Below are 57,671 nucleotides of genomic sequence, written 5' to 3'. Positions count from 1 at the left end.
ACCTCTTCTAAGAGCTAAAGCTTGATGAACTTGCTTAACACCAGGCACACTACCAGAGAATGTCACAAGAGCTACCTTACTATTAAATAATAGTGCTGAAGATATCTCTTCTTCATCAGATATTATTAGGTGCATAGCTTTTGAGCTAAGACCAGCTTTAAGCATTAATTCAACAATCTTATAAGCAGTTAGATTGCCTGTATATGCTGGTCTTGCAACTACAGTGTTACCTGCTAGTAATGCTGCTGTAGCTTGTCCAACAAATCTAATCAATAGATCACAACTAGAACAAATACTTACTGCTAATCCGCGCCCTTTTAGGCTTAACTCATCAATTTCACCTGTTGGCCCTGGTAAAAGCTCAGGATGTGCAAACTCTTTTCTTGCTTGTAAGCAATAATATGCTACTTGCTGAATAGTTTTATCTATTTGAATTTGAGCATCTTCAACAGAGACATTTGACTCTGTAACAAGACATGATGCTATTAAATTACGTTCTTTTTCTAATAATTCTAAGAATTTCTCGATAATTTCAGCTCTTTGCTCAGCATTTATAGAATTCCAAGTATCAGCTTCTTTATTTGCTATATATATAGCTTTCTCAACACTACTAACTGAAGCATAATAAGCTTTACCAATAATCTTTTCATTTGCGGATTTAAGATCTTTAGCATTACCTTTTTTAGCTTTTTCACCATTAATAATACTTGATACAGTATAGTTATCTTTTATTAGCTTATTAGTAGCTTTTTCATCATTAGCAATTTTTTCAGGATTATATATTTCTTCAACTGCTCCAACACCAGATAACTTTTCATTTGCTAAACGATGCATATAGAAAGGCCCACCAGCTTTAGGACCTGTACCCGACTTTCCTTGACCACCAAATGGTTGCACACCAACTACAGCACCAACGATATTTCTATTTACATAGACATTACCAGCTTTGATATTATTTTTAACATAATTCATGACTTCATTAATTCTACTATGTACACCAGCTGTTAAACCATAACCTGTAGCATTAATATCACTAATAAGAGTATCTAACTGGTTAGCTTTAAATCTTAATATATGTAAAATTGGCCCAAATTGCTCTCTGCCTAAATCTGATAATTTATCGATTTCAAATGCAGTAGGCATTACAAATGTACCATTTCTAGTATTTTGATTTGGTTGTGACTGATATACTAGCTTAAACTGATTTTTCTTTTGCTCTATATAGGCATTTAAATTATCAGCTGCTTCTTTATCAATAACAGGTCCCACATCTGTATCAATATATTTAGAATCACCTACTTTAAGCTCCTTCATCGCACCAACTATCATTTTGATATAGCTATCAGCGATATCTTCTTGTAAACATAATATACGTAGGGCCGAACAACGTTGACCTGCACTATCAAATGCTGAACGCATAACATCAGCTGTTACTTGCTCAGGAAGTGAAGATGAGTCAACAATCATTGCATTTTGGCCACCTGTTTCAGCAATAAATGGAACAATTTCGCTCGATTTATTTGCTAAAGTTTGGTTTATTATGCCAGCAACTTCTGTTGAGCCTGTAAATATGACACCTTTACAAACAGGACTTTTAACTAATGCAGTACCAACTGTAGCACCATCACCTGGAGTAAACTGTAATACATCTTTTGGTAGACCTGCCTTAAATAAAAGTTTAACAGCCTTATATGCAATAATAGATGTCTGTTCAGCAGGTTTTGCTACAACAGTATTACCCGCAGCAAGAACAGCCGTAACTTGACCTAAAAATATAGCTAATGGGAAATTCCATGGGCTAATACACACCATAGCACCACGACCACTAAACTCTATTTGTTTTAGGTTTTCTGATAATGCAGGTAGATCTATAGGACCATTAAACTCTTCACGTGCTTGAGCCGCATAATAACGACAGAAATCAACAGCTTCTCTAACTTCATCTATTGCATTAGCTAAAGTTTTTCCAGCTTCAATCATTGCAATAGCAATAAATTCATTAGTGTTTTTTTCTAAAAGATCGGCAAAACGTTCTAAAATTCCAGCTCTTTGTGAAGCAGGAGTATTATTCCAATCATTAAATGCACTTTGAGCATTTTTTAATGCTCTTTTAGCTATTTTAGTATCAGCATTTATTACACTACCGATAATTTCATTAGTGTTTGGATTAATTACATTTTCAAGACCTTCTTCTTTATTAAGCTTAACCCCTGATACTATTGGTTTTGCTTTGTATGTATTTTTAGAAGCATATTTTTCTATATCCCCATACATTGTCTCTAAAATAGCAAAATCATTAGTATTATACCCTTGAGAGTTTACTCTAGGGGCTACAATATCTTTCGGATAAGGAATATTTGGATGTTGATCGCAACCGTGATCAACTGCTTTTTTAACAGGATCTTCAATCAATTCTTCTATAGGTAAGTTCTCATCTACAATTCTATTTACAAAAGAACTATTAGCACCATTTTCAAGAAGTCTTCTAACTAAATAAGCTAATAGGTGTTTATGACCACCTACAGGGGCATAAATTCTACAAGGTATTTCTTCATAACCATCTTTACCAACTATATTATCGTATAGAGGATCTCCCATACCATGTAAACATTGGAATTCAAAATCCTTATTTCCTTGTGCTAGTTCCATTACAACAGCTACTGTTTGAGCATTATGTGTTGCAAACTGCGGATATATATATTGATGACTTTCAAAAAGTTGCTTAGCACATGCTTGATAAGATACATCAGTATGATACTTACGCGTAAATACAGGGTAGCCTTCTAAACCTTGCTCTTGAGAATGTTTAATCTCAGCATCCCAATAAGCACCTTTTACAAGACGTACCATAAATCTTCTATTTGTTTTTTTCGCAAGATTTGCTAGATATTCTAAAACATATGGAGCACGTTTTTGATATGCTTGAACAACTATACCAATACCATTAAACCCTTCTAATGAAGGCTCATGTGCTAACCTCTCAACAAGCTCCAATGATATCTGAAGTCTTTCAGTCTCTTCAGCATCGATATTCATACCTACATTATATTCTTTAGCTAGTTCAGTTAATTTTAACAATTTAGGATATAATTCATCATGAACTCTTTGGTGTTTCACTACTTCATAACGTGGATGTAATGCAGATAATTTTATTGAAATTCCAGGGTTTTTCTTAATCTCTTTATTTACTGCATATTTAGCTAATTCTTTAATAGCATGTAAATACTGCTCATAATAGTAATCTGCATCTGCCATTGTCATAGCAGCTTCACCAAGCATATCATAAGAGTAGCTATAACCCTTATCTACTTTGACTTGCGAAACCTTTAAAGCCTCTTCGATGGTTTCACCAAGGACATACTGTTTACCAACAATTTTCATTGCTTGCTTCATTGCTTGACGAATGACAGGCTCACTTGATTTCTTAAGGAAGTTCTGGAAAACCTTTCTATAAGATCCTCTACTATCTTTTAAGATTTTACCTGTTAACATCAAACTCCAAGTTGCAGCATTTACAAATAGATGTTTTTCCATACCAACATGCTCTTTCCATGCAGCACTTGTTAGCTTATCTTTAATAAGTAAATCTATAGTATATTTATCAGGAACCCTTAATAATGCTTCAGCTAAACACATTAGAACAATACCTTCTTCTGAAGATAGATCATACTCAATCATAAAAGCATCGATGCCAGATTTTTTAAGTCTATTTTTTCTGACTTGAGCAACTAGATTATAAGCTTTCTCGCGAACCTTTGCTTTTGATACGCTAGAAAGCTGTGCTTTTTCTACAAGATCTGTAACAGCTTTTTTTTCATCTATCAGCCAATATTGAGAAATATTCATTATTTCCTTAGAAATAGGATGCTCACCAGTATGGTTTAGTAAGTTGTTCATAAGACTTCCTCTTTTCTATTTTAAATTATTATCATTAAATCTTTTCTTTTCATCTACGATTTTCCGTATCAATTTTTGATATTTTTTAGGAGCTTCTACCCCTTTAAAAAGCCAATCAAATAAATCACTATCTTCACTTGTCAAAAATTCAACAAAAAGTTTTTTATTTTGTAGATCTTCTTTCATATAACAATTGTTTAAATATGGTGCTAATATGATATCAAGCTCAAGCATTCCCCTTCTTGCTGAATATTTTATCTTTTCAACAGAGCTAAATATAAGATTATCGTTGTTTATTAACATATTTAATTGACCATAAAAACAAGAATTACACTAGTTTATACCATACAAACGATACAACCAATACACTTAACGAAATTATTTAAAAAAATACACTTTAAATTGACCAAACAATTAGGTATTATTTGTTTAGTTTAATAATCAATTCAAATTAACTGTTAATTTTCTCTATAATAGTTTTATCAAAAAATTAATAAGGACTGTAATCTAATGGCTATTAGTCAAAATGCTATAAAAATACTTCAAGAAATAGATGAATTAGATCTATTTAGTAATATATCAGAAGAATGGTCAACATTATTAAATGAACCAAATGATGAAATAAAAATCAAAAAGCTTTACTCAGCTCTAGTTAAAGAAAGTATTCGTCGTGAAACTGCTGAAAGATTAGCTAAAGATGCAAAATCATATTGTGATTTACTTCAAGAGCAATCAAAACAAAGAATCTCAGATTTAAAAGAAAGTTTAGAAAGTCAGATTACTTTCTTAACTCAACAAATAAAAGACTTAAAAGATGAATCATCTAGAAACCTAGATTATTACAGAAATGAATTAAAGAAGGCTACGAGAAACTTAATCGATAGCAAAAGCTAAAAATCTCATAACTTCTTTATAAAATACATCTCAACTTTCGCATTAAAAAATAATTAACTACATTTACAAATGGAATTATTTTGATATATTAATTTTTAAATATACTAATATATAAACTTTTTAAGATTCTCTTGAGACTCTGCTAATAACTTCAAGTCTCCTATATTATTGATTAAAATAAATTTGAGCATTTTATTACTATTTTTCTTATCTAAAAGCATCGCATCAAGATATTCTTTCTTATCTACATCTTTAGGAAAATCTATAGATATATTAAAACTTGTAATAAAGTCTTTAAACTCTTCAGCTTGTTGAGAAGTTATCATACCTAGAAAACATGAGAAGTCGATAGCCTGAGCCATACCAACACCTACAGCTTCTCCATGCTTCAATCCAAGATATTTTTGACACTTTTCAATGGCATGACCAAAAGTATGACCGAAATTAAGTATAGCTCTAGCGCCTGTTACTTCTTTTTCATCTTCTGCAACTACTTGTGCTTTGATTTGGCAGCTTCTTTTTATCATTTCTATTAGAGTTTTCTGATCTTTCTCTAAGATCTTTTGTCTATTAGATTTTAACCAATTATAGAAGTCTTTAGATATAAAAGCATATTTTACAACCTCAGCCATACCAGCTGTAAATTCTCTAGTAGGTAAGGTTTTATAAAACTCGACAGATGTATATACAAGCTTAGGTTGGTAAAAAGCACCAATCATATTTTTACCAAGGACATGATTTATTGCAGTTTTACCACCAACTGAAGAATCAACTTGAGAAAGTAATGTCGTCGGTATTTGAATAAAATCAACACCACGTTGATAGATAGCAGCAGCAAAGCCTGTAATATCACCTATTACACCACCTCCAAGAGCTATTAACACTGAAGAAGAGCGTGTGAATTTATTCTCTAATAAAGTTGATAGTATTTTATCTAAACTTTGTTGAGACTTATATTGTTCTCCATCTTCTAAAATACAAGTATGGCTATATGCAACCTTTGCTACAAAATCCAAGATATCTTTTAAGTAAAGTTTTTCAACAGTTGTATTTGTTACAATAAGGACTTGTTTGTTAGTTATATATTTATTGATATAAGAATAGTCTAGAGATGAATCTATGACTATTTTATAACTTTCACTTGATGTGGGATTTACTTGTAGCTTATCTATCACAGGATTGTTTCTTCAACTAAAAATGTAGATATTTTATTTACTATATTTTTCACTGTTGCTCCATTTGTTTCAACGACAACATCAGCAATACTTCTATATAATGGTTCTCTTTCAGCCATTAACTCTTCTAATACTGGCTTTTTATCATCAACTCTTAGCAGTGGTCTTTTGGTATCTTTTGCTGTTCTTTCAAGTTGTTGCTCAATAGTTGCTTCCAAATAAACCACCTTACCTCTTGATGATAATAAAGATCTTGTATCTGGATCTAATATAGCACCACCACCAGTCGCTAAGACGATATTTTGTTTTTCAGTTAATATCTCAGCAATTACATCTCTTTCACGGTTTCTAAAGCCTTCTTCACCCTCTAAATCAAAAATCCAATTAATGTCTACTCCACATTTTTTTTCGATAGTTTCATCAGAATCTACAAATTCTAGTTTTAATTCTTTTGCTAGTTGTTTACCTATAGTAGATTTTCCAGCACCCACTGGACCTATTAAGAAAATATTTTTTGTTCTTATCATTTTTGACTCAAAATTATAAGTTGATTATACACTGTGATAGTTAGTTACTAATCACCCCTTTTATATAAAAATTATAGCTATATAAGATACAGAAATATCAATATTTTTGCAACTATTATATACTACTATTATCTTTGTATTTTTGTTTCTATAATTTTCGGAGTTATAAATATTAAAAGCTCATTATCTTTATCACTTATATTTGTATAACTAAATAAATAACCAAGATATGGAATATCTCCTAAAATAGGGATTTTCCTACGGGTTTCATTTTGTATCTTCTCATATATACCACCTATAACGACAGTCTGGCCATCTTTAGTCATTATTTTTGTAGTAATTTCTCTTTTATTAATCGCTGGAGGATTACCCTCACCAGTAGGTGTTGGGTTAACACTATTCTTAGTTATTAGTAAATCCATAACTATGTTACCATCAGGAGCAATTTGTGGAGTTACTTGTAACTCCAATACTGCCTCCTGAAAAGCAATAGAAGCAGCACCTGATGCTGTAGATTGGTTATATGGAATATCTTCACCCTGCTTGATAAATGCTGTTTCATTATTTGCTACAACTAGGTGTGGCGAAGCTACTTGATTAAGAAGCGTTTCATCTTCTAATGCTTGAATTTCAACAGTTAGTTTAGCGCCACCAAAAATAGTATAACCAAGCTCAGCTGTAGCTCCTGCAAGGTTTGTTACAGGATTTCGCACAGGAGCTACACCACCACCTCCTCCTGCGGGTAAATTAAATGTATTAAAGGCTACATTAGTTCCATCAGTACCTTCAAAACCATAATTAAAGCCTAGTTCTAATTTATTTTCTCTAGATACCTCAACAATTCTAGATTCAATCAAGACCTGATCATTCGGAACATCTATCTCATTAAGAACCTCTTTTATACGTGGCATTTTTTCTTCAGTATCAGTAACAATAAGGGTATTTGTCCGTGCATCTGAGGTTATACTACCTCTTGGTGACATTATGCCACCATTTTGCTTAGCCATCGAAGTAATTACAGTTTGTGCTGCTTGAGCTGTAGTGTAGTTTAATGGTATAAACTCAGTTACTAAAGTTGCATTGTTTTCTAGAGAGCGTTTTGTTTGTAATTCTAATTGCTCTTGAGCAGCAATTTCAGCAGCTGTAGCAACATATAAAATACTATTCATTTTCTTAGTTGCCAAGCCTTTACTTACAAGAACAATATTCATTACTTCATTCCAAGGAACATTCTTTAAATCAATAGAAATATTCCCGCGGACACTACTACTTACAACAAGGTTTAAACCAGCAAATTCAGATAAAACTTGTAATACTGTTTGTACAGGAGCATCTTTAAATGAGATAGAGATAGGCTCATTAATATTAAATCCTTCAACGCGGCTATTACGTCTATCAATCTTAAATTTGAAAGCACCGCCTTCCTTTAAGTCACTTAAAGCAATCCTATCAAGAGAATGAATAACAAAAACTACACTATGATCTTCTTTATGAACTTTAATAGAGTCAACAATAGTATTAAATACCTTAGTATCAATATTACTCACCCATCTATCTGATATTGTAGTATCGTTAAAAGTTATAGTTAGAGTATAACCATCTTGAGATAATTTAGTTTTATAATCTGAAAAATTACTTACATTTTCTTCAAATAATACCTTAAATACAGCTCCTCCATTTAGACTACGATGAAACTCTAGATCTTTTATGTGTTTTTCATTATTAATATTCTTGTTCTGATCACGGCCAACTATTTTAGTTTGAGGTTGTGTAGTTTTTTGAGTAGGATTAACACTAGTAGTTGTTGGACTTTTTTTTGTGGTCTCAGCAAAAGATGATTCATAACCAAGAACACCACCTAATATTGTTAAAATTGTTAATAACTTCTTTTTTCTAAAAAACATCATTTTACCTTAATGTATAACTACTTGAGATTTTTCCCAAACTCTTTTACTTGTATTTTTTTTCCATTCACTTACGACAATGCCTTCTTTTGTGACATTATCAACTTGGCCATAGTTATTTCCTATTAGCTCACCTGGCTTTATATAAATAGGTTTCTTTTCTTGAGGATTCTCAACAACTCCCCATTTTTGATTATTCTGGTACACAGTTCCTTCAAATTTAAATGAATTAATAGGGTACTGTTGTAGATTTGTAGGCTTAGTTTGCATAATCTTTTGTAATGGAGGTGGAATAACTATAGGTTTTAGTTTTACGATTTTTTTCTTTTGTGTCTGAGTTTGTCTTTTTTTCTCAAATGGTAAGCTATGATTTATATCAAATAAATTTCTTATCTTTGAAAGCCTTTCAAAACTTAAAGTATCACCTTTATATTCTGGAATTTCTAATTTTTCTGAACTTTTTATAGTTCTCATTTTATTTTGTATAAATTGATCGATTTGCTTAACTCTAGAGTCATAACTAGCAAAACTTAGACTATATGTCCCAAGGAAAATAAAAAAAGTAACAAATAATAAAGAAAATCTAGCCATCTAATCTAAGCCCCCACTCCTTGACGTGAATAGGTCTGTAAATTTAGCTCTATAAGTAACTTAGTATCAGACTCTTTTTTTATATTTATATTTGTAATAACTGCAATGTCTTTCATATCAATTAAAGCAACAAATAATTTTATCATTTGAGAAAAGCTTCCGCTTAGTTTTGCTTTAAAATTAAGAGCATATAAGTCTAAATATTTATTTTTCTCAACACCAGCAGGAGATAGATCTATAACAGTCATTCCTGAACTGCTAATAGCTTCATTAAGAGTTGATAAGAATATAGGTACAGAATGCTTCTCTGGAATACTATATCTTTCTTCAGCATTATGATGTTCTAATATTTTAACTTCGTTTTTTAAAGCTACTAAGTCTTTTTGTTTTTTTATCAAACTTGGAATTCTTGCTTGCATAGACTTAATCTGAGATTGGGCTCTCTGTTCTTCTAAAAGAACGGGATTTACCAACGCTAGATAAAAACAAAATATAAAAATAGCAAGTACTATTACCATCACAGGAAGTTTGAACTTTAAAGGAGTATCTATAATTAATTTAGAATACTTATTAGATAAAAAAAACTTTTCTACTCTTTCCTTCATCTAACACTATCTCCCTTAAACGCATTATCTTCACCAAACTTGAACTCTAAAGAGAAACTTCTTTGACCATTTTTCTCTGATCCTAGACTTTTAAGCTCAACTTTATCAACCCTAAATTCTATCTCCAAATTTTTCATAAATACAGAAAGAAGTTTAAGATCTCTAACCTCTCCATTTAATATTAATGTATCTGAACTTGTAACATAATTCATATTTGTTATATAAAGCTGATCTGTAATAGCTCGAGAAATCTTTTCTACCCCAAGTAAGATATAGTACTGACTCGCCTTAATATTTGCCAAATCTGAAGACATATCCAATAGTTTATCTCTTTGCTTTTTAACATCACGATATTCAGAAGCTTGTTTATTTAATTTTGAAATTTGTGTTTGTAAATAATTTTTTACTTTTATATCTTCATCACTTGACCATGAAAAAACCACAGAAAGAGAAAACATTAAAGCAAACGCAATGAATCCCAAAAAAGCAAAGTCAGTTACTATATATATAAGTTGTTTTCTTCTCCAGCGCCCTCTTATAAAGTTTAAATTTCTCATTTACAGCGCCTCCCTCATAGCTATTGCTATAGGAATCACATAGCGATACGGTTGATCTATCATATCAAAACTATCATGTTGAATATTTACAAATGGATTTAATATTTCACATTGCTTTTGAGATAAATCCGTTATTGATTCAAAAATACTTTCAAAACCTTGTTTAAGACCGTATATATATACATGAGTGCTCTCAGTATCTTCAAATGAATCAAAATCATTATGAGGCATATCTAAAGACATGAAGTCTATAAATCTTAGCAAAAGTTGAATAGCCTCATCAGTATAGCTAGCATCTGAGATTTCTGTATTATAAATCTTTACAGTTTCATAACTTCTAAGCTCGCCACTAGCAGAAAAACTACATATTGATAATTTATCAGCATACAATCCTAGAAAAACACTATCACCTTTATTTTTAGATATTTCAGACAGAAAAAGCTCTTTTACAAAACTAACTATTGCTAATTTATCTAAAGTACATACAGACAATGCTTTTTTTGCTTTTGTTGCAATATCACGTAATTGATTTATTTTAGCTACATCTGAAATATAATATACAGTTAAGATACCTTTTTCACTAATATCATCATAATAGTCAAAAGCTACTTCCATATAGTTATCAGGGTATCTCTTTTTCAAGAAATGTTCAACAATATAAAATATAACACCTTGTTTTTCTATAATCTCTAAAGCTTTTTTATCGCATATAATTTCTTCTTTAATGACATCAATATCATTATAACTTGTGAATCCTAACTTTGTAGAGCGTCCTAATTTATTAACTGCTATAGTTTCAGCAATAGTACTGCCTACATAATCAGATGTTAACTGTCCTTCAAAATATGCTTCTGGCGGAAAGGTATCACTAAAATAGCTTACAAGTGAGTATCCATTAGAAGTTTTATCAAGCTTTACAGCAGATAATGATGAAGTATCAAACTCAATACCTAAAACTGTCTTTTGCGCTTTTATGCGTCTTTTTTCAAGTAGAAATGATATCATCTTTCTCTTTTACCCACTTAACTCAAAAATTAGCCACTCTTAATATAAAAATTAGCTACTATTAATCTAAAAATTAGTCTTCTATTTCTAGATATATACTTACATTTATTCTATAATTAAATGCATGTTATGTAAACTATTCTTTCAAGGTTAAGGCCAATAAAACTATGCGTATAATACTACTCGGAGCTCCTGGAGCAGGTAAGGGAACTCAAGCAAAAATAATTGAACAAAAATACAATATCGCTCATATTTCTACTGGTGATATGATTAGAGAAACTATTAAATCAGGCAGTGAAATTGGTAATGAGCTAAAAAAAGTTCTAGATGCTGGTCAATTAGTTTCAGATGAGTTTATTATAGAAATTGTTAAAGATAGAATATCTAAAGATGATTGTAAAAATGGTTTCCTACTTGATGGCGTACCTAGAACTATAGAGCAAGCTGAACAGTTAGATAAGCTAGGTATAAATATCGACTATATAGTTGAGGTTGATGTTGCTAATGAGCTTCTAATAGAAAGAATCACAGGTAGAAGAGTTCATCCAGCATCAGGTAGAACTTATCATATCAAATTTAATCCTCCTAAAGTTGCTGATAAAGATGATGTAACTGGAGAAGCTTTAATAACTCGTACTGACGATAATGAAGATACTGTCAGAGAGAGACTTTCTGTATATCATCAACAAACGGCTAAGCTAGTTGATTTTTATAGAAACTTCTCTTCAAATAATACAAAAACACCAAAATATATTAAAGTTAATGGCGATCAAGCTGTTGAAAAAGTATCTCAAGATATTTTCAGTAATATAGCTTAATAAGCTGAATTTCTACCTTCCAAGCATTCAATCAATAATTCTGTAAAAGAAATATATTTTACTTTTCCATGATAGGATAATCCTATTTGACAACTTCTATTAAAACTAACTCCAATATCACAGTCTTTTATTTGATTATTTAAGGAGCCTAAACTAACCTTATTTAACTCAGGAGTTGTAAAACCTTTATCTCCAGCAAATCCACAACAATATATTCTTTCAGGAATAACAACCTCATCACAGCATTTGTTCAAAGCTTTGATATATTTATCATCAATATTTTGCTTCCTAGTTGAACAGTCTATATGCAGAGCTATTTTTTTAAATTTTTTCTTTAAACTTAATTTGTCTAAATTAGTTAAAATCAAATTATTAATATTTAATATCTCAATATTTTGATCTTTAGCAAAGTTTGAACAAGAACTACTATCTGTTACAACATAATTATAACTTTCAAAATCAATACTACTTTGCAAAAGATTTTGTGATGCCTGCTGTTGTTCATGGTTTGCTTTTGAATGATACATTTGACCACAACATTGTTTGTCTAAACTATTAGGATATTCAATATCAAAACCTAGCTTTTCTAGAATTATTTGACTAGGATATTTTTGATAATCTTTATCTGTCGCAAAAATTCTATTTGGACATGATGGCAATAGTAAAACTTTTTCTTTATTAGATAGGCCTGAATTAGTGAATTTAGATTTTTGCGCTTGAGGCATGGTCTCTAAATATATTGGAATAGATTTGAACTTACTATGAAGATGTTGAGTCACTTTTTGCAAATTACTTCTACCTAAGATACTTCCAGCTAAATTACCTAGTTTGACCTTTTGTTTTGCAATTCTTATTTCTTTAGCATGATTAACTAAACCATCAGTTCTTTCTTTTTTATTAAGAATAAATGCTCCTGTATCAATATCTACAGGGCAGCGAGTTTTACAAAGACTTGTTGTTGCACAAGTCTCAACTCCATAATATTGATAATCTTTTAGCCATTGTTCTTTCTGCTTACCGTGCAATGTTTTTATTTTTCTTGCCACAGTATTTCTTTGTCTAGGGGTTAGACTTAAATTGCGTGATGGGCACACAGGTTCACAAAAGCCACATTCCATACATTTATCAATCTGATTATCTACATTATTTAATTCTTTAAGATTTTTTTTATGTAAATTCTTATCTTTTGTTAATTTAACATCTGGATTAAGAATGTTTTTTGGATCAAATAAACTTTTTATTTGCCACATAATATCCCAGCATTTTTCACCCCATTCAACTATTGCAAATGGTGAAATATTTCTACCACTACCATGCTCTGCTTTTAGAGAGCCATTATATTTTTTGGCAACTAATGATGTTAGCTCATGCATAAACTTATCGTATTCTATAACTTCATTTTCATTATTAAAATTAGGAGTAAGGACAAAATGAATATTACCAGCTAAAACATGACCAAAAATAGCTGCGTTAGAGTAGTTATATTTTATAAACATTTTTTTTACATCTTTAATAAGATTTGCAAGATCTAAAATATTTACCGCTATATCTTCGATTAAAACACTAGTCCCATCTGGTCTTTGCCCTGCTACTGTAGGTAATACACCATTTCTAGTTTTCCATAGAGTTTGTATCTCATTCTCATCTTTTCTAAACCCTACCTGATGGATAATATTTGTCTGTTTTATATAGCTCTCTACTTTAGTTAATTTTAACTCTAATGCTTGGGGGTCTTTTTCAGCAAGCTCTACCATAATAGCTGCTATATTCTCATCTTCTAAAGGTATTAAAAATGGTTGTAAATCCGCAACATCTGAAACTGACTTTAATGATAAATAGTCTAAAAGCTCAACTGATGAGGGATTAAGTGAAGCTATCTTTGTCGTTAGATCTATAAGATCATCAAGTTGTCCATAAATAAGGTTTAAAGCTTTTTGTTTATATTCTGGAACTGTATTTAATGTGACACTACTGACAAAACCTAGAGTTCCTTCTGAACCTATTATTAGCCTTTCAATAATTTTTATAGGATCTTCAAAATCTAAAAATGCATTTAAACTATAACCACTAGTATTCTTAATAGAGAATTTTTTTGTTATAAATTCAACTAATTCTAGGCTATTTATAATTTGTTGGCGAGTATCTAAAATTTTGTTTATAAATTCACTTTTATTATTTCTAAAGTTAGCAATACTAGCCTGATCTGAAGTGTCAAGGACCTCCCCATCAGCAAAAACGACTCGCATATAATCTAATGTAGCATATGAGTTTTTAGCAGTACCACAACACATGCCACTTGAATTATTTGCTATAATACCACCAATTTTAGCTGTATTAATCGATCCTGGATCTGGACCGATTTTTCTATCATAGATCTTAAGATACTTATTTGCTTCAGCTCCAATGATACTTGGTTGTAGTTTGATTTTTTTACCGTCGTCTAAAATTTTATAATCCAGCCATGAGTCTGTGGCTAAAACAACTAACACCTCTTCTGTTACTGCTTGACCAGAAAGACTTGTGCCAGCTGTTCTAAAAGTAAGCTTAATATCATACTGACTAGCTAAGTTTATAAGCTTAATAACCTCTTGCTCATTTGAAACAATTAGAACAAGTTTTGGGACCATTCGATAAAGACTAGCATCAGTAGAGTAGGCATATCTTAGAAGTTCATTTTCAACTATTTGATCATTATTTAAGAAATCACTGACTTTAGATTTAAATTCTTGTAGCATTATAATATCTGATGAAAAATCTTAATCTAGAGTATACACAATACCTCAATAAAGATTAATTATTTTGTGTGAATAAAAGATACCTTGCTAAATCTCTAATATTATTTTGATTATCGAAATTTGACTTATGTAGCCATAGTTTTAGCTTATTATTTGAACCTTGTTGAGTAATATATAGATATATCCAGCCATTTATTACTATATATTTTTTAACTAACCAAAAATCGCTTAATTCACCATCAACAACAACTTTTAGACAATTATCATCAACTTCTGGTAAAACTATAGCATTTATAGATTGTTGATTATTTCTAAACTCAAAGTATATTGATGCTAAAATCAGCAAAAACCCCAAATATTTGATATTACTTTCATTAAAATAAACTATAACAATACCACTAGTCAAAAATATCAGACAGCCATAAAGTATAGTACGATATTTACGTGATTTATTAACAGCAAGTTTTTGCATATTTCTTACATTAGATCATAACCAAGAGACTTAAGTGCTCTATCATCATCAGACCAGCCACTTTTAACTTTTACATGAGTTTTAAGATTTACTTTCATATCGACTAAACGTTCAATATCTATACGTGAATCTGTACCAATCTTTTTAAGTTTAATTCCTTTAGCTCCGATAACTATACCTTTTTGACTATCTCTCTCAACCAAAATACTTGCGTATATATCAACTATGCTTTTCTCTTGATCAACTTTATAACTATCAATTTCAACAGCTATTTGATACGGTACTTCATTACCTATAGTACGCATAATCTTTTCACGAATAATCTCTGAAACCAAGAACTTAATACTTCTATCTGTAACTTGGTCATCTTCATAAAAGAAATATTCTGATTCAGGTAACAACTTTTCAATTCTTGATTCTAGTTCATTAACGTTATGTCCCTGTTTAGCTGAAACATAAATCACATCATAAAAGCTTAATTTCTCTTTGATTGACTCAATAAACATTGATGCTTCAAGAGATTTTTTCTTATCAACCTTATTAACCACTAGAAATATAGGTATTTCTGAATATTTCAATTTCTCAACAATATTATCTTCAAGCTCAGTCCACTTACCCATCTCAACTACAAATAAAATCACATCAACATCTTTTACCATTGTTGTTGCTGCTTTATTCATAAATTTATTAATAGCTTTGGGTTCTTTAGTATGAATACCCGGCGTATCTACATATATAAACTGAGTATCTCCAAGAGTCTTCACACCTGTAATCTGATGTCTTGTAGTTTGAGGCTTTCGCGAAGTAATACTAACCTTATATTTAAGGATATTGTTTAATAAAGTAGATTTACCAACATTAGGTCTACCAATTATTGAGATATAACCACATTTTTTCATATAAAAACTCTACAGAGCAATAATAAATATGATTTTAACAGCAATTACTCAACGTGTCGAAACTATTTACAAAAATTGAATCAAGATAAAGAATTATTATTTAGAATTAAAATTATTTAGAAACATGTCTAGCTACAAATTTAGCTAGCCTATCCATAGCTTTTTCTAATTCAGACATTTCATTTGCACAGCTAATTCTAGCAAAACCTGCTAAACCAAAAGCAACTCCTGGCATCATTGCTACATATTCTTCTTTTAATAATGCACTACAAAGCTCAGCATCATCTTTAAAATTAGTATGTTCAATTAACTTACGTAAATCAGGGAACAAATAAAAAGTACCATCAGCACTTTTAACATCTATATGAGGCATATTTTTTAGACACTTTGTAACAAACTGCTCTTTTTCTTGATATGACTCAGCAAAATAAAGTAGATCTTTAGCTGGCATATTTAATGCTGTTATGGCAGCATATTGAGATATAGAACAAGCACAAGTAGCAGATTGTGATTGGAATTTTTTCATAGCATCATTTAAAAACTTAGGAGCAATTGTAAAACCAACTCTCCAACCAGTCATTGCAAAGTTCTTTGATACTCCACTAGCAATCACATATCTATCTGCTAAATCTGGAGCAACTTCTGTAATTAGTGTAATTCTATCTTTAAAAAATAATTGATCATATATATCATCACCAATAATCCAAATATTTGGATATTTTCTTAGAAGATTAGCAAGTTCTTCAATACATTTTTTTGAATAAATTAGACCCGTTGGATTATTTGGCGAATTAATTATTACAGCCTTAGTTTTCTCTGTAATATGCTTTTCAAGATCAGCCACATCTATTTCAAAGTTATTTTCAAATTTAGTCTCAACAGCTACAGGTTTGGCACCTGTTAAAGCAATCATATCAGGATAAGATACCCAATATGGCGCAAAAAAGATAGCCTCATCTCCCTCTTCTAATATACAGTTAAAAATATTATGTAAACTATGTTTAGCCCCAGATGTTATACATACTTGGTCAGCTGCAAAGTCAACTTCATATTCTCTTTTATAACGAGCTACTACTGCTTCTCTTAATTCTTTCAAACCATCAACGTTAGTATATTTTGTAATATTTTTATTAATAGCTTCAATACCTGCTTGTTTAACAACATCTGGCGTATTAAAACCAGGCTCTCCAATAGCAAGAGATACAACATCATTGCCATCATCTTTAATTTGCTTTGCTAACGCTGCCATTGCATTAGTTGGTGAAACAGAAACATTCTGAATCTTAGTATTTAGCGATGCCATTTTTATTCCTTATAACTTTTCTACTTTAAATTTATTTTCTTTAATTTCAATACATGTGTAATTATCTATATAAGTATATAAATCAGAATCTACTAAAGGCTCTGATAGTACTACAAAACCATCCTTTTTCTTGCTTTTTTTCTTTATAACAAGAGTATCTATGATGTCATTATAGCTTATATAGTATAACGATGGCTTATCTCCAATGGTAGAGATTTTTAGCGAACAAGAAGTTTCTCCATTTGAATATGCAATACTTGCTTTTATTTTTTCTTCTAAACCATTCTTTGCTTGAATTTTCTGAATTTGGTCTATAGATTTAACTATAGCTTTTTTAGGATTATTTTCTAACTCATTTGATAATGCTAGCAAAAATAATGCTTCTGAATCTGTCGAACCAAATCTAGATTTAAAATACTGTGGTTTAATCAACTGCTCAATTTCTTGGCGAATATCGTCAAAATTTCCTATTGAACCATTATGCAAAAACATATGTCTACCAAATCTAAAAGGATGACAATTTAGACGTGAAGTAGGTGCGATAGTGCTAGCTCTAACATGAGCCATAAAGTTTTTACTTTTTATATGTTTTGCTAAGGATATTAAATTTTCATTATTCCAAGCTGGTAATGGATCTCTGTATATACCAGGTTCTTTATGTAAGTTTGTATACCAACCAATTCCAAAGCCATCACCATTAACTGGAACTGCTCCTTGGGAGGAATGTATACTTTGATGCATTAAAGAATTTTCTGGATCTACTAAAAGATCACTCATTTTTATTTTATCACCGTGATACATAATCCATCTACACATAACTACTCCTTAGTTTTCCAATGAGATGTTCCTCTAAGATATACAGGAAACACTTCTTGTGTTAGAGTTTGTTGAGCTTTTTGCTTAGTGTATAAGCTAGAAACATATTCAATAACATTACCAACATCTAGTTGAAAATCATCATTTTGAATATCTAATTCAGAAATACTATCACCAATAAGATCATATTCTAGGTAAAGATCTTTCGAGTGCTCTTCTACTTTATAAACACTTTCAGAGATTATTTCATTATTAGCTGTATTATATAACCCTAAGTAAAAATCTCCCATTCTAGCATCTAGAATAACTGCTACATTTTCTGAATTAGTTTTTGTGCTTTTTGCAATAGCAAACATACTTGAAAAACCAACAATAGGAATATCTAGACCAACTGCAAAACCTTGACATACAGCTGCTGCTAGCCTAACCCCAACAAAGCTACCTGGACCAATACCATAAGCAATAAAATCTAATGCTTTTTTATCAATATTGGCTTTTCCAAAAACACCTTTAATCATTTCTAAAAGATATTTATTATGTTGGCGAGGTATTTCTCTTGTGTCGTCGAAAACTTCACCATCTACTGATAAAGCAACTGAACAATATCTACTTGATGTATCTAATACTAAAAAATTCATCTCTTAACCAATAACTTGTTTAACTTGATAGTTTTTATCCAAAACAACGAATTCTGCATCAAAGCCTACTTTAATTTGACCTTTCTTCAAACCTAAAGATTTTGCCTGATTTGTACTAGTCATTTTAACAGCATTATGTAAGCTACAATTTGCAAACCTAATAATATTCTCTAAAGCTTTATTCATTGTTAAAACACTACCTGCAAGCACGCCATTCTCTAGTCTCGCTTGCCCATCTTTCACTATTACTTTCTGTCCACCAAGTTCAAAAACACCCTCTCCAGCATTTTGAGCTGACATAGCATCTGTAATAAGAGCAATATTATCTGAACCTTTTATATCATAAGTAAATTTAACCATATCAGGATGTAAGTGTATACCATCAACAATCAATTCAGCTAAAACTTTCTTCGACATTAATAAAGCTGCAGCTGCTCCTGGGTTACGATGTTCAATTGGACTCATAGCATTAAATAAGTGAGTAGCATGACTACATCCTCGATCTATTGCCTGGAGAGCTTGTGCCATTGTACAATTAGTGTGTCCTATTGAGCTTACTATATTTTGATGATTGCAAAACTCTATTATCTTATCAGCATTTTTTATTTCTGGAGCTATAGTTATTTTTTTTATTAGACTATCACAAGTATTATGCCAATTTGCTAACTTATCAATATCGGCATCTTGAAGATAATTTGGATTTTGAGCACCTATCTTTCCCGAAGATATAAAAGGTCCTTCCAAATGAACACCAACTATTTTAGCACTCTCACTATAAGATTGAGAATTATATAATTTAATAGCACTCATAGATCTAAGGATTTGCTCATTTGGGGCTGTCATAGTTGTTGCTAGATAACTTGTGACCCCTTGTTTATAGATTGATTTTGAAATCACTTCAAGAGCATCAATATCGCCATCCATAACATCAGCACCTTTTGAACCATGAATATGAATATCAATAAATCCAGGTATAACATAGTCATTCGAATCTAAGCTAATTATAGGAAGATTAAAATCCTTTGCTTTTGCTTGATCAACTATAGCTTTGATAAGGTTATTTTCAACTACTATATCTTTATTTTCAAAACCTGTTTCAGTATAAATTTTTGCATCTTTTAAAATATAGCTTTGCATATAAAAGCCCTAATAGGTAAAATCTTGCTTTATATTAACTAAATTTATTATTTTTATCTACAATGTTACATTGGTTTCCTGGGCATATGCACAAAGCTACTAAAGAGTTTCGCAAGAAAATGCCTTCTATTGATATTGCTATTGAGATAGTTGACGCTCGTATTCCTGATTCTAGCAGTAATCATGTTTTAGAAGAAATTGTTGGTGATAAGCCTATTATAAAGATACTTTCAAAGAATGATCTTGCAGATCCGAAAACCACTAAAGAGTGGCTTAACTACTACCATGGAAATGCTATTGCAGTAAATACTCTACAAGATAAAAATATTGTCAAAAGAATTATAGATCTTGCACAAAAGAAATGTCCTAATAGAGGTACTGTACTAAAACCAATTAGAGCTATTATTTTTGGACTACCTAATGTTGGTAAATCCACTATGATAAATAAGCTAGTGGGTAGAAAAGTTGCAAAAACAGGTAATGAACCAGCTGTAACAAAACTTCAGCAGCGTATTGATATTAATAAAAGTTTTATGATCTTTGACACTCCTGGTATTATGTTTCCTAGCCCTAAAAGTGAAACTAGTGGCTTTAGAATAGCAAGTATTGGTTCCATCAGAGATACTGCGATGGACTATGAAGCTACAGCCTGTTACTTATTAAACTTTCTTAAAGAAAAAAATACCCAAAGTTTCTTAGCTCGTTATAGTTTTATAAATGAAAAAGAATTTCTTGAAAAACATCCCCAAGAGATAATTAAAGATATCTCTGGAATAAAAACAAATTTCAATATCAAACAAGCAGCTAAAAATATCGTTCATGATTTTAGAGCTGGACATTTTGGCAAGATTTCTTTAGAAGATCCCAAGACTATACAAGCTGAAAAAGAGCAAATATTAATGGATGAAACTAACGAAAACACTCTATCTTAGAAAGAGTTTATATTTATACTAAATTTTAATTTAATCATTATAGTTTTATATATAGAAAGTATCTAATTGTCTTAAATATAAGATAAAGCTATTATATAATTTAAGTAATATATTTTATTAGAAGCTGTAATAGATGTCTGAACAAGATAATTCAAATAAAACTACTAAAGAAAGAAGTACGCTGTTAGCACCAGGAAAGAAAAGTGATAAAAAAAACAAGCTTCTAATATCTAAAGATAAAAGTAAAGCTTCTAATAAAAAGAAGAAACTTCTAATACCTGAAGATGAAAATGATAATAAAATTTCCAATAAAAATGATGAACTTTTAGTATTTGAGAATCAATATGGTAATGAAGTTTTTGATGGAGATAACGAAACTCTAATAGTTGAAGACCAAAATGATCATGAAACCCCTGATGAAAATAACGAAACTCTAACAGCTGAAGACCAAAACGATCATGAAACCCCTGATGAAAATAACGAAACTCTAATAGTTGAAGACCAGACTGATGACGAAATTTCTAGTGAAGATAACGAACCTCCTAGTAAAAAAAGTGAATTACTATCAGCATTAGAAGGACAGAATAATAACGAAGATTCAAAAAAAGAAGCTGTACCATTAGTATCAAAAAAGAAAAAAATTATTAGAATTTTAATTGGAATAGCTATAGTTGGTGTTTGTATTGTCGGAGTTAATAAGTATATTGACTATAGACATGAAGTATTTTTACAAGAATATGCTAAAGCTATTACTAATATTAAAAATAAGAATGTGAAAGGCTACGAAGCTGCTTTTGAAATATTGCAAGACTTAGCAGATGATGATGAAGCTACATCTTCAGATTACTATTATCTTGGATATTTATACCAATATGGATTAGGAACTCAGAAAAATTATTCCAATGCCTATAAATATTATAAAAAAGCTAACTCTGCACAAGCGTTTTATCAAATGGCTATCTTGTATAAGTATGGTCAAGGTGTAAATAAAAATAATAAAAAAGCTATAGAATATTACAAAAAATCGTATAAATCAGGTAACAAAAAAGCAATCATTGGACTAGCAAAGTTTCTCGAGTCTAATCCTAAGTTTATATCAACATCTGATCCAGAGCTTTTATACCAAATCTATTTAACATATCAATCAAATAAGATAAAAGAAAATAAGCCTGGAGAAAAAAACAAATATCTTTCAATAGCCGTATCGAAAAGTTATGAGCCTGCAATCATTAAGCAAGCAGAACTTTTTACAAAAAATAAAGACTATCATAGAGCATCAATTCTATGGCAGAAGTTACTTTACAGCTCTAATACTAAAACAGCTGATCGCGCTGAAAAAGAAATGGCAAAAATAGAAGCTTTGATTAAAGAACAACGTGAAAAAGAGCTAGAGGAGAAAACTTCTAAAAAAGAGATCGTAGCAAAAAAAGCTCAGCCTAAATCTAAAGATAAAAAAGAAATACAAGAGTTGATAAAAACCAATAGGGAAATTGGCTTAACTATCCCTAAGCAAAAACTTAAAAATCTAAATGGGCTAGTATATATTAATCTATTTAATACTGATAAAGAAAAGCTACAGAAATTTTATAAAAGTCTTTCAGGCATAGAAATTGAAAATGGTTGGATAATTAACTCAAAAAATAGTGACTCTAGCTATATTAATAACCTAATAAACCTTTCTAAGTTTAAACACAACAAATCATCATTAAGATTTGACTTTGGTAACAATAACAGTACCAATAAATATGAAGGCTTAGTATATTATTTTTATAACAATAAAAATGAGCTTATTCAAAATACAATTAACAATATAATTCAGAATAAACCTAAAGAATCTTCTTTAACACCTAATCTAAACAATAATAATTTATCTATCAATAAGTCATTAAATAAAAGTGTTAATAAATCAGAAACACCGCAAGAGCAAGAAAATATCCTAGATCAACTGCAGGAAAAACTAGCTGCAAATCCTCAAAAACAGACTGAGCAGCAAGATCAAAGCAAACAAGATAAAAATCAAATACAACTGACATATAAAGAAAAAATCCAAAGAATGCAAGTATTTGCCCAAAAAGGAGATTATAAGGAATTATATAAGCTTGAACATGCCGCTAGCGATGGTGATGTTTATGCTATTTACTATACTGGGGTCTATTACTATAATCTTAAAGACTATGAAAAGGCTATGGATTATTTTGAAGAAGCTTCGAGTAAAAACTACGGTCCTGCTGATTATATGCTTGCTAATATGTATTATGATGAAAAAGAAAATGGTATACCTTATAATAAAGAAAAAGCTAAAATGTACTATAAAAAGGCTGCGAATTTAGGTGTTAAAAATGCTGAGCATATATTAATGCTTATGGATTAATATATATTTTTTTACTTACTCATAAACTCCTTCTTTCCAATGCTTTCGGCATACTGAAACATATTTAGTATCTGTTTCTTTTAATGAATCATCATCGACAACAATAGGATCACCCTCTTTTACTGCTTGGCCATTTTGCACCATCATATTAAAGCTGGCTTTCTTGCCACAATGACAAATCGTTTTGACCTCTTCTAAAGTATCAGCTATTGCTAATAATAAAGCCGCAGTTTCAAAAGGTTGACCTAAATAATTAGTCCGTAAACCGTAACAAATTACTGGTATATTTAGATCATCAACAATTTCTGCAAGTTGCCATACTTGGTCTGGTTTGAAAAAATGGATCTCATCAATTAATACACAATCTACAGACTCTTGTTGATTATATTTTTGTACAAAACTATAGATATTATCTTGATCTGTTAAAGAGTAGGCATCTTGGTCAATACCAATACGAGATTTAACTTTATTTAGCCCTGCTCTTTTATCTACTGCAGAAGTTAAAATTAGTGCATTTCTTCCTCGATCTTCATAATTATATGCAACCTTCAAAAGATCTAAGGTTTTACCTGCATCCATTGATGAATATCTAAAATATAATTTTGCCACAACTACTTCCTTATTTATTACCAGCTGCCATACATTGGATTTGGCATAATAAAGTATTTAGATCCAAACTCCTTGAATGCTTTTGGATCAGCTTTTTGCATAGTTTCTTGCTTCATATTAGGAAAATCTTGAATATTATCACCGAAGTAAGCTATAACTTTATGAGCTGGTAGCTTATTTGTTAGAATTATATTTTTATTATATTCCCCGCTTTGTACAGCTTTAAATCTTGGGTTTTTATTAAATTGCTCCTTACCATCATCTTTATTTGAGAAAAGAACTTGATCAAAGTAAATATGTTGCTGTTTTAAATTTTTAATAGTAGCATCAAATTCTTTTTTATCATTACCACCTCTATTAGTTACAAAACTAACATAGCCGCCTAGTTTATGTATTAGATTAGTAAACTTTACAGCTCCTGGTATAGCAATAGCATCTGCTTTATTGTACATACTTTCTTTAAATTTATAATCTTTATAATTCTTATACTCATTTGCAGAGCTATCTAATGCAGTTTCATCAATATCTAAGATAACTCCCCAGGAGTTCTTTTTAAGCTTATCTTTTTTTACTTTATCCTCTATTTTTTGACTTGCAATATTGTAAGCTTGATAATCTAAAGCCTTCCTCTCAGCTGAAACATGATACCACTTAACTCCATCAACATTAGGATTGCATCCTACAGCAAATACAGAACTTGAAGCCCCTACAACCAAAAATAATGCTAAATTTACTTTTTTTAATATCATAATTTCTCCTAAACCTAAATTTTTCTAATTATATTAATACCGTGACGAATAGGCAAAACTAACGTCTCTAGATCATCTCTTTGACTTACATACTTATTAAATTCATCAAGAGCCTTCGCTCGTTTATCTTGTGGGTCTAAAACTTCTGCTCTCCATAAAATATCATCTACTATAATAATGCCGTTATCAGACATTTTATTTATTAGAATATCAAAATAGCTTTGTGTTTGTTTTTTATCAGCATCAATAAATGCTATATCAATATTATTAGGCAAACTTGGCAATATATCTAGCGCATTTCCCTCAAAATATTTTATGTTTGGATATTTCGAAATAAATCTTTTGGCTACATTTTCACCAGATTGGTTAGGTCTATCAATAGTATATACATTAATATCTATCGAAATCTCAGCCATTGCTATAGCTGACATTCCTGTAAATGTACCAACATCAACACACACTTTAGCCTTTTTAGCAAATACAAAAAACTGAAGTAATTTAGTCACTATTTTTTCAGATAGCATTTGAGCACCATGAACTTGTTCTTTTGTTTGAGAGCTTAGCTTACTGAGATCTATTGATAAATCACTAGTATGATCGAGACAATATTGCCAAATATCATCCTGTGTAAATTGATTTTGCTTCATCTTGAAGATACTTTTTATAAAAAACTTTTAGTATTTTGCATTAATGCTAATAATTAGTCTAGCCTCAAAAAGTGCTTTTATTTTATTTTTATGGTAGAATTTGTGCGCATTTTACTATAAATAACTATCTTGTATTTAAAACGAGAAATAAACTAAAATTAAAGGTTTTAATAAATGAAAGAACAAAAAAAGGTTTTTATAAAAACTTTAGGCTGTCAAATGAATGAGTATGACTCGGCTAGAATGCATGAGGTTCTAGATGAAAACTTTCATACTGTAAAGACAGATGATTATAAAGATGCTGATATCATTCTAATCAATACATGTTCTATTAGAGAAAAAGCTCAAGAGAAAGTATTTCATGAGTTAGGAAGATGGAAAAATCTTAAGAAAACTAAAGAAGACCTTGTGATAGGTGTTGGTGGCTGTGTTGCATCTCAAGAAGGTGAAAATATCATTAAAAGAGCACCTTTTGTTGATTTAGTTTTTGGTCCACAGACTATTCATAGACTTCCAGAAATGATTAAACAAAAGAAACAAACTCAAAAATCTCAAGTTGACATATCATTTCCAGAAGTTGAGAAGTTTGACTATTTACCTGAGCCGAAAGCTGAAGGTGCTAAAGCATTTGTTTCTATTATGGAAGGATGTGATAAATATTGTTCTTATTGTGTAGTTCCTTACACTAGAGGTCCTGAAGTAAATAGACCATTTGAAGATGTACTTGCTGAATGTGCCATATTAGCAGAGCAAGGCGTTAAAGAAATTACTCTACTAGGACAAAACGTAAATCATTACTTAGGCCCAATGGAAAATGGACAAATAGCTGATTTAGCTTTATTGATACATTTTATTGCAGAAATTGATGGTGTTGAAAGAATTAGATTTACAACCTCTCATCCTGTTGAGTTTTCACAAAATCTAATTGACGCTTATGGTAGTGTTCCAGAGTTGGCAAATCATCTACACCTACCTGTACAGCATGGCTCTGATAGAATTCTTATAAATATGAAAAGAAATCATACTATCCTAGAGTTTAAACAAAAAATTAGAAAGCTAAGAGCTATCCGTCCAGATATTACAATATCTTCTGACTTTATTGTTGGCTTCCCTGGTGAGACAGAAGAAGACTTCCAAAAGCTTCTTGATCTAGTAAAAGACGTTAATTTTGACCAATCATTTAGCTTTATCTATAGCAAACGTCCAGGTACTCCAGCTTCTGATCTACCTGATGATACTCCTATGGAGGTAAAAAAAGATAGACTAAAAAGACTACAAGACTTACTAAATAGTAATTCTCAGATCATTTCTAGACAAATGGTTGGGACAAAACAACGCATTCTTGTTGAAGGCACATCTAAGAAAGACGAAAATGTTTTAGCTGGTAGAACTGAAAATAATAGAATTGTTAACTTTAACGGCGATAAATCTTTGATTGGTCAGTTTACTACGGTTACAATAACAGAAAGCCTACCAAATTCTCTAAGAGGAGAGCTTGTTTAATATATGAATAAAACTCAATTTGTTTTAGAACCGTACAGTTATGATGCTATGATGCAGCTGTGTGGCAATCTTGATGAAAATATCCGTGCTATCGAAAATTATTTTAGTGTTGAAATTAAACATCGTGCTGATGAGTTTGAAATATCAAGTGATTCAAGTGCAAATAATACTCAAGCAAAGAGATTTATCAAATCATGTTATGCTGAGATTTTAGCTGGCAATACAGAATTAGATTTAGAGCAAATTACAACAATTCTAAATGCTACAGCAAAAGAAAAAACTCCTCAAGCAAAATCTAAAAAGCAGCTTGAAGAAGCTGAAGTACAGCTTAGAAGCAAAAAGCTAAAAGCTCGTACTCACAATCAAGCTGTATATCTTGATAATATCAAAAATAACTTTGTAACTTTTGGTGTTGGACCAGCTGGTACTGGTAAAACATATATGGCTATAGCTTGTGCAGTATCTGCATATGAAAAAGGCGAAGTTAGAAGAATTGTACTTGTGCGCCCTGCTGTTGAGGCTGGTGAAAAGCTTGGATTTTTACCTGGAGATCTTACACAAAAGATCGATCCATATTTACGCCCGATGTATGATGCTCTTTTTGACTTTATGGGTGTTGAGAAAGTTACCAAATTAATCGAGAAACAAGCCATAGAAATTGCCCCATTAGCATATATGCGTGGTAGAACAATTAATGACTCTTTCATTGTGCTTGATGAAAGCCAAAACACTACAAAAGAGCAAATGAAGATGTTTTTAACTAGAATTGGTTTTAATACTACAGCAGTTATAACTGGTGATATTACCCAGGTTGATTTACCTAAGAATGTAACTTCTGGTTTAAGACATGCTTTATCAATTCTTGATAATATTGATGGTGTAGCTATTAGCTATCTAAAATCAGTAGATATTGTCCGCCATCAAATAGTTCAAAAAATAGTTAATGTTTATGATAAGCATGAAGCTATTGATTAGTCTAAGGACAAGAAATGATTAGTGTAAATAGAATAGATCATTTAGTATTGACGGTTAAGGATATTAATAAAACTGTTGAATTCTATACAAAGCTTGGAATGAAAAAAGAAATTTTTAAGCAAAATAGAGTTGCGTTAGTTTTTAATAATCAAAAAATTAATTTACATTTATTGGGTAATGAATTTGAACCAAAAGCACAAAATGTAAAAGAAGGGAGTGCTGATATCTGCTTTATTGTTGATAATGATATTATAAAAGAATTAGATAAAGTAGGAATAGAAATAGAGGATGGAATAGTCAATAGAACAGGCGCTACAGGAGCTATAAGATCAATATATGTCAGAGATCCTGATAGTAATTTAATTGAGTTATCAAACTATTTAGAAATATAGAAAGAGCATTAAAAAATGGATAATTTAACTCTAAATATTATTAATGATGATGAGCACCCCATAGTGGGTAAAGATCTACTAAATAAATGCCTTAAACTTGTCGCAGATAAACATAATATTATCCAAGCTGAAGTAAATGTAAGCATTGTTTCAAATGATGAGATCCAACAAATAAATAAACAGTTTCGTAATAAAGATAAACCTACGAATATAATATCTTTTGAATTTGAAAAACCAGAGGGTTTACCAGATGATATAGTCGATGATTTTTTAGGTGATATTGTTATTGCTCCGAAAGTACTAGAGCAAGAGGCTAAAGAGCAAAATAAAACTTTAGAAAATCATTGGCAACATATATTTATACACGGTTTACTTCATCTATTAGGATATGACCACTTAGATGATCAAGAAGCCAAAGAAATGGAAAGTTTAGAAATAGAGTTGTTAGCTAAACTAAGAATAGCTAATCCATACATTATACAAGAGAACTAATTAATGTCAGAGAATAACCCCTTCATAAAAAAAATTACATCTAGTATTTTTAATATTAAAAGTGAAGATGCTCTTATAGATGCTATCAATAGAGCTGCTGATAATGAAGTAATTGATAAAACTTCGCAAAATATGCTTATTGGAGCAATGGAGATATCATCTTTAGATGTTGGTGATATTATGATCTCACATACTAAAATAGTAGCTGTAGATATGTCTATGTCTGTTAAAGAGATCTTAACAAAAACTATAAACTCTAGCCACACACGTTTACCTGTATATTGTGAAGACAAATCTGAAGTTTTAGGAATATTACACTCAAAAGATCTATTAAAACTAATCTTTGAAAAAGAAATTGAGTCAGATACAGATGATGAGTTAAAAGCAGAAGATATTAAAAATATCCTCCGCCCCGCTATTTTTATACCAGAAACAAAAAAACTAAATTCTATGCTTAAAGATTTTAAAAATAGTCAAAATCACATAGCAATTGTAGTTGATGAGTATGGCGCTATTTCTGGCCTAATCACCATAGAAGATGTTCTAGAAGAAATTGTTGGTGATATCGAGGATGAATTTGATACAACAAGTGAAAATATTGTAAAAATAGCTAATAATAAATTTATAATTGATGCTACAACTTCTATAGAAGATTTTAATGAGTATTTTAATACACAAATAGATGATGATAATGACTATGACACTATAGCGGGGATGATTATTCAAACTTTAGAGTACTTACCTCAAAAAGGTGATAGCATTATTTTAGAAGGTTTAAAATTTACAATTCAAGAAGCTGATAATCGTAAGATTATTAAAGTTTTAATCGAAAAGTTAAAGAATGATGAAGAACAATATATTTAAAGCAATAGTTACAGTCTTAAGTGGGGCTTTACTAACTTTAGCATTTGCACCTTTCCGTATAGATATATTAGCAATAGTATCTTTAATAATTTTTTTCTATATATTAGATAAATCTAAAAAAATTCGTGGTGCTTTTTTTACTTCCGTTCTATTTGGGTTAGGATTCTTTGGAACTAGTATATCTTGGGTCTATATAAGTATTCATCTATTTACTCAATCTGTAGTAGCAGGTTTAGCAGCGGCTATTGCTCTAGTTATCCTACTAAGTTTTTTACATATTATTCCTTTTGGAACTTTTAGTTATATCTTGACTAGAAAAGCTAATAATTTTACCAAAATATTAATATATCCAGCACTTTGGACTCTCTTTGAGATTGTTAAAGCGAATCTTCTATGGGGAGGCTTTCCTTGGGTTTCATTAGGGTATTCTCAAACTGAATCACCTCTAATATGGTTTGCAAATATTGGAGGTGTTTATTTTGTTAGCTATATTGTTATATTTATTACTTGTTTGATAGCTTTTTATATCTGTAACAAAAGTAGTATTAAAAAGATTATTTCTTGCGTAGTTATTATCTGTGTTTTATATATCTGCGGACTTATTATTAAGCATAATCAACATTCTATAGAAACAAACCAAGCACAGAAAGTTGATTTAGTCCAAGGTGACTTTATCCAAGGCTTTAAATGGGATCAAGATAACTTTGTAAAAATGGAAAAATATTATGAGAATGTTGCAAAAGAACATAAAAATGCTTTAATAATTTTCTCAGAAAATGCTATCCCAAGCTATAGACAATATTTAGGTCCTTACTTTAATAGTCTTGCTAAAATAGCAAATAAAAATAATAGTGCCTTATTGATTGGTTCACTTAGTATAGAACAGTCAGGAAACTCTTCTAAAATATATAATAGCTCAATTATAATTGGTAAGGGTCACGGTGTTTATAATAAGCATCATCTTGTTCCTTTTGGTGAATACTTTCCTATTAAGTTTTTTGGCTATGTTGATAGTGCTGGTCTTAGTAACTTTAATGCAGGTCATGAAGTCCAACCTATAATGAATGCTTTTGGCTATCCGTTAGCTAATTTTATTTGTTATGAAGTTGGTTATCCTGAACAAGTAAGAGATCAATTACAAGGAGCTAAAATAATATCAGTAATTAGTGATGATTCATGGTTTGGTGACTCTATAGCACGTGATCAGCAATTACAAATATCTCAAGTAAGAGCTATTGAAAATGCAAAGTTTGTACTAACTACAACAAGTAATGGTATAACCTCTATTATAAATACTAGAGGTAAAATAGAAAAAGAACTTCCCAAAGATACTCGAGGCATACTTGAAAAAACGGTATACTTAAATAGTTATACAACTATATGGATAGAAATAGGTATGAACCTTATTTTTAGTCTTATAATATTTAGCTTAGTTATTGGAATAATACTAAAAGAGCTGATAGAAAAAAGACACCAGGTAAGTAACTAAGGAAAAGTAAAATATTCTTTAACATTTTCTGGCTTATTCTAAGCTATTGTTTTGCCGTAAATGTATATGAAAACAATAATAATGGAATACATTCTTTTCTAATACTCAGAAAACTCAAGAAAAGTAAATCTTGAAAATATAAATATAATTAACGAGTATTCAAATCCTAATAAAATTACTATAAATGATAACGTCGAAGTCTCAAATCAAACGAAGAATAATCAACTAGAGAATAATAACTATCTAGAACAATTCTATAAATACTATGACAACTATTATTCTTACAGCTACATTCCTTATTTTAGTAGGTATAATTATAGACTCGAGAATCCTGCTAAAAAAATATATACTTATTATGCTTTGATAAACAAGAGTTTTAATAGAAATATTGCTAGCCCATCAATGAATATAGGCATAGGAATGGGAGGACGAGGAAGATAAAAATTCTAAGATTTCTTATTAACAGCTGCATTAGTAAGATAAACTCCTAAAAATACTACGCCACCAAATATTAATGCCAAAATAGAAATAGTTTGACCATAAAGTAAAAAACCGATAATTATAACTAAGAACGGTAGCATATTTTGGAAAACAGCTGTTCTATAGACACCAAGTTCCTCTAAAGAATTTAGAAACCACACATATGCTATTACAGTTCCAAATATTGCAATGTAAATCATACATGCCCAGAATTTAAAATCAGTATGAGAAATCGCTGAAAAATCTGATTTAAATAACGATATAATAAAAAACATTATCATCCCAATAATAGCACCATAAGTATTTATTGTAAGCATATGAACTTCTTCTTTAACACAAAGCTTACCAAATATGGCATATGCGGCAAAGCACACAACAGCTAATACACTCAAAACTTCACCAAAGTTTATCTCTACTCCATTTAAACATTCTGCCGCTCCATTAGAGAATAAAACTACTCCAATAGTTCCAAGCAAAGCGACTAATATACCAACCTTTGCTTGCTGATTAACTTTAATTTTAAAGATAAAACTAGATAAGACTGTTACTAAACAAGGAGTAAACGCATAAATTATTGCAACAATATTACCCGAGATTAGTTTCTCTGCCCAAAGGAATGTAACATTGTATAAAAATACACCAAAGAAACCAACGGCAACTACATACCCCCATTGTTTAATATTTAATTTGGGAAATAATGTTTTAGTATAGTAGTAATGAACCATTAATAATATTATTGAAGCAAAAAAATATCTGACAAAACCAATTATATATAAGTCAACATATTTTAATGGAATGGGTGCTAGCTGATAGACACTAGCCCAGAATGTTACAGCTAAAAATATTTTTAAATATGCCACCAATGGAGAGTTATATTTAATACTCACGCTGGATAACCTCTTTCTTATCTATGCTCCTTTAGATACTCTACTATATCTGGATTTAATAGTGTAGAGGTGTCCCCAAAATTTTCAAAATCTTTTGCTGCTATTTTTCTCAATATTCTACGCATAATCTTACCTGAACGTGTTTTTGGAAGCTCTGGAGTAAACTGGATAATCTCTGGTGTAGCAACAGGTCCAATCTCTTGACGAACATATTTTACTAAAGATTTTCTTACTTCATCAAGAGCACTTTGACTACCATCTGTATTTTCTTTAAGAATACAATAAACATATATTGCTTCACCTTTAATATCATGAGGCATGCCTACAACTGCACTCTCTGCAACTGAAGGATGAGTATTTAAAGCTGCTTCAATTTCTGCCGTAGCCATTCTATGCCCTGAAACATTTATCACATCATCCATACGCCCTTCTATCCAGAGATAACCATCCTTATCTCTTCTAGCTGCATCACCAGAGAAATAATGTCCTTTAAAGCTAGAGAAATAAGTCTGCAAATATCTATCGTGATCGCCAAAGATAGTTCTTGCCATACCTGGAGTTGCTCTTTTTATACATAAAGCGCCTTTACCTTCTCCATGTATTTCATTACCTTCTGTATCAAATAAAGCAACTTCAACACCAAAGAAAGGCTTTGAAGCAGATCCAGGTTTTAATTTATGAGCTCCTGGTAATGGTGCAATCATATGTCCGCCAGTTTCAGTTTGCCACCATGTATCAACTAATGGAGCTTGGTTATTCCCTGCTTTTTCTACAAACCAATGCCATGCTTCTGGATTTATCGGCTCGCCAACAGAACCTAATACGCGTAAAGACTTTCTAGTAGTACTATTTAAATAATCATCTCCAACTTTTAGTAAAGATCTAACTAAAGTTGGCGCTGTATATAATATACTGACATTATGCTGATCTACCTCTTGCCATAGTCTTGAAGCATCAGGATATGTAGGCACTCCTTCAAATATAACTGAAGTAGCACCATTTGCAAGAGGACCATAAACTACATAGGTATGTCCAGTTATCCAACCAATATCTGCTGTACACCAGTATACATCATGATCTTTATGATCAAACACTAGCTTATGAGTCATACTTGCATAAACTAAATACCCTCCAGAAGTATGAACTAGCCCTTTAGGAGCACCCGTAGAACCTGAAGTATATAACATGAATAAGGGAGTTTCTGCATTAAAAGATTTCGGCTGATGCTCATTTGAAACTTTTTTTAATTCTTCTGAGTAACAAATATCAAAATCTTTATTCCATGATATATTTTCCGTTTCAGTATTTCGCACTACAAGGACTTTTCTGACAAAATCAATATCTGATATGATTTTATCAACACTAGCTTTCATAGGAATTCTCTTGCCAGATCTAACAGCCTCATCAACTGTAATTATAAAATCACTTTTTGCATTTATGATACGTTGTTTTAATGATTCTGCAGAAAACCCTCCAAATACAACAGAGTGTGTAGCACCAATACGTGCACATGCTAACATTGCATATATCGACTCTGGCACTAATGGCATATAAATAGTTACAACATCACCTTGTTTTATGCCATTATTCTCTAAGACATTAGCCATCTCACAGACTCTATGATATAGCTCTCGATAAGTTATTTTTTTTGATTTTTTTGGACTATCAGCTTGCCATATAAAAGCTACTTGATTAGCACGTTCAGGTAGATGTCTATCTACACAGTTGTAACAAACATTTAACTGGCCATCTTCAAACCATTTAATACTAACAGGATCAAAGCTACTATTATACGCTTTAGTGAAAGGTTTATCCCAATGTACTCGATTTGCTTGTTTAGACCAAAATTCTTCTGGATTATTTAAAGATTCTTTATAAAGCTTCTCATATAGTTCATTATTAATATGAGAGTTATCAATAAACTCTTGAGGTACCTGAAATTTTGAATATGACATTACTTATTATTAAATAAATTTAACCCTAAGTTTCATATTAGCATATTTAAGAAAAATTGTAATAATAAGATATAACAGAATATTAAGAAAATTTAGTTTTTATTTTTAAGGTAATTTTTGAATTTTTCACCTAATTCTTGATGTTGCAAAGCTATCTCATAGTTGGCAATCAAAAAACCTAATTTACTACCACAATCATAGCGAGTTCCCTTAAACTCATATGAAAGTATTTTCTCTTCTTGCTCTATAAGTTTTGCAATAGCATCAGTTAGTTGAATTTCACCGCCAGCCCCTTCAGATGTTGTCTCTAAACATCTAAAAATTTTATTAGGTAATAAGTATCTGCCAACTACTGCATTTGTTGAAGGAGCTTTTTCTGGAGATGGTTTCTCAATAATTCCCTTTATAATATTTTCTTGATCTTTTGCAACTATTCCATATGAGCCTGTTTCTTCTTTTTTCACTTGTTGAGTAGCTATACATCCTCTAATATCACTTCCTTCAACAGATTTAACCATTTGTTTTAAAACTCCTGTACCACAGTCATGATTATAAATAAGATCATCAGGTAATATAACTGCAAAGTCTTCAATACCTACAAGAGGTTTGGCACATAGTACTGCGTGCCCCAGCCCTAATGCTTCTGGTTGACGCACAAAGAAAAAACTCACATCTTTAGGAATAATATTTTTGACTATATCCAATAGTTCATATTTTTGTTTTTTCTCAAGTGAATGCTCTAGCTCAAAATTTCTATCAAAATGATCTTCAAGAGACTTTTTATTAGAACTTGTAACGAATATTATCTCTTTACAACCGGCTTCAATTGCTTCTTCAACGGCGTACTGAATTAACGGTTTATCAACAACTGTTAACATTTCTTTAGGGCATGATTTTGTAGCAGGTAAAAATCTAGTTCCCCACCCTGCAACAGGAAAAACTGCTTTTCTAATTTTCATAAAAAACCTTATCTTTTAACTTTAAATAAGCTTACAAAACAAATTAATGTTTATATTATAGTCTTTATATACTATATTGTTCAATTCATTTGCATGTCTTTTTAAATCATTTGATCTTTTAACATAAAGATCAACAACTATTTCACCATCAAAATAATATATAGAGCTTCTTTTTTCCAGTATAAGATTTGTATCTAAATTATTTTTAGTGAAAAAATCAGATATAGTATTTAAAATATCCTGCCTTGATGGCTCAAAATTTTCTAATTTTACCACCCTATCTTCATGATTTGTAACATCTACATGCACAGTTATATCTTTAATATTATCAACATTATGATAAATGTTACTTTTAACAATTTCTGCTACATAATGACCTTCAGAGGCTGTACTAAATTTATTAACTAAGACATGAACATCTAAAACAATTTTTCCAGCCATCTTTCTTGTTCTTAAGTAATGAAAATCTTCAACTCCTTCGGTATTTGAAATTATTGTTTTGATAGTTTTACGAGTATCGTCATCAACTCCTTCATCAATAAGCTCAGCAACAGCAGAGTAACCCCACTTAACTCCCATTTTCACAATCATAAAACAAACAACAAAAGCAGCAAGAGCATCCATCCATGTGAATCCTAAAAATGCTCCTGCTAAACCGATTAGCACGACTACTGAAGACCACATATCTGAACGACTATGCCATGCATTTGCTCTTAGCATGTCTGAATCAATCTTATTAGCAGCTCTCATAGTATATTGGTAAATAAATTCATTACCTATTATTGAAAAAATAGCTGCAAAAACCGTAAACTTATCAGGTGTTACATAATTACCACTGATTAAATCACTTAATGAATGGTAAACAATCATAAAACCTACTACTATAAGTAAACATGAAAGTATAAGTGTTGCTAATGTTTCAAGTCTTTCATGACCATAAGGATGATTATTATCCTCTTCTTTACTTGCGTATTTAGCTGCAAATAAAACCATAAAATCACTCAATAAATCTGAAAATGAGTGAATACCATCTGCAAATAAAGCAGGTGAACGACCAACTATCCCAACTATTGTCTTAGACACTGCAAGTAATGCATTTATAAACATACCTACAATCGTTACTTTTCTTGTAATTTGATACCTATTATCAGACATATTAATCCTCTTCTTATACTTATAAGAATATTTTTAAAGATAATAATAGTTAGTAATCACAAAGTCTAGATTTATTAAAATCTTTAGTCATAACTAATTTAAATAGTAGAACATGAGCTATAATTGAAAATACTATAGTTGATAGCCACCATACTATAGGATTTTCCAAACCATAAGCTGTAATATAATAAGCTGCAAAAATAGAGATAATAAATTGGATACTTGCCATTATTAATCCAGGATTCCAAGCCTTACGCTTAACACCTTCTATAATATGTGTTAGACAATTCATAATACTAAAGATAATAATTAATAATCCAAAACCTAAATTTATAAAACTCAGCAGACCAAATATAGCAAAAGCAAACCAAACCATTAGAATATTTATCCAAAATATTTTAATATCCGTAAGTTTTTCTTGGCCTTCAGGTAAGTTCATAACTATATGATTCATAAATTTTTTAAAACCGCCTGGAATATAATGCTCTTCTGTCTGATGAAATAAATATAAAGGAATATTTATTAATCCCCAAAAATGAGGATCATAAATTGAAAAATACTTAAATAATAAAATTAAAAGAATTATTCCTGCCCATGGAGTTATTTTCGCCCAATTTTGATCTTTTGCTAAAAAACTTATCATAATGAAACCTCAATAAAACCCATTAATTATATTGATGATATATCATCTTTTGTTAAGTAGCACATTTTTTTAAATATATTGATTTTTTTAGTACAAATAGCCTTGCAAAGCAAATAAATAATTGTATAATATACTCCATCAGCTCGGAGAAATGGCTGAGTGGTCGAAAGCGGCGGTCTTGAAAACCGTTGACTGTAACAGGTCCGGGGGTTCGAATCCCTCTTTCTCCGCCATCTTAAAAGCCTTTAGAAATAAAGGCTTTTTTTATGTCTGAATGGTTTACAAAACCTCTAACAAATCACCTCCATTTTTTCTTGGGGTGCTGTGGGGGTGCTACAAATAATTTAGAACATTAGAGAATAAATATTTAATTTCTAAATAAAAATTATTAGTTCTCTAATATAATTTCCTATTTTCTTACCTCATTTGTGGTAAAAAAAGAGGAAGCTATACAAATCAACTCTCTTTCAAAGTCAACTCAAGCGTAGTAACGTAACCATCTTTTGATATTGAATGATTAGCTGTTTTTATGTACCAATCTTGGGGTATATCATCTCTTAAGTTAGTTATTTTAATTGGAAGACCTGACAACATATGAATATTGCCTGTTGTAGTCAAATGTATAGTATCACTGTCTAATGTGAAACTATCATATTGTTTTTGTGCTAATGATTCTGCTTGTTCTTCATTTGGGTATGTATATGACAATACAAACACAGGATCACCCTTACCTATTGCTACGAAACTTGTCTTGCCTGTATCTGTATCATGATACTTTGCTTTAACTGATTTATACTTAGCTGAATTTGAGCTGACATAATCAATACTTGCAATATCACTTATATCTAAAGTTATTGGTTTAATTGGCTGTGATTTACTATTGACTCCTTTTTTGTTTTTAAGGAATATCAGCTTACCAAATGTCGGCTTGAATATAGCATTAACTTTATTTGCCAGTAAATACAAAAATGCTATATCACTTTCACTATGTTGAGCTATATGTTTGATTTGTATGTTAGCTATATCTTTGTCTATAACTGGCTCTAGGTTATATGTATCAGCGATACTGGTGACTATATTACCTAGAGTTGTGTTTGAATATGATCTATCATGATAGTTAAGCATTGATTTATACTGATCTGATGATGTGAAAGGAATTGAGCTTGCATTAATACCTATTGTCTGACCTGTATTTTTTGTATATGAATATCTAATATCATTCACAAAGAATATTCCAAAGTCTAATAAGTTATTTTTATATCCTAGTTTGATATCTAATTTTGATGATGTAGCAGGCATTTTCAAGTTGGTATTATTATCACATATATCTATAGATAAAGTATCTGTTGCTTGACCTATATTATCTGTAATGGTTATGCTGTAGCTGCCAAGTTCTTTTAAAGCATTCGTTATATCTTTACCATCTGCTGTTAATTGAAAGTCAACTACCATAAAGTTATTTTCCTTTGTGGTGATGGCTCTTCTATTTCTGGTAAAACTATATCTATATTGATTGGTAGTATTGTATATTGAGCCAAATGTCTATTAGCAGCTAAGACCTGTATTATAGCTTCTGATGTTCCATAGTATTTGAAACAAATATTATCTAACATCTCACCATCTTTTGTTTTATATATAATCATATCAAATGTCCAACATATGCTTTTGATTTTTCATATAATGAATCTTGAGGATAATGTCTAAGGTTAATTGAGTAATTAGTACTATCTTGATTATGTTGTGATATTTTTTCTAATACCCATTTACCAAAGTTATATCCTGTTGAGTCAATTAAAAATACAGGCTTTGCAGTTTCCACTAAAACCTCTAATGCTAGTAGGGTTGCCAAATTAACAGGATTAACACTTGGTAATGATATCCCTGAAATAGTTATTGTTTTACCTTTCATACCTGTATTTTGTAATACAGGCTCATTATTAATACGATCTTGTGTAGCCCAAGTATTCTCAATATCAAATAGATAGCTGTTATATGTTGTTGTATTAACGGTCAATGGCATACCATCTATAATCAAAATACCCATATCACCACCCTAAATGTGTTTTATACATTGGTATGGATTTTTTCAAAGCTTCATCCATCATTTTTTGTATTGAATGTTTGTCAGCATTACCGTGTATATGTATGGTTTGGTGTAAATTGACAGTATTGTGATTAGATACTTGTTTTGGTTTGTGCTTAGGTGTGAATATAGTATAAGTATCATCTTTGACATCATATATCATATCCTTACCATTTTTTAGGTGTTTGATATATTGAGTGTCATATGGCTTAGTAACTTTATGTTGTAAGCCTAATATTTTTCTCCAATAGTCAGTTGTTTCATTGAAAATATGTGTTAATTGCTTTCTATATGTCCACATTGTACCAACAACCGCAGTACCTCCAGCTACAGCTAAACCAAATGGATTTAGCAAACCTATACTTTTAGTTAATGCTTTAACTGCTGTTAAGCTAGCTGTTAGCTTAAAAAGAGTACGAGATACTAAAACTACAGATGTAGCTATACCTATCCCCCAACGTGTAGCTTTTGCAGATGCAGAGCCACCAAACAGCCAATGTCCAAATGAATATGCTTCGTGAAATGCTGTGCCTAGCATTTTTAAGGCACTAATAGACTTGTTGAAAATATTAGTTGCAGTCCTACCCCATGATTTGAAATGTTTTCTATTTTTTTCTAACCAATCTGATATTGAATCAAATGTATTTGTAACAGCAGGTAAAAGTGAAGTATACAACGAATTTTTCAATCCACTTATACTCCATATCATTCTTTGGTATGCATCCCTATTTTCTTCTGAATTTTTGAGGTCTTTCGCAGTTAATACATTCCCAGTTTTGACTGCTCTATCACCTAGATCTTCTATCCCTTTAGAACCATTTTTTAAAAGCTCTATCATTGAAGTACCACTACGACCAAATATTAAAGTAGCCATGTCTACTCTTTCTTGTTTATTTTTAAGTTTTGATAATCTATCAGCAATTAACCCTAGAGACTGTTCAGGTTTAAGATTTTTTAACTCTATAGCTGATAACCCTAACTTATCAAAAGCTTTCTTTGCTTCACCAATACCTAATGTCGCTTGATCTGTATTTTTCTCCATATACATCATGGAATTAGCAAAGTTTTGTGTTTGTATTCCTGATAACCCAGCAGCATAACTTAACTTTTGATAACTTTGTGCATTAATACCTAAGTTTCTTGATGTCTTAGCTATAGAATCACCATACTCTGCAAACTTACCTGCAAGCTCTGATGAGACAAGAAACATTGATGTACTAGCACCCGCTACACCTAATATTGAATTTCTAAGAAATCTATAACTTGTTCCTATTCTATGTATTGATTTCGATCTTCTAGCAAAACCTTTTTCATTTTTCTCTATTTCCTGACTTAACCTTTTATTTTCCTGTGCTATATTTGATACATCAATACCATTATCTTTTAAATGTCTTGATGATTCTTCAACTATTTCTTGTTGTTTTTTAAGACTAGTATTTGTACTATCTATTTGTTTTCCAAGCTCTGAAATTCTAAGCTTTAACCTCTCTGATGCATTACCTGTTTGATTATCCTTAGCTATAAGATCACTCATCATAGCTTTTTGTCTATCTAGTTTAGCTTGAAGCTTTGCTGAAGCATTAGACTCGGTATTGAATTTACTAATCAAAGATTTTTGATTATTTAACTTTTGAGACTTTATCGATAGATAATCAAATTTACTAGCAACTTTAGATATTGAATTAGTGAAACTTTTAGTTATATTGCTACCAATATCAAAACTAATCTTCTTGTGTTCCATTTTCTCTACCTAACATTTTGATTGCTAATTTAAACCAATGATTAATCCTACTTAATTCTATATTCTCCAAAAACTCATAGCTCCAACCTGTTTGAGAGGCAATATAGAAAAATATCTCATCTATTTCTTTGGGTTATAGTCAAACTCTCCCATTTTATCAAGAATAGATATTAATTTATTACTATCACACATTGGCATATCTTCTAAGCTTTCCAAAGATATACCTGTTAATGTACTTAACATAGCATCTGACTTGTCTACATCTGATAGATTCATAGACTCAATAACTTTCATATCTTTACGTGTAGGTTCACGCATTGTTATTTCTCGAGTCTTTGTACCATCTATTAACTCAACTTCATCTCTTAATACAATTTCTTCTTTCATCATCTATCCTTAAATTTTTGGTAATTGATTTTTACCGTTAATTTTTCTAATACCATTAACAGAATCTATCTCTACAACATCTTTACCATCAAAGTTTAACCTATAGTATTTGAGTGTCATAGTAACTGTAGTTTGTCCCACAGAGTCATTGTCAATATCGCCATTATCTATGGATATACTACCTCTCATTTCAGCTATTACTTTGATTGGTTTATTTTTAGTTCTAATAACTCCTCTTAATATCATTGGTATATCTGTTCCTATTGATGAATAGATATCTTGTTGGATACCATCAAATACCATAACAGCAGACATTTTTTCAAGTTTACCTGTATCATAGTCAATAGGGGTTGATAGACCTATTCCGTTCTGTTCTTGATACTTAGGTGTTAGTTTAGGTAAAGTAACCTTTGTAGCTATACCTAAATAGTTAGCTCCATTGATATAACAATTTGAATTTAATAATTGTCCGTTAAACTGTTCCATCTTTTACTCCTATTCAAATATCTCTGTTAGATATCCATTAGTTAATTGAGATATCATTGTTATATGTTGAGCTGGATATATAGGCGTGAAATCAAAGCGGATTGTTAAATCACCCTGTGCAATATTACTTGATTGATTGTCTTTTTCTTCTGCCCAACAATTACCATCTATAATTCTTTCTTGTTGCTTTAATGTTCTAAGATAGTTATTAACTGCCATACAAACATCATCAACAAATGTTTTTGTGATACCTCTATCTACTGCCCATGCTTGAGCTAATATAATTGACTCATTAATCATATCTGCTGTTCTTCTAACACATAGAAATTGCCATTTAGGGTCACTAGAAAGTGTATTATTACCCCATAACCTATAACCGTTTTGATGAATAATAGTTGTTATATTATTTAAGTTAAGTACATTTGCTTGACAACTAGTTGAACCATCATAATTAATTGGTCTTGAAGTACCAATCACCCCACTAACAACATGATTTGATGGTGAATAATGCCAACCCAAAGTAGTATCTATTTTGACAATGTGACCTGCTATATATGAAGAGCTAGGCATATCTACTATATTTCCATCTTTTGATACTTTGACATATGGGTCAACCATATATAATCGTGGTGAATCTAATGTCTTTGCCAAAGCTATAACATCTGCATCATTAGTATTTGTGCCATCGATAATAGCTATTGCTTTAAGATTCTCTGCTACAGTCTGTAATGCTGGGATAACTTGAATATTTGAGCTATAGTTAGGAACAATCAAAAGTTTAGGTTTGAAACCAACTACTGATTGAGAATCTAATAAAGCATATATACCGGTTCTACCTGTTGGTGTTGCTTGTTTAGCTTTTTTCACAGCATCTTGTGTACCTATTATATTTGCAATTTGTGTAGCTTGATCATTATCTGAGGCAACTCTTACTACTACGACTAATGCACCAACTCCACTTGCAAATATCCCTGTAATTGAGTCTGCTAACTCCCCTGTACCTATCTTTGAGATTTTAGTTTGATCGTTACCCTCTATCAAAGTAGGAGTATTTAAAGGAAACTCTGTAGCATCAGCATCGTCTGAAATACCAACTAAACCTATAACACTTGAATTAACAGTTGAGAAGTTTCTAACTCCACTATCACTTTCAACTAAATCTACACCATGAAAAAAATTATCACTCATATTCTATCTCCAGTATTTCTAAATGAATGCAACTCAGTTGTATTTTCATTGACTTGATTCTTTAGGACTCTTAATGATGGTCGGTTTGACTCATATGATATGAGGATTCCTGAACCAGTTAATATTAAGCCAATTATGATATTTAAGACTATTAGCCACCTTAGGGATACTGATATCCCAGTCTTGATTTTGACAATATCATCATTTTGGTTTTGCAATGCATTTTGAATTTTGTCTAATTCAATCTCTATTTTGTCAACATTCATTTTTTTAAAAAATTATTAATTTGATATAATGATAAATATTAAATTTGTTTGATGTGTGGTGAGTTTTGTCGAAAAGAAAAAATAATATAACTTTCATCTAACCAGAAGTAATAGTAATATTTTAGTTATTATTTGAGCAATTTATTTTATTGTCATGGTTATGAAGGAGTGTTACATTCCCTCTATTAAATATAGACATCGAATTAAGAAGCTAACTCATCCATTATATTCTTTGGAAAATTTTGCATCTATAGCGATTGCTATTATTCTTAAGTCTGGTAAAACAGTATGGTTATCAAGTAAACCTAGGATCTCCTTAAACACATTTAAATCTGGGCTATACAGAGGAGATTTGCTACTTAATTATACATTCATTAAAGATAAGGAGACTATGTTTCCTAATGATTTTATTAATCTAGATTATTTACAACAATTAGTAAATGATATATTAACTAAATATGGATTATATCGATGCTATTGCTTCACTAGAAGATGTGATGATTGTCACATACTTGTTAGTGTTAATACTAATGTAGAAATAAAAGATAATATGTCATATTATAAAAGCACAATTGATCAAATCGAAAGCTTTAGTCTAGAATTTATAGATAATATGCTAGATGTCTACTTAGAATGTCTTCCAGAATTAAAATCAACATATTTTATGACAGATAAAAATTATCGACATGAAGTTTTAAAAACTAAAACAACTTTATTAAATATAAATAAATTATCTAGCTCTGAACTTTCAGTATTATACTGGAGTGCAAAAGGTAAGAGTTCAGAAGAAATTTCAACTATATTATTTTTATCAAAAAATACTGTTGATACCTATCGCAGAAGGTTAATTAAAAAATTAAATGTTGCTAATATTACTGAAGCCGTATATAGTGCAATTAGTTTGGGGCTAATTATATAAGTCTTATATATGAGACTAAATTTATAGTTTATTTATTGTTATTATGATTTTATCTTTAATCAAGATCATCTAACTTTAAAAATAAGGAAAAATAAACCATGAAAAATACAACAAGAGAATTAGCTAGAGCAATAGAAAAATGGTTAATTAAGGGTACGCTAAATCCTAATATACTATCAGAAAACTTTAAATTTTCTTCTCCATTTTGGAAACATGCTAATAGGGAAGAGTTTTTGAATAAGTTTCTTGATCCTTCAGAGTATATTGAAAAGAGCCTTTCTAATATTATTCGGTTTGAACCTACTATACTTTGTATTAGTGAAGATGAAAAATATTTCACACTTACGTTAAAATATCATACTAAGAATGGTTATAGTGTAGATGAAGTAGTCGTTTGTGAGATACAAAATAGATGTATAGCTAATATGAATACTATATATGACCTAGAACTTACTAAGAAAGCCCACAATCTAACCTAATTTGGGTCATAGACGACATTAAATGTGGGGCTTTTGGTCTATGGTGCTATGGATAATGTACGCCTATATACTTTGTAGGTTTGAGCAATGGTTAATTAAAAAAGGCTTTTAATACTATATTGGTTTAGATGTTGGTTTTCCGAATGAATCATTATGTATATGATCTGTCAAAGATACTCCATTTGCTACTAATGAGCCTTTAATCACAACATCACTATTAATATTAATCTTCTTAGCTGATAGGGTTAAGGTATCTTTTGCAGATATATTAACTGTATCTGCTGATATAGTAATAGAGTCTTGTACAGATATATCAACTTGATTGGCTTTTAATGTCAAAGAATCTTGTACAGTTAGATCTGTCTTATTTGATGATGATGTTATTGTATCTTTTACAGATGTGTTGATATTTTGACAATCTATTTTGATATCACCAACAGCTTTTATATTCATTTTTTTATTTTTATAATCATATTCAACTACAGTACCATCTGCATATGTGGTTATATGCTTTGTTTGATCTTGTGGTGTATTTTTATTTGTATATATTGAGCCAAGAATAATACCATTATTAATATCTCCACTAGGGCTAAGTACAGCTACTTGCTCTGATTCTGATAAACTCCACCATGTAGTACAATCCCCTGCTCGCATTGTTATAATAGGTAAGAAAGCTGTTGTTATTTCTCCTATTTTAACTTTGGCTTTAGCCTTATCTATAGTGTCAATAGTACCTATTAATATCATTTGAGATAGTCTTGATTGTATATTAGATATTAATTCTCTATTGTGCATATACTGAATCACCAAATGTTGTTGATATTTGTAGCTCAATCTCCCAAGCAATAAATCCATCTAAGCTTGGTGATAAAGAGTCTCTTTGTGATGAAGTAACATTTATAGTTTTAATACTTGAATTGGCTAAAAAATTACTCTCTAAGAAAGTCCCTATTTCAAGTGCTACATTTGTCATATCTAAGTTTGCTTGGAAATTATCCTCTTTCTCATCTGCTCGAGAATAAACCAAAGTTAAACTCACAAAAAACATAACGTTACTTAAATCAGACATCTTTTTTGTATGAGTCATAGAATCAAGAGATATCAAAGCAAAAGGACAGTCTTGATGTGCTATTTTTCTTGCATGAGGATACAAAAGCCATTTGATATTACTAAACTTTGTTTTCAAATTGGTATATATAAGCTCTGTTAATTCACTTGAAGTCATTTTGTATACCTTAATAGTTGTGTAAAGTTCTTTTCAAACTCATCATTTAGGTAGTGGTGTATTCTTTGATTAGCAATCAAACTTGCATGATCAGATATATTTAACATTTTCCTTTTTTTTGTATATCTGTCATAGACTCTATTATTTTTATGATTAATATAAGCATTTGGTATTGTTTGTTGCTTGATAATAACAGCTTTATCTCTAGCTTTAGCATTGCCCAGTGTATCTAAAGGGATATCATTAATACCAAACCATATCTTAAAGCCTTGATTATTATTAATTCTCTTTTTGAAAGTTAATAATCTTTTTCTGATTATTTTCAAAGGGATATTTAACTCATGAGATATATCTTTAGCTATCTTTGAACTAGCCCTTTTAATACTTCTATTTAAAGATTGATTAAATATCTTAATGAAAGTTTCATTATCTTGTCGATAACCTAATATAGCTTTAGATATTGACTCTGCACTATCAACTGAAATTATAATCATCTTGAAGACTATCTCCATTAGCAAAGCTTACTTGAGCTTTATATAACCCATTAACCAACTTGTAATTATCTATATTTACAATCAAATTCAAATCTATAATTTTGACATCACAACCAATATAAAAATCTTTAATGTCAGATGGCAAGATAGTTAAATAGCCAGCTATATTTTTTGCTTGATAACTACCTATATTGTCAAATTGATAACTATCATCAAAAATAACACTTTTTTGAATGTTCTTTGGCAAAATTAAAACATCTCTACCAAAATCATTAAAAATAATACTATTTAACTGATCTTGCATATAGATATTAGACATTATTTAGCAGGTGTCGGTTTTTGATATTGAGCTAACACAAATGCTTTTGGTTGTGTAACTGCAACATCAAGACGTTGGAAAACAGTAAACCTAATCATATCTGAATCAGACATTGAATATGGGTCTATCTTTAACTCTAAACCTCCCCACATAGCTAATGCAACCTTAGAAAAATCACCAAATATCATATCTGTAGCTTTAAGCTGATTAGTTATTAACGCATTATAGCCATTAATTTGGTTATCTTTTAAGATCATATTAATACCTGTAGTATCAATAGGTGTAGATTTTGCCTTACCTGACATACTAGGATTTAAAACATATCTCATGTTTTGCATATTAGCATTACTTGTCAATGCTTGTGTCTCCATACCCACAAAGTCAGATAATGCTAATTTATCACCAAATGTAGCTTTATTGATTCCTTTTGTATTAGCAATACCTAAAGGTTGATTTGATGTACCCAAACCATACATAATAGCTTCATCAACTGCTACAGCAACAACTTCTGCCATATCATTAACTATTTTTTGTTCAATTGATGCATTTGTATAATTTAACAACTCTCCAGTCATCAACTGGCTAACACCTATTTTCTTAGGAGTTAAGTCAATTTTATCAGTAGTGAAATTACTATCTGTAACTTTGTCTTTCTCTCCAAGCCAATATGCAGTAGAACCTCCTGTTTGAATCGGAATATTTGCATAACCTGACATACCCATCATTTTAGATACAAGATTTAAAAATACAGATTTGTTTCTTAATAGCGTCACAAAATCATCAACCATTGTTGTAGTATTGATTAGTGAACCTGAATTAGTTGTGTCTGCTCCTCTTGTAAAGGCATTTCTTGATAAAACTTCAAAAGGTACATGAAATCCACCACCTGAACTTATATTATTAGCTCTTTTAGCGGTATTAGATACATCTAACTCAAATGCAGCTTCTTCTCTTAATTTCATATCACTTGGGTCTCTAAGATGTCTCATGACTTTTATAAATGAAAAATTATTAGCTTCTTTTTTACTAAGACCTATATTTTGATAATTAGCCATATTAATATTTGGATTTGATTTTTCCATGTCTCGTAGCTTTTCTCTGTTTGCTTCACTTTCAAGATATCTTTCGTATGACTCAAAAGCTTTTTCTTTAAAATCAGTAATACTTGTACCATCATCTATAGCTTTTGTGATTAATTCTTCATCACATTTATATTTAGTAGCTATTGAGCGAATATTACTTACTCTATCTCTTTCTCGCTTCAAAGCTTTTTCTGTAATATCATTGAAATCGTTTGTTTGTTGGTTTTTTTCCATTCCTCTTTCTCCTTTGTTATTGAAATTTTCAAACTCTTCTTTATAACTTCTTTTATAGCCAACAGTCGTATCTGCTGGGACTGTCACTAAAGATATCTCATAAGGCATCCATCTAGTAACATTGATATTATTTCTACTTCTCTCTTCACTATAAGCATCAACACTATAGCCAGTTGATACACTTGTTAATATTTTATCAACTACATCCTTATATACTTCATCTGCAAATGCTGACTTTGAAAATCTAACAGTAGCATAAGCTTTGTCCCCATCAAGCCAAGCTTTCTCTATTTTTCCTATTGGTTTATCCCAATCATGATTAAATAACAAATTAGCTCCATTATTTAATCTTTCAAAGTTAATAGCATCTTCATTATGTATCAAAGTTTCAGTCATATCTGACCAACGTTGATATGGTGTATTAGATGAAAAACTAAGAGTTAATGTCCTATCTTCTTCATTCAAATTATCTCGAGTAAATACACCACTTCTATGGTGCTTTTGTCCTATTAATAGCTTACTCATTAGCATCTCCTACATCTTTAAATCTCTTTTTGTCTTCTTTTCTTTGTTGAGCCACTACCTCTGGGTCTCTACCTGTCTTAGCTATTTCTTCACTAATTGAACTTAAACCACTTTCAATTTTAGTTTTAGCTGCTTGAGCATCTTTATTTGGATCCATCCCCTCCCATGACCTAGGCATATATTGAATAGAGTCTTTAATATCCTCTATTTGAGAGCTAGAAATATTTAACTTGCCATTAAAAATATTAATATCAAGCCAAGCCTCAAATACTGGCTTAACTAAGTTTTCTATAACTTTTTGTTGTAACATTTGCCATGAAGCTTTTTCTGATAACAAACCATGTCGTGTACTTGAATAGCTAGATTGTGATAAATCATTACCTATACTAATGAAATTAACTCCATACCCTAAAGATATTGAAGCCATACGTAACATAGCATCTCTAAATGGTGCAAACTCGGCACTTGGAAACTTAGAGTCAACTTGTTGTATTGAGTATTTACCATTCATTACCATAAAATCAGTACCATCACCCATATTTATAGTTTCTTTGGTATCTACTTGAGTATCTTCACTCTGATAATCACTTGAATTAGCAATAGGGTTATAATCATCATCTTCTTTACTAAATATTCCATTAATCTTTGAGTTTTGACGTGCATTATCTAAAGCACATTTAGCAAAATCATTTAACATATTTAATGAGTTTAAAGCTGTATGGATATTTGATATACCTCTTGTAGCTCCGATGAAATCTACATTGTTATATCCATGTATAACATTCTCTGCTGAGATAACTTGATTTGCTGAATCAATATCACCCCTTAGATGATAAGCTACAGGCTTACCATATATATTAAGCTCAACACCATTAACAATATTATTATTGCCTCTTTTTTCAGTTAGTGAGCTATTAACCAAAATAGGATCTAAAAACTGTAGTTTCAAATCACCATCAATAATATTCTTGACAATAAAAAACTCACCATCTCTTAACCAGTGTTTGACCGCTTTTTCTAATATGTCTATATATGACATAGTCTCTGTAACATCACAGTTACCTTTTTTTGTCCATCTTTTATAACACTTCTCAATATTTGTATTAATATTTTTGTATTGACTCTTACTAGATATAGCTATGCCAGTATGTCCAATAATATTAATAGAAGCATAGTTAAGAAAAAAACGGATATATTCATTATTTAATTGTGCTTCTCTTGCTTGTTTAATTATCTGATTATGTCTATAAGATATTAAGTTAGAAACATTATCAAAACCTAAGCCAAAAGGATTTGAGTATGGTACATACCCAGTTGATCTATGGTGTATATGTTTAGTTGTTGTACTTTTTGTAGGTTTTATTTTTTTATTGAAACCAAACATCTATCTAATCCTATAGCTACCTAAAAAAATATTACTTTGACCAGCCTTACTTCTAATTAATTGGTTGATCTTTCCTTGTAAATAACTTTCATCTTTTCTTAATTCTTCTAATGATCTTCTTGTAGCTCCCTTATCCCCATAATGATATTCTGTTATATTGTTTGCTCTTAAATCTTTAAGTTGATCTTGAACAATCTTTAGATTATCTTGTAGCCTTTGTATTTCTTGATCTACAGGGTTCATAATTTGCTTAGTTATTTCTAATTATGAATTAATAATATGAGATTAATTTGTTTGATGTGTGGTGAGTTTTTTAAAAAATTAGTACAGTTGATATTTAATGCATGCCAAATATGCGATGTTTTTTGCTCTTGTTTCAGTACCGCCAGTTTTTGCTGTCGCAACATTCATATTTGTAACTCCATCTTTGCCTGCTGGAGTTTGGCCTGTATTTGTACTCGATGTGGCACCAAAACCTATTTCATGTGAGTGAGCTTTGATTTGATCTTCTTGATAACTTCCTAAAGACCTATCTTTATCTAAATCTCTACTATTATCTAAAAATCTAGGGAATAAACCTCTAGCGTCACTAATCCTAAATGATAACTTATCTGGACTTTCTTCAACATTTGGTTTTCCTTGTAAAGCCATCCACAAATCATTATATGTTGTTTTAAGCCACCAAGAACCATCAATAATTAAATAATTCTTTGGGGCAACAGTACTATAAAACATAGCAATATGCCCTATAGGTTCTAATCCTGATTCTAATACTGTTTTAATTTGCGAAATTTGTGATTTCAAACTATCAATATCACTATCAATTTCAGCCTTTAAATAATATCTAGTATCATGATTATGCTTTTTAAATGTATCAATATCTACATATGACTCTACAGGTGCATTAAGATTAACATCAGCTGTATCAGAAAAAACAATATGACATTGTAATTCTGCTTCAAGAGATTTATCACCTTTAAGTTCAAATTCAGGAACAAGACCATATGCAAAGGTATTTTTTTTATTATCATAAATATATATTTTTCTAACAATACCTTTAACAGTTTCTAAATTTGGAACCACAGCTGTCAAAATCAGTGTATTTTTATTGAGTGGGTCAAGAGCTATATTATTCAAAGTACCACTAAAAATAATATTACCAACTGTCTGCTCATCATCAACATTAGAATCTGTAACAGCAAATGTAATTAGTTGTATTTTCTCTCCTGTAGCTTCTAAATTAGCAATATCACTAAGTGCTTTACTTGTTAGATGTAGTTGATTTGGCATTGATATCTCCTGTTATTTTAAGTCTTATTTTGACTGCTCCACCACAATATAGTGTAGCGTTGTTTGATGTATCGATTATGTAATTTATAATTGTTTGAACATTCTTATTTTTATTGACTATATTTTTAACTTTATCTATTTCAAATTCTTTATTTTGAGTTTGTAGTTTTAATTTAGCTGTGCCTGCTGTTGAATTATCTTGATACCATTCGATTATATTAAAAGTATATCCTCCAATATTAAGTGCATCTTTTAATGCTCCTGATGTACCTTTCTTTCTATGAATAGCTATAGATTGAAGTATATATTCTCTTTTTTGTTGATCTGATAGACTATTGTATATAGAAAAATCAACATCCATGAAATATGCTAAATATAGTAAAAGAAAATCAGGACATAGCTTTGTATTATAAAGTTTATCTATAAGTATATCTTTTTGATCTAATACATTTTTAAAACTCTGTATTATGTTTCTTTCTAATTCAGTTGTGTTAGGTGGAAAAAATGACATAACTAACCTCAAAATATAATACTAGTGCAATATGGTAATTCTTGATTTGATGTATATATGTTTTGTGTAGGTGATGATAAGCTTGTCACAACAGCTACTCCCTCTATATTCATCGAAGCGTATATCTCTGATAATGCTATTTCTGCTCCTATTCTCTTTTTTTGATTTGTTAAACTTAATAAGTTATTAGATATGGTTTTTTTTACTATAGTTTCATCTGCGTCGTTCTCGATCTTAATTTCTGCTTTAATTTGATAATCAATAACATCAACACCTGAGACAATAACATCTGCTCCTAATGGTTTTCTATCAGGACTATTCAAATAATCATTTACTTTTTTAACTAAATCAGCTGAAGCACTACCATCTTTGGAACTTAAAGACTGAATAGTTATAAATGCTTTAGCTGGTTGTTTGTCATCATCATAAGCTACTGCATATTCAACATCACTATCAGCTTGTAGTGCTAAAGTCTCATATGCCTTTGCTATACCTGCTGATGATAATAAAGATAATGCCCCTAATATACGTTGTCTATATCTATCATCTTTTTCATCTTTAGCTCTGGCAACTGAAAATAAAGCCCCTAAATTATCTAAATCATCACCTGATGAACTAGATATTAATACTGCTTGAATTTGATCGTTTCTTTGTTGATCTTTCAAGGTTAATAAATATGCACAAGACTCAAATATCTTAACTACTGGGTCAGAAGCTAAATATACATCCCAATCAGGAGTCAAAGTTTTAAATTGTTTCAACAAAGCACTCAGATTATCATCATAGCTAACTTTGGATATAGCATCAGGTAAAGGTAATTTACTAAGATCAAAACTCATATCTTAACTCCTCTTATAGTATGTTTGGTGCCTTTAGGTTTGTATATAAATTCAAATCCAATAATTAAATGGCCTGTTTCATCTGCTGATACATTAATCTTGTTTTTTTCTAAAGATACTCTAGGCTCAAAATCAGTTATAGCTTGAACAACTGATAAATATATTTTTGCAATATTGCTTTTATTAAGTGGTGAGTCAATATATTTATGTAAATCACTTCCATAATCTCTTCTCATAACTCTACTACCTTTAGGAGTGCTTAAAATATCATCTATTGATTGCTTGACACTTTCAAAGTCATCAATCAACTTTCCTGTATATCTTGATAATCCACTCACTTTTTAACCTCTTTCTTTTTTATTAAGTCTTCGTATATCTGATATAAATTAATATTGGCTATTCTTAGTGCTACAAGTGCATACACAAATGTATCTAATGCCTCATTTCTCTTATCTTTAGCAATATTCTTCCATTCAACCTTAGGATATCCTTTAACCCATCTAATCTTTTTCTCCTCAGCAGTTAACTGATTAAAATAAACTTCATCACATAAACCTTTTTTAAAATGAATAACAAAATCACCTCTTTTTTCTTTCTTTTTTAATCTTTGATAGATTATTGTTTTTGCTTCTGATGTGCCTATGCTATATAACTCAATATTTCGTTTATTTGGTGCTTTAATTAATGATGGTCTTACATACAATGGTGCATGAATATTTGAGCTACCCTTAATTGCATAAGGATTTGCTCTTTTTCTCCTACTTCTAATATAGTCATATGCTTTGGATGTCATATTACCAGTACCCCCAGTATCTAAAGCCGACATCGTTATACCAAATTTTCTACCATCACAATATGTAAATTTCTTTGTATCTAAATATCTCGATAATTTATTCCAAACATCATTTTCATCAGTGTTACCATAAAATATTTGATAGTCCAAAACAAAAGACTCTTCACCTACGCCCCAGCCTATACTTTGTACCTCAATACGATCTAATTGAACATCTATGCCTGCTGTAATTACAAAACAGTTTTTAGGCATAACATCATACTGCTCTACTCTATTTAATAACTCATGCGACTCTACTCTTTCTCCTCTATCTTCAAATGTTTCAGCAAGTGACATATTGACAAAACTACGGATATCATTTGTCTTTTTTTTATCCAAAAAAGAACGGGCTATATCTTTCATTAAGCGAAATGGACTGTATAATTCGTTTAAATGAAAAGAAGCATGACCATTAAATTTATTTTGTGCTATCCATTTACCAGCCTCTACCATCTTACGTTTTTCAATATCACTTAAACCAACACCGCAGTTCTCACAAAAGTATTTAACTGTTTCTAAGTCATGATCGCCATCTTCACCTTTCAGCCACTTAACATTTTTCCATTTCAAAGTTTGCTCATACCCACAATAAATACATGGCACAAAAAACTCTCTTCTATCTCCTGATTCATAACTCATCTCAACAAATGAAGCACCTTTGAGTGTCGGGGTGCTTGTAATTAACATCTTTCTTTTTCTTCCAAATGAAGCTGATCTTTGAGATAGTAAATTAACAGGGTGACCCTCATTATTTCTTTCGTATCCATCAACCTCGTCACAATATATTTTCGGAGCTGATATACCTTTTTGCGTTGTAGGTGAACCTGACCATGCAAAAGTTAATGTCCCACCCTTGTATGTCTTCATTGTTTGACTATTAACACCATCTCTTGAACGAGGCTTTGCTAATGATTGATTAACTGCATTTGAATAACTAATCATTGGTTCAAACTTAGATACAAGCCATTTCTTTAAGTCAGCATTACTCGGTTGCATCATGATTTGTGATTCAGGTTGATGGGCTATAAAGTAGCCAATTGTATTATTAAGTATCGCTGTCTTACCTAATTGAGCTCCCCACATTAATGTTACTATCTGTACAGAATCATCTAATAATGCTTCAAATACTCCCTCTTGATATGAGGTTGTTTGCCATTTCCCTGGTCTAGCTGATGTACCACTAGGCATAAATACATTTTTTGCTGACCATTCAGATATTGTTAAATCTTCAGGTGGTTTAAAATATTGACCTAATAAACTGTATATTAGTTTATGAGCATCCCTACTCTTCATCTGATTTCTCCAATATCTGATCTATAATAATTGATTCACCATTTAATATAGAATCAATAGCGTCCTTAACTTCTCTTAATAGCACCTTATTAAATTTCTTAGCGTCCGTTTCTCCTAATAGTTCAATCTCTACTCTTTCAGGGATATTAAGTAACTTATCTTTCATAATTACAAATAAATCACCTAAAACTAACTGCACATCTTCAATGGGTATTAATTTCCTCTCTGCTCTTTCTGCTTTAACTTTCTGCTCATCTGCTTGGTATTTGGTTAGTCTTAGCTTTTCTTGTTTGATATTAATATCAAGTTCTTTAACATCACTTGTAACATCAAAAGTATCTTTAGTGGCATACTCAACATCTCTATCTCTTCGCCACTTGATAACATCTGCAGTATTATATTGCCAAGCTACACCTTTGGAGCCTTTCTCAACATAAGGGCAACCATTTCGTATCCACTTATCTACAGTAGTAACATCAACCCCAAAAGTATTGGCTAACTCTTGCTTGTTAACTATCAATCCTTTGTCTGTAGATATAGTCATTGACCCCTCAATTTCAAATTTCCACCCACTATGTAAATCATGCGAGTTAATCAAACCCACACTCAAACCCTTACAGAAAGTACCTTTGAGCTATATTAAGCGTTAATTTAAGCGTGTAGATATCTACCTAAACCCAACCCCATAAACAGCCTTAAAATGCCAAACAAAAGCAGGTGAAATTTTTACAATTAGCTTAATCATGATTAAATTTTAATGTGATAACTTATTTGATGTGTGGTGACTTTTTGAAAATAGTTTTGTATTCTAAAATCACTTCCAAAAGATATAATTTACTTTACACAGCTTTATATTTCGTTATATAGTTAGATTTGTAATAACAAAAAAATAGGAATAGATATGAATAAAAATGAATTAGTACATGCAATTGCTAAGCAGGCTGACGTTACTATTGCGGATGCTGAAAAATGTTTAAAAGCTTTTACTAATGCCATTACTGACTCTCTTAAAAAGAAAGAAGATATAACTCTTGTAGGTTTTGGTACATTCCAAGCTAAACATAGAGCTGCTAGAGACGGTAGAAATCCAAAGACTGGCGAAACTATTAAAATAGCTTCGGCTACTGTTCCTCATTTTAAAGCTGGTAAGACTCTTAAAGAAACAGTGAATAAATAAGAGCTTTAGATCTGCTCTTCTTTTCTTAAGTCTTTTAGCTTACTAATAAATTCTTGAGTAATGTCTTTTTTAGGCGAGTATCTGACTAAATATTTTGTATCCATAATTGCATCATATTTTCCAGCACTGATAATTTCTTTACTTACCTTATCAATATTATTGAGATTTGATTGCTTATACTTAGACAAATCTGGAGCTGCTTTTTCTTCTTCATCTGAAAACTGTTTATTTACAAAATTAATATCACTTTGATATCTGTTCTTCTCTACTATAAGCTCTTTATAAATAAGAGACTGTTTATCATGAATACTATTCATTCTAATATTAAGTTCTTTAATCTGTTTCTTTCTCATATCTACAAAAGGTTTAACATTCTCTATATATTTATGAATTACTTGAATTAATTGTTTATTTTCTTCATCTATCGTACTTGGAGTATTAACTCGTTGATACTCATATACTTTCGACATATTTACATATGCAATATTAGATGCGAAAACTGTACCCAATGTAAATATTAACAATATTAAAATACTTATTTGTTTCATAAACTTAGATCGATCTTTTCATTAAATTATGAGTAAACATTCTATATCTCGAAGGTTGCCTTTTAATCCTTTCAACAAGTACATTCATTCCTTGCTGATAAGCAATTTCTATAGCTTTAAAATTATCAAGATATTCAATATCTCTTATGTATACTTGGGCTTTCCAAGATCCTTTTGATAATTCATTGCTGTAACCTCCTATTATTTTAAGACGTTCAACTACTTCACTAGGAAGTATGGAAAGAATAGTTGCAACTTCAGCAATAGATTTACTGTCATTTTTCATTCAAAGATAATTTATAAATACCTTAGAGAATTTAAATCTCATATTATATACTTATATATTATTTGGACAATATGTTTTAAGAGCAAAAATTAACACTAGTTTCAAACAACTCATGTATACATTTATCTTAATCATGATTTCTATTAGTACTTTTTCTCAGCGTTCTCTATAATATAAGCTTTTTCATTACAGTCTTGACACGTGTAATAATAATATTTAAATCTCATATTCTTACTAGGTATCATTTTGTTAAAAATGATATTGTCACTATTGCAATACCTACATGTTGCTTTATCTTTATTAACTATAGCTTCTAATTCACTTACTCTTTGATCACGCTTACAGATATTTTCGTAAGCTTCCAGTAATTGTTGCTGTATTTCTATAATTTTATTTTGAATAAGGTATGTAGTCTCTTTATCTTTTAACTTTTTAGACAAATTCATCAACCCCTTTGAAATCTTAAAGGCAGTATTAACCTCTGATAATATTATTAACACTAAGCTACATCTATAATGTTTGCTAACATTGATCTTAATTATACCTCGAGGAACTAGGCTATCAAATATACTAATCAAGCTTGTTGTATCAATAATAAACTTAATACCTAAACAACTCATGTATACATTTATCTTAATCAAACTTTCTAATAAATCATCTTTTGTATATTCTATACTCATATAATCAAACCATATTGTTTAGTAGTTTGCCTAATTATTTTCCTATCAATGTAACTATTTAAAACACAATCTATATTCTCAACAGTTAATCCATTTGAAAATAATATCTCAACAGCAGTTTTTGCTAGCTTTTCTAACTCTTTTTTTAGGTATTTGTGCATGAGTATTTGCTCACCTTGAAATTCATCTGCAATTTTATATGCTATGCCTTTGTCTCCTATGAAATTAATAAATTTCTCTTCGTAATGTGACCCTATTGAACCAATACGCATATCTTCTATATTGTATCTCTCACACTTAGCAAATACCTTGTCAGTCCATTCTTTGC

At 30.6% G+C, this 57,671-nt stretch carries 62 protein-coding genes and 1 tRNA gene (2 of these 63 cut by a window edge); 14 read left to right on the top strand and 49 right to left on the bottom strand.

What is annotated here, in order from left to right:
• Together putA and F3D62_RS06600 are read right to left on the bottom strand one after the other, a co-directional pair.
• Nucleotides 1-3,897 carry the 5' portion of a bifunctional proline dehydrogenase/L-glutamate gamma-semialdehyde dehydrogenase PutA gene (gene putA, locus F3D62_RS06605; protein ID WP_150467461.1) on the bottom strand. It extends 171 nt beyond the left edge of the window, so the window shows 3,897 of its 4,068 coding nt (coding positions 1-3,897); the start codon lies at nt 3,895-3,897; its stop codon lies off the left edge, out of view.
• 15 nt (nt 3,898-3,912) lie between these two features.
• A complete protein-coding gene (locus F3D62_RS06600) occupies nt 3,913-4,200 on the bottom strand; it encodes a succinate dehydrogenase assembly factor 2 (protein ID WP_150467460.1) in 288 nt (95 codons plus the stop codon).
• Between the two features lie 207 nt (nt 4,201-4,407).
• Between F3D62_RS06600 and F3D62_RS06595 the strand changes: the two genes are divergently transcribed.
• Entirely contained in the window at nt 4,408-4,791 is a 384-nt protein-coding gene (locus F3D62_RS06595) for a kinesin (protein ID WP_150467459.1), read from the top strand.
• Between the two features lie 104 nt (nt 4,792-4,895).
• Here the strand turns inward: F3D62_RS06595 and aroB are convergent, their stop codons facing one another.
• From aroB to F3D62_RS06560, 7 genes are all read right to left on the bottom strand, one after another.
• Nucleotides 4,896-5,966 carry a 3-dehydroquinate synthase gene (gene aroB, locus F3D62_RS06590; protein ID WP_150467458.1) on the bottom strand — a complete coding sequence of 357 codons (1,071 nt, stop codon included), beginning with the start codon at nt 5,964-5,966 and terminating at the stop codon, nt 4,896-4,898.
• Nucleotides 5,963-6,493: a shikimate kinase AroK gene (aroK, locus tag F3D62_RS06585; RefSeq protein ID WP_150467457.1), complete on the bottom strand. Its 531-nt coding sequence runs from the start codon at nt 6,491-6,493 to the stop codon at nt 5,963-5,965. Before aroK ends, aroB begins: the two co-directional genes overlap by 4 nt.
• Before the next feature lie 128 nt (nt 6,494-6,621).
• Nucleotides 6,622-8,397, bottom strand: a complete 1,776-nt coding sequence (locus F3D62_RS06580; RefSeq protein WP_150467456.1) for a type IV pilus secretin PilQ — start codon at nt 8,395-8,397, stop codon at nt 6,622-6,624.
• A gap of 9 nt (nt 8,398-8,406) precedes the next feature.
• Nucleotides 8,407-8,988, bottom strand: a complete 582-nt coding sequence (locus F3D62_RS06575) for a pilus assembly protein PilP (protein WP_150467455.1) — start codon at nt 8,986-8,988, stop codon at nt 8,407-8,409.
• Between the two features lie 5 nt (nt 8,989-8,993).
• Complete coding sequence (gene pilO, locus F3D62_RS06570; protein WP_150467454.1) at nt 8,994-9,593, bottom strand: type 4a pilus biogenesis protein PilO; 600 nt, start codon at nt 9,591-9,593, stop codon at nt 8,994-8,996.
• Nucleotides 9,590-10,150: a PilN domain-containing protein gene (locus F3D62_RS06565; protein WP_150467453.1), complete on the bottom strand. Its 561-nt coding sequence runs from the start codon at nt 10,148-10,150 to the stop codon at nt 9,590-9,592. Before F3D62_RS06565 ends, pilO begins: the two co-directional genes overlap by 4 nt.
• The gene (locus F3D62_RS06560) at nt 10,151-11,155 is read right to left on the bottom strand and encodes a type IV pili (RefSeq protein ID WP_150467452.1); all 1,005 of its coding nucleotides are present in this window, start codon (nt 11,153-11,155) and stop codon (nt 10,151-10,153) included.
• A 167-nt stretch (nt 11,156-11,322) separates the two neighbouring features.
• On the opposite strand from F3D62_RS06560, the gene adk reads away from it, so the two are divergent.
• Nucleotides 11,323-11,973 (top strand): adenylate kinase, encoded by a 651-nt coding sequence (gene adk / locus F3D62_RS06555; protein WP_150467451.1) that lies wholly within the window; start codon nt 11,323-11,325, stop codon nt 11,971-11,973.
• On the opposite strand, the gene F3D62_RS06550 is transcribed toward adk, so the two are convergent.
• The 7 genes from F3D62_RS06550 to nagA form a co-directional block, all read right to left on the bottom strand.
• On the bottom strand, nt 11,970-14,708 hold the full coding sequence (locus F3D62_RS06550) for an FAD-binding and (Fe-S)-binding domain-containing protein (RefSeq protein WP_150467450.1): 2,739 nt from the start codon (nt 14,706-14,708) through the stop codon (nt 11,970-11,972). The two genes, adk and F3D62_RS06550, sit on opposite strands and share 4 nt — an antisense overlap.
• Before the next feature lie 55 nt (nt 14,709-14,763).
• On the bottom strand, nt 14,764-15,180 hold the full coding sequence (locus F3D62_RS06545; protein WP_150467449.1) for a hypothetical protein: 417 nt from the start codon (nt 15,178-15,180) through the stop codon (nt 14,764-14,766).
• 5 nt (nt 15,181-15,185) lie between these two features.
• The gene (gene era, locus F3D62_RS06540; protein ID WP_150467448.1) at nt 15,186-16,079 is read right to left on the bottom strand and encodes a GTPase Era; all 894 of its coding nucleotides are present in this window, start codon (nt 16,077-16,079) and stop codon (nt 15,186-15,188) included.
• A 112-nt stretch (nt 16,080-16,191) separates the two neighbouring features.
• Nucleotides 16,192-17,382 (bottom strand): pyridoxal phosphate-dependent aminotransferase, encoded by a 1,191-nt coding sequence (locus F3D62_RS06535; RefSeq protein WP_150467447.1) that lies wholly within the window; start codon nt 17,380-17,382, stop codon nt 16,192-16,194.
• A 9-nt stretch (nt 17,383-17,391) separates the two neighbouring features.
• Nucleotides 17,392-18,198, bottom strand: coding sequence for a class II glutamine amidotransferase (locus F3D62_RS06530; RefSeq protein ID WP_150467446.1), 807 nt, complete (start codon nt 18,196-18,198; stop codon nt 17,392-17,394).
• 2 nt (nt 18,199-18,200) lie between these two features.
• Nucleotides 18,201-18,836, bottom strand: a complete 636-nt coding sequence (tsaB, locus tag F3D62_RS06525) for a tRNA (adenosine(37)-N6)-threonylcarbamoyltransferase complex dimerization subunit type 1 TsaB (RefSeq protein ID WP_150467445.1) — start codon at nt 18,834-18,836, stop codon at nt 18,201-18,203.
• 3 nt (nt 18,837-18,839) lie between these two features.
• Entirely contained in the window at nt 18,840-19,973 is a 1,134-nt protein-coding gene (nagA, locus tag F3D62_RS06520) for an N-acetylglucosamine-6-phosphate deacetylase (protein WP_150467444.1), read from the bottom strand.
• Between the two features lie 62 nt (nt 19,974-20,035).
• On the opposite strand from nagA, the gene ylqF reads away from it, so the two are divergent.
• On the top strand, nt 20,036-20,905 hold the full coding sequence (gene ylqF, locus F3D62_RS06515) for a ribosome biogenesis GTPase YlqF (RefSeq protein WP_150467443.1): 870 nt from the start codon (nt 20,036-20,038) through the stop codon (nt 20,903-20,905).
• A gap of 133 nt (nt 20,906-21,038) precedes the next feature.
• Nucleotides 21,039-23,276: a tetratricopeptide repeat protein gene (locus tag F3D62_RS06510; RefSeq protein ID WP_150467442.1), complete on the top strand. Its 2,238-nt coding sequence runs from the start codon at nt 21,039-21,041 to the stop codon at nt 23,274-23,276.
• A 15-nt stretch (nt 23,277-23,291) separates the two neighbouring features.
• On the opposite strand, the gene F3D62_RS06505 is transcribed toward F3D62_RS06510, so the two are convergent.
• Genes F3D62_RS06505 through F3D62_RS06495 form a run of 3 tightly spaced genes read right to left on the bottom strand, consistent with a single transcriptional unit; the run spans nt 23,292 to nt 25,281 of the window.
• Nucleotides 23,292-23,885 carry a thymidine kinase gene (locus tag F3D62_RS06505; RefSeq protein ID WP_150467441.1) on the bottom strand — a complete coding sequence of 198 codons (594 nt, stop codon included), beginning with the start codon at nt 23,883-23,885 and terminating at the stop codon, nt 23,292-23,294.
• A gap of 17 nt (nt 23,886-23,902) precedes the next feature.
• The gene (locus F3D62_RS06500) at nt 23,903-24,634 is read right to left on the bottom strand and encodes an HAD family acid phosphatase (protein WP_150467440.1); all 732 of its coding nucleotides are present in this window, start codon (nt 24,632-24,634) and stop codon (nt 23,903-23,905) included.
• Nucleotides 24,635-24,648: 14 nt separating this feature from the next.
• Nucleotides 24,649-25,281: an O-methyltransferase gene (locus F3D62_RS06495; RefSeq protein WP_150467439.1), complete on the bottom strand. Its 633-nt coding sequence runs from the start codon at nt 25,279-25,281 to the stop codon at nt 24,649-24,651.
• A 174-nt stretch (nt 25,282-25,455) separates the two neighbouring features.
• Between F3D62_RS06495 and miaB the strand changes: the two genes are divergently transcribed.
• Genes miaB through lnt form a run of 6 tightly spaced genes read left to right on the top strand, consistent with a single transcriptional unit; the run spans nt 25,456 to nt 30,996 of the window.
• Nucleotides 25,456-26,784 carry a tRNA (N6-isopentenyl adenosine(37)-C2)-methylthiotransferase MiaB gene (gene miaB / locus F3D62_RS06490; RefSeq protein WP_150467438.1) on the top strand — a complete coding sequence of 443 codons (1,329 nt, stop codon included), beginning with the start codon at nt 25,456-25,458 and terminating at the stop codon, nt 26,782-26,784.
• A 3-nt stretch (nt 26,785-26,787) separates the two neighbouring features.
• On the top strand, nt 26,788-27,759 hold the full coding sequence (locus F3D62_RS06485) for a PhoH family protein (RefSeq protein ID WP_150467437.1): 972 nt from the start codon (nt 26,788-26,790) through the stop codon (nt 27,757-27,759).
• Between the two features lie 14 nt (nt 27,760-27,773).
• Nucleotides 27,774-28,151 carry a VOC family protein gene (locus F3D62_RS06480; protein ID WP_150467436.1) on the top strand — a complete coding sequence of 126 codons (378 nt, stop codon included), beginning with the start codon at nt 27,774-27,776 and terminating at the stop codon, nt 28,149-28,151.
• Nucleotides 28,152-28,166: 15 nt separating this feature from the next.
• Nucleotides 28,167-28,643 (top strand): rRNA maturation RNase YbeY, encoded by a 477-nt coding sequence (gene ybeY, locus F3D62_RS06475; protein WP_150467435.1) that lies wholly within the window; start codon nt 28,167-28,169, stop codon nt 28,641-28,643.
• 3 nt (nt 28,644-28,646) lie between these two features.
• Nucleotides 28,647-29,507 carry an HlyC/CorC family transporter gene (locus F3D62_RS06470; protein WP_150467434.1) on the top strand — a complete coding sequence of 287 codons (861 nt, stop codon included), beginning with the start codon at nt 28,647-28,649 and terminating at the stop codon, nt 29,505-29,507.
• The gene (lnt, locus tag F3D62_RS06465) at nt 29,488-30,996 is read left to right on the top strand and encodes an apolipoprotein N-acyltransferase (RefSeq protein ID WP_150467433.1); all 1,509 of its coding nucleotides are present in this window, start codon (nt 29,488-29,490) and stop codon (nt 30,994-30,996) included. Before F3D62_RS06470 ends, lnt begins: the two co-directional genes overlap by 20 nt.
• Before the next feature lie 446 nt (nt 30,997-31,442).
• Here lnt and F3D62_RS06460 read toward each other — a convergent pair whose 3' ends face one another.
• The 5 genes from F3D62_RS06460 to F3D62_RS06440 form a co-directional block, all read right to left on the bottom strand.
• Nucleotides 31,443-32,357: a DMT family transporter gene (locus F3D62_RS06460; RefSeq protein WP_224732651.1), complete on the bottom strand. Its 915-nt coding sequence runs from the start codon at nt 32,355-32,357 to the stop codon at nt 31,443-31,445.
• A 23-nt stretch (nt 32,358-32,380) separates the two neighbouring features.
• A complete protein-coding gene (gene acs, locus F3D62_RS06455; RefSeq protein WP_150467432.1) occupies nt 32,381-34,318 on the bottom strand; it encodes an acetate--CoA ligase in 1,938 nt (645 codons plus the stop codon).
• 92 nt (nt 34,319-34,410) lie between these two features.
• A complete protein-coding gene (gene galU / locus F3D62_RS06450) occupies nt 34,411-35,277 on the bottom strand; it encodes a UTP--glucose-1-phosphate uridylyltransferase GalU (protein ID WP_150467431.1) in 867 nt (288 codons plus the stop codon).
• Between the two features lie 21 nt (nt 35,278-35,298).
• Nucleotides 35,299-36,432 carry a cation diffusion facilitator family transporter gene (locus F3D62_RS06445; protein WP_150467430.1) on the bottom strand — a complete coding sequence of 378 codons (1,134 nt, stop codon included), beginning with the start codon at nt 36,430-36,432 and terminating at the stop codon, nt 35,299-35,301.
• 49 nt (nt 36,433-36,481) lie between these two features.
• The gene (locus F3D62_RS06440) at nt 36,482-37,078 is read right to left on the bottom strand and encodes an HXXEE domain-containing protein (RefSeq protein ID WP_150467429.1); all 597 of its coding nucleotides are present in this window, start codon (nt 37,076-37,078) and stop codon (nt 36,482-36,484) included.
• Between the two features lie 142 nt (nt 37,079-37,220).
• Between F3D62_RS06440 and F3D62_RS06435 the strand changes: the two genes are divergently transcribed.
• A tRNA-Ser gene (locus F3D62_RS06435) sits at nt 37,221-37,308 on the top strand.
• Nucleotides 37,309-37,531: 223 nt separating this feature from the next.
• On the opposite strand, the gene F3D62_RS06430 is transcribed toward F3D62_RS06435, so the two are convergent.
• The 8 genes from F3D62_RS06430 to F3D62_RS06395 all read right to left on the bottom strand — a co-directional run bounded on the left by F3D62_RS06430 (nt 37,532) and on the right by F3D62_RS06395 (nt 43,226).
• Nucleotides 37,532-38,527, bottom strand: coding sequence for a phage late control D family protein (locus F3D62_RS06430; protein ID WP_150467428.1), 996 nt, complete (start codon nt 38,525-38,527; stop codon nt 37,532-37,534).
• Complete coding sequence (locus tag F3D62_RS06425) at nt 38,521-38,718, bottom strand: tail protein X (RefSeq protein ID WP_150467427.1); 198 nt, start codon at nt 38,716-38,718, stop codon at nt 38,521-38,523. The genes F3D62_RS06430 and F3D62_RS06425 overlap by 7 nt, the downstream gene beginning before the upstream one ends.
• Nucleotides 38,715-39,119, bottom strand: coding sequence for a phage tail protein (locus F3D62_RS06420; protein ID WP_150467426.1), 405 nt, complete (start codon nt 39,117-39,119; stop codon nt 38,715-38,717). Before F3D62_RS06420 ends, F3D62_RS06425 begins: the two co-directional genes overlap by 4 nt.
• 1 nt (nt 39,120) lies before the next feature.
• Nucleotides 39,121-40,899, bottom strand: a complete 1,779-nt coding sequence (locus F3D62_RS06415; protein WP_150467425.1) for a hypothetical protein — start codon at nt 40,897-40,899, stop codon at nt 39,121-39,123.
• Nucleotides 40,900-41,019: 120 nt separating this feature from the next.
• Nucleotides 41,020-41,286, bottom strand: a complete 267-nt coding sequence (locus F3D62_RS06410) for a phage tail assembly protein (RefSeq protein WP_191092555.1) — start codon at nt 41,284-41,286, stop codon at nt 41,020-41,022.
• Between the two features lie 9 nt (nt 41,287-41,295).
• A complete protein-coding gene (locus F3D62_RS06405) occupies nt 41,296-41,772 on the bottom strand; it encodes a phage major tail tube protein (protein ID WP_150467423.1) in 477 nt (158 codons plus the stop codon).
• 9 nt (nt 41,773-41,781) lie between these two features.
• Nucleotides 41,782-42,960: a phage tail sheath C-terminal domain-containing protein gene (locus tag F3D62_RS06400; protein WP_150467422.1), complete on the bottom strand. Its 1,179-nt coding sequence runs from the start codon at nt 42,958-42,960 to the stop codon at nt 41,782-41,784.
• Nucleotides 42,957-43,226 carry a hypothetical protein gene (locus F3D62_RS06395; protein ID WP_150467421.1) on the bottom strand — a complete coding sequence of 90 codons (270 nt, stop codon included), beginning with the start codon at nt 43,224-43,226 and terminating at the stop codon, nt 42,957-42,959. Before F3D62_RS06395 ends, F3D62_RS06400 begins: the two co-directional genes overlap by 4 nt.
• A 160-nt stretch (nt 43,227-43,386) precedes the next feature.
• Here F3D62_RS06395 and F3D62_RS06390 point away from each other — a divergent pair, with 160 nt between their 5' ends.
• Entirely contained in the window at nt 43,387-44,145 is a 759-nt protein-coding gene (locus tag F3D62_RS06390; RefSeq protein WP_191092554.1) for a helix-turn-helix transcriptional regulator, read from the top strand.
• A gap of 98 nt (nt 44,146-44,243) precedes the next feature.
• Entirely contained in the window at nt 44,244-44,624 is a 381-nt protein-coding gene (locus tag F3D62_RS06385) for a hypothetical protein (protein WP_150467419.1), read from the top strand.
• Between the two features lie 114 nt (nt 44,625-44,738).
• Here F3D62_RS06385 and F3D62_RS06380 read toward each other — a convergent pair whose 3' ends face one another.
• The 13 genes from F3D62_RS06380 to F3D62_RS06320 form a co-directional block, all read right to left on the bottom strand.
• Nucleotides 44,739-45,419, bottom strand: a complete 681-nt coding sequence (locus F3D62_RS06380; RefSeq protein WP_191092553.1) for a phage baseplate assembly protein V — start codon at nt 45,417-45,419, stop codon at nt 44,739-44,741.
• Nucleotides 45,409-45,849, bottom strand: coding sequence for a hypothetical protein (locus F3D62_RS06375; protein WP_150467417.1), 441 nt, complete (start codon nt 45,847-45,849; stop codon nt 45,409-45,411). Before F3D62_RS06375 ends, F3D62_RS06380 begins: the two co-directional genes overlap by 11 nt.
• Nucleotides 45,846-46,343, bottom strand: coding sequence for a hypothetical protein (locus F3D62_RS06370; RefSeq protein ID WP_150467416.1), 498 nt, complete (start codon nt 46,341-46,343; stop codon nt 45,846-45,848). The genes F3D62_RS06375 and F3D62_RS06370 overlap by 4 nt, the downstream gene beginning before the upstream one ends.
• On the bottom strand, nt 46,324-46,662 hold the full coding sequence (locus tag F3D62_RS06365; RefSeq protein WP_150467415.1) for a hypothetical protein: 339 nt from the start codon (nt 46,660-46,662) through the stop codon (nt 46,324-46,326). The genes F3D62_RS06370 and F3D62_RS06365 overlap by 20 nt, the downstream gene beginning before the upstream one ends.
• Entirely contained in the window at nt 46,662-48,503 is a 1,842-nt protein-coding gene (locus tag F3D62_RS06360) for a phage major capsid protein (RefSeq protein WP_191092552.1), read from the bottom strand. The genes F3D62_RS06365 and F3D62_RS06360 overlap by 1 nt, the downstream gene beginning before the upstream one ends.
• The gene (locus F3D62_RS06355) at nt 48,496-49,887 is read right to left on the bottom strand and encodes a phage portal protein (RefSeq protein ID WP_150467413.1); all 1,392 of its coding nucleotides are present in this window, start codon (nt 49,885-49,887) and stop codon (nt 48,496-48,498) included. Before F3D62_RS06355 ends, F3D62_RS06360 begins: the two co-directional genes overlap by 8 nt.
• Nucleotides 49,888-50,130 carry a hypothetical protein gene (locus F3D62_RS06350; RefSeq protein ID WP_150467412.1) on the bottom strand — a complete coding sequence of 81 codons (243 nt, stop codon included), beginning with the start codon at nt 50,128-50,130 and terminating at the stop codon, nt 49,888-49,890.
• Nucleotides 50,131-50,208: 78 nt separating this feature from the next.
• The gene (locus F3D62_RS06345; protein WP_150467411.1) at nt 50,209-51,177 is read right to left on the bottom strand and encodes a phage tail protein; all 969 of its coding nucleotides are present in this window, start codon (nt 51,175-51,177) and stop codon (nt 50,209-50,211) included.
• A complete protein-coding gene (locus tag F3D62_RS06340) occupies nt 51,149-51,688 on the bottom strand; it encodes a phage tail protein I (RefSeq protein WP_150467410.1) in 540 nt (179 codons plus the stop codon). Before F3D62_RS06340 ends, F3D62_RS06345 begins: the two co-directional genes overlap by 29 nt.
• An 8-nt stretch (nt 51,689-51,696) precedes the next feature.
• Nucleotides 51,697-52,527 carry a baseplate J/gp47 family protein gene (locus tag F3D62_RS06335; RefSeq protein WP_150467409.1) on the bottom strand — a complete coding sequence of 277 codons (831 nt, stop codon included), beginning with the start codon at nt 52,525-52,527 and terminating at the stop codon, nt 51,697-51,699.
• On the bottom strand, nt 52,524-52,865 hold the full coding sequence (locus F3D62_RS06330) for a GPW/gp25 family protein (RefSeq protein ID WP_150467408.1): 342 nt from the start codon (nt 52,863-52,865) through the stop codon (nt 52,524-52,526). The genes F3D62_RS06335 and F3D62_RS06330 overlap by 4 nt, the downstream gene beginning before the upstream one ends.
• The gene (locus tag F3D62_RS06325; protein WP_150467407.1) at nt 52,862-54,652 is read right to left on the bottom strand and encodes a phage terminase large subunit family protein; all 1,791 of its coding nucleotides are present in this window, start codon (nt 54,650-54,652) and stop codon (nt 52,862-52,864) included. Before F3D62_RS06325 ends, F3D62_RS06330 begins: the two co-directional genes overlap by 4 nt.
• Nucleotides 54,642-55,256 (bottom strand): terminase small subunit, encoded by a 615-nt coding sequence (locus tag F3D62_RS06320; RefSeq protein WP_150467406.1) that lies wholly within the window; start codon nt 55,254-55,256, stop codon nt 54,642-54,644. The genes F3D62_RS06325 and F3D62_RS06320 overlap by 11 nt, the downstream gene beginning before the upstream one ends.
• 297 nt (nt 55,257-55,553) lie before the next feature.
• Here F3D62_RS06320 and F3D62_RS06315 point away from each other — a divergent pair, with 297 nt between their 5' ends.
• Nucleotides 55,554-55,829 carry an HU family DNA-binding protein gene (locus F3D62_RS06315; RefSeq protein WP_150467405.1) on the top strand — a complete coding sequence of 92 codons (276 nt, stop codon included), beginning with the start codon at nt 55,554-55,556 and terminating at the stop codon, nt 55,827-55,829.
• 5 nt (nt 55,830-55,834) lie between these two features.
• On the opposite strand, the gene F3D62_RS06310 is transcribed toward F3D62_RS06315, so the two are convergent.
• From F3D62_RS06310 to F3D62_RS06295, 4 genes are all read right to left on the bottom strand, one after another.
• Nucleotides 55,835-56,377: an OmpH family outer membrane protein gene (locus tag F3D62_RS06310; RefSeq protein ID WP_150467404.1), complete on the bottom strand. Its 543-nt coding sequence runs from the start codon at nt 56,375-56,377 to the stop codon at nt 55,835-55,837.
• A 4-nt stretch (nt 56,378-56,381) separates the two neighbouring features.
• Nucleotides 56,382-56,663 (bottom strand): hypothetical protein, encoded by a 282-nt coding sequence (locus F3D62_RS06305; protein WP_150467403.1) that lies wholly within the window; start codon nt 56,661-56,663, stop codon nt 56,382-56,384.
• Between the two features lie 143 nt (nt 56,664-56,806).
• Complete coding sequence (locus F3D62_RS06300) at nt 56,807-57,343, bottom strand: hypothetical protein (protein ID WP_150467402.1); 537 nt, start codon at nt 57,341-57,343, stop codon at nt 56,807-56,809.
• Nucleotides 57,340-57,671, bottom strand: the 3' portion of a protein-coding gene (locus tag F3D62_RS06295; RefSeq protein WP_150467401.1) for a hypothetical protein. It continues 40 nt past the right edge of the window; the window shows 332 of its 372 coding nt (coding positions 41-372); its start codon lies off the right edge, out of view; its stop codon occupies nt 57,340-57,342. The genes F3D62_RS06300 and F3D62_RS06295 overlap by 4 nt, the downstream gene beginning before the upstream one ends.

This window comes from Francisella sp. SYW-9, assembly GCF_008711465.1.
Lineage (GTDB): Bacteria > Pseudomonadota > Gammaproteobacteria > Francisellales > Francisellaceae > Francisella.
The sequence above is the reverse complement of the archived record's forward strand: the minus strand, read 5'-3'. Positions and strand labels throughout refer to the sequence as shown.

Coding starts and splice junctions, on each gene's coding strand:
- F3D62_RS06410 (WP_191092555.1), bottom strand. CDS start 41,286: ATGAAAGAAGAAATTGTATTAAGAGATGAAGTTGAGTTAATAGATGGT.
- F3D62_RS06530 (WP_150467446.1), bottom strand. CDS start 18,198: ATGTGTAGATGGATTATGTATCACGGTGATAAAATAAAAATGAGTGAT.
- F3D62_RS06535 (WP_150467447.1), bottom strand. CDS start 17,382: ATGGCATCGCTAAATACTAAGATTCAGAATGTTTCTGTTTCACCAACT.
- F3D62_RS06345 (WP_150467411.1), bottom strand. CDS start 51,177: ATGCCAAATCAACTACATCTAACAAGTAAAGCACTTAGTGATATTGCT.
- F3D62_RS06445 (WP_150467430.1), bottom strand. CDS start 36,432: ATGTCTGATAATAGGTATCAAATTACAAGAAAAGTAACGATTGTAGGT.
- F3D62_RS06335 (WP_150467409.1), bottom strand. CDS start 52,527: ATGAGTTTTGATCTTAGTAAATTACCTTTACCTGATGCTATATCCAAA.
- F3D62_RS06600 (WP_150467460.1), bottom strand. CDS start 4,200: ATGTTAATAAACAACGATAATCTTATATTTAGCTCTGTTGAAAAGATA.
- miaB (WP_150467438.1), top strand. CDS start 25,456: ATGAAAGAACAAAAAAAGGTTTTTATAAAAACTTTAGGCTGTCAAATG.
- F3D62_RS06495 (WP_150467439.1), bottom strand. CDS start 25,281: ATGAAGCAAAATCAATTTACACAGGATGATATTTGGCAATATTGTCTC.
- F3D62_RS06510 (WP_150467442.1), top strand. CDS start 21,039: ATGTCTGAACAAGATAATTCAAATAAAACTACTAAAGAAAGAAGTACG.
- era (WP_150467448.1), bottom strand. CDS start 16,079: ATGAAAAAATGTGGTTATATCTCAATAATTGGTAGACCTAATGTTGGT.
- F3D62_RS06550 (WP_150467450.1), bottom strand. CDS start 14,708: ATGCTACAAGAATTTAAATCTAAAGTCAGTGATTTCTTAAATAATGAT.
- F3D62_RS06580 (WP_150467456.1), bottom strand. CDS start 8,397: ATGTTTTTTAGAAAAAAGAAGTTATTAACAATTTTAACAATATTAGGT.
- F3D62_RS06300 (WP_150467402.1), bottom strand. CDS start 57,343: ATGAGTATAGAATATACAAAAGATGATTTATTAGAAAGTTTGATTAAG.
- F3D62_RS06415 (WP_150467425.1), bottom strand. CDS start 40,899: ATGGAACACAAGAAGATTAGTTTTGATATTGGTAGCAATATAACTAAA.
- F3D62_RS06405 (WP_150467423.1), bottom strand. CDS start 41,772: ATGGAACAGTTTAACGGACAATTATTAAATTCAAATTGTTATATCAAT.
- lnt (WP_150467433.1), top strand. CDS start 29,488: ATGAAGAACAATATATTTAAAGCAATAGTTACAGTCTTAAGTGGGGCT.
- adk (WP_150467451.1), top strand. CDS start 11,323: ATGCGTATAATACTACTCGGAGCTCCTGGAGCAGGTAAGGGAACTCAA.
- F3D62_RS06575 (WP_150467455.1), bottom strand. CDS start 8,988: ATGGCTAGATTTTCTTTATTATTTGTTACTTTTTTTATTTTCCTTGGG.
- F3D62_RS06375 (WP_150467417.1), bottom strand. CDS start 45,849: ATGACTTCAAGTGAATTAACAGAGCTTATATATACCAATTTGAAAACA.
- F3D62_RS06565 (WP_150467453.1), bottom strand. CDS start 10,150: ATGAGAAATTTAAACTTTATAAGAGGGCGCTGGAGAAGAAAACAACTT.
- F3D62_RS06355 (WP_150467413.1), bottom strand. CDS start 49,887: ATGTTTGGTTTCAATAAAAAAATAAAACCTACAAAAAGTACAACAACT.
- ylqF (WP_150467443.1), top strand. CDS start 20,036: ATGTTACATTGGTTTCCTGGGCATATGCACAAAGCTACTAAAGAGTTT.
- aroK (WP_150467457.1), bottom strand. CDS start 6,493: ATGATAAGAACAAAAAATATTTTCTTAATAGGTCCAGTGGGTGCTGGA.
- F3D62_RS06400 (WP_150467422.1), bottom strand. CDS start 42,960: ATGAGTGATAATTTTTTTCATGGTGTAGATTTAGTTGAAAGTGATAGT.
- acs (WP_150467432.1), bottom strand. CDS start 34,318: ATGTCATATTCAAAATTTCAGGTACCTCAAGAGTTTATTGATAACTCT.
- pilO (WP_150467454.1), bottom strand. CDS start 9,593: ATGAAGGAAAGAGTAGAAAAGTTTTTTTTATCTAATAAGTATTCTAAA.
- F3D62_RS06395 (WP_150467421.1), bottom strand. CDS start 43,226: ATGAATGTTGACAAAATAGAGATTGAATTAGACAAAATTCAAAATGCA.
- F3D62_RS06420 (WP_150467426.1), bottom strand. CDS start 39,119: ATGGGTATTTTGATTATAGATGGTATGCCATTGACCGTTAATACAACA.
- F3D62_RS06560 (WP_150467452.1), bottom strand. CDS start 11,155: ATGATATCATTTCTACTTGAAAAAAGACGCATAAAAGCGCAAAAGACA.
- F3D62_RS06350 (WP_150467412.1), bottom strand. CDS start 50,130: ATGAACCCTGTAGATCAAGAAATACAAAGGCTACAAGATAATCTAAAG.
- F3D62_RS06425 (WP_150467427.1), bottom strand. CDS start 38,718: ATGATTATATATAAAACAAAAGATGGTGAGATGTTAGATAATATTTGT.
- F3D62_RS06595 (WP_150467459.1), top strand. CDS start 4,408: ATGGCTATTAGTCAAAATGCTATAAAAATACTTCAAGAAATAGATGAA.
- F3D62_RS06500 (WP_150467440.1), bottom strand. CDS start 24,634: ATGATATTAAAAAAAGTAAATTTAGCATTATTTTTGGTTGTAGGGGCT.
- F3D62_RS06380 (WP_191092553.1), bottom strand. CDS start 45,419: ATGCACAATAGAGAATTAATATCTAATATACAATCAAGACTATCTCAA.
- nagA (WP_150467444.1), bottom strand. CDS start 19,973: ATGCAAAGCTATATTTTAAAAGATGCAAAAATTTATACTGAAACAGGT.
- F3D62_RS06325 (WP_150467407.1), bottom strand. CDS start 54,652: ATGAAGAGTAGGGATGCTCATAAACTAATATACAGTTTATTAGGTCAA.
- F3D62_RS06360 (WP_191092552.1), bottom strand. CDS start 48,503: ATGAGTAAGCTATTAATAGGACAAAAGCACCATAGAAGTGGTGTATTT.
- F3D62_RS06340 (WP_150467410.1), bottom strand. CDS start 51,688: ATGTCATTTTTTCCACCTAACACAACTGAATTAGAAAGAAACATAATA.
- F3D62_RS06485 (WP_150467437.1), top strand. CDS start 26,788: ATGAATAAAACTCAATTTGTTTTAGAACCGTACAGTTATGATGCTATG.
- F3D62_RS06370 (WP_150467416.1), bottom strand. CDS start 46,343: ATGATTATAATTTCAGTTGATAGTGCAGAGTCAATATCTAAAGCTATA.
- F3D62_RS06315 (WP_150467405.1), top strand. CDS start 55,554: ATGAATAAAAATGAATTAGTACATGCAATTGCTAAGCAGGCTGACGTT.
- ybeY (WP_150467435.1), top strand. CDS start 28,167: ATGGATAATTTAACTCTAAATATTATTAATGATGATGAGCACCCCATA.
- F3D62_RS06310 (WP_150467404.1), bottom strand. CDS start 56,377: ATGAAACAAATAAGTATTTTAATATTGTTAATATTTACATTGGGTACA.
- F3D62_RS06365 (WP_150467415.1), bottom strand. CDS start 46,662: ATGTCTAATATCTATATGCAAGATCAGTTAAATAGTATTATTTTTAAT.
- F3D62_RS06430 (WP_150467428.1), bottom strand. CDS start 38,527: ATGGTAGTTGACTTTCAATTAACAGCAGATGGTAAAGATATAACGAAT.
- F3D62_RS06390 (WP_191092554.1), top strand. CDS start 43,387: ATGAAGGAGTGTTACATTCCCTCTATTAAATATAGACATCGAATTAAG.
- F3D62_RS06545 (WP_150467449.1), bottom strand. CDS start 15,180: ATGCAAAAACTTGCTGTTAATAAATCACGTAAATATCGTACTATACTT.
- F3D62_RS06470 (WP_150467434.1), top strand. CDS start 28,647: ATGTCAGAGAATAACCCCTTCATAAAAAAAATTACATCTAGTATTTTT.
- F3D62_RS06385 (WP_150467419.1), top strand. CDS start 44,244: ATGAAAAATACAACAAGAGAATTAGCTAGAGCAATAGAAAAATGGTTA.
- tsaB (WP_150467445.1), bottom strand. CDS start 18,836: ATGAATTTTTTAGTATTAGATACATCAAGTAGATATTGTTCAGTTGCT.
- galU (WP_150467431.1), bottom strand. CDS start 35,277: ATGAAAATTAGAAAAGCAGTTTTTCCTGTTGCAGGGTGGGGAACTAGA.
- F3D62_RS06305 (WP_150467403.1), bottom strand. CDS start 56,663: ATGAAAAATGACAGTAAATCTATTGCTGAAGTTGCAACTATTCTTTCC.
- F3D62_RS06480 (WP_150467436.1), top strand. CDS start 27,774: ATGATTAGTGTAAATAGAATAGATCATTTAGTATTGACGGTTAAGGAT.